This window comes from Bradyrhizobium sp. 604_D8_N2_3 (genome assembly GCF_051810765.1).
Classification (GTDB): domain Bacteria; phylum Pseudomonadota; class Alphaproteobacteria; order Rhizobiales; family Xanthobacteraceae; genus Bradyrhizobium; species Bradyrhizobium barranii.
In genome coordinates this window covers 8,181,177-8,236,115 of sequence record NZ_JBPWPM010000001.1, presented here as the reverse complement: position 1 = coordinate 8,236,115, position 54,939 = coordinate 8,181,177, and the positions used below count along the sequence as shown (strand labels likewise).

At 63.5% G+C, this 54,939-nt stretch carries 55 protein-coding genes and 2 tRNA genes (1 of these 57 cut by a window edge); 29 read left to right on the top strand and 28 right to left on the bottom strand.

Annotated elements, in window-relative coordinates; translation table 11 throughout:
- Positions 1 to 3,390, bottom strand: partial view of a PAS domain-containing protein gene (locus tag AB7245_RS39545; protein ID WP_354080188.1) — the 5' portion only. 63 nt of this gene lie to the left of the window's left edge; 3,390 of the gene's 3,453 nt are visible here — the first part of the coding sequence; it begins with the start codon at positions 3,388 to 3,390; its stop codon lies beyond the left edge, outside the window.
- Positions 3,391 to 4,127: 737 nt separating this feature from the next.
- On the opposite strand from AB7245_RS39545, the gene AB7245_RS39540 reads away from it, so the two are divergent.
- From AB7245_RS39540 to AB7245_RS39510, 7 genes are all read left to right on the top strand, one after another.
- On the top strand, positions 4,128 to 4,562 hold the full coding sequence (locus tag AB7245_RS39540) for a phasin (RefSeq protein ID WP_063985516.1): 435 nt from the start codon (positions 4,128 to 4,130) through the stop codon (positions 4,560 to 4,562).
- A 191-nt stretch (positions 4,563 to 4,753) separates the two neighbouring features.
- Positions 4,754 to 4,830: transfer RNA gene (locus tag AB7245_RS39535), tRNA-His, on the top strand.
- Between the two features lie 96 nt (positions 4,831 to 4,926).
- Positions 4,927 to 5,736 (top strand): hypothetical protein, encoded by an 810-nt coding sequence (locus AB7245_RS39530; protein ID WP_135216031.1) that lies wholly within the window; start codon positions 4,927 to 4,929, stop codon positions 5,734 to 5,736.
- Between the two features lie 584 nt (positions 5,737 to 6,320).
- Positions 6,321 to 6,758 carry a hypothetical protein gene (locus AB7245_RS39525; protein ID WP_135216032.1) on the top strand — a complete coding sequence of 146 codons (438 nt, stop codon included), beginning with the start codon at positions 6,321 to 6,323 and terminating at the stop codon, positions 6,756 to 6,758.
- Positions 6,759 to 6,794: 36 nt separating this feature from the next.
- Positions 6,795 to 8,261, top strand: a complete 1,467-nt coding sequence (locus AB7245_RS39520) for a tetratricopeptide repeat protein (RefSeq protein ID WP_144030685.1) — start codon at positions 6,795 to 6,797, stop codon at positions 8,259 to 8,261.
- Positions 8,262 to 8,846: 585 nt separating this feature from the next.
- Positions 8,847 to 9,422: a hypothetical protein gene (locus AB7245_RS39515; protein WP_439035579.1), complete on the top strand. Its 576-nt coding sequence runs from the start codon at positions 8,847 to 8,849 to the stop codon at positions 9,420 to 9,422.
- Between the two features lie 6 nt (positions 9,423 to 9,428).
- Positions 9,429 to 10,082, top strand: a complete 654-nt coding sequence (locus AB7245_RS39510; protein ID WP_439035578.1) for a hypothetical protein — start codon at positions 9,429 to 9,431, stop codon at positions 10,080 to 10,082.
- Positions 10,083 to 10,252: 170 nt separating this feature from the next.
- Here AB7245_RS39510 and AB7245_RS39505 read toward each other — a convergent pair whose 3' ends face one another.
- Genes AB7245_RS39505 through AB7245_RS39490 form a run of 4 tightly spaced genes read right to left on the bottom strand, consistent with a single transcriptional unit; the run spans position 10,253 to position 12,004 of the window.
- Positions 10,253 to 10,900: a hypothetical protein gene (locus AB7245_RS39505; protein WP_135215184.1), complete on the bottom strand. Its 648-nt coding sequence runs from the start codon at positions 10,898 to 10,900 to the stop codon at positions 10,253 to 10,255.
- Positions 10,897 to 11,115 carry a hypothetical protein gene (locus AB7245_RS39500; RefSeq protein ID WP_085400407.1) on the bottom strand — a complete coding sequence of 73 codons (219 nt, stop codon included), beginning with the start codon at positions 11,113 to 11,115 and terminating at the stop codon, positions 10,897 to 10,899. Before AB7245_RS39500 ends, AB7245_RS39505 begins: the two co-directional genes overlap by 4 nt.
- A 51-nt stretch (positions 11,116 to 11,166) precedes the next feature.
- Positions 11,167 to 11,553 carry a nuclear transport factor 2 family protein gene (locus tag AB7245_RS39495; RefSeq protein WP_439035577.1) on the bottom strand — a complete coding sequence of 129 codons (387 nt, stop codon included), beginning with the start codon at positions 11,551 to 11,553 and terminating at the stop codon, positions 11,167 to 11,169.
- Positions 11,513 to 12,004, bottom strand: a complete 492-nt coding sequence (locus AB7245_RS39490) for an AEC family transporter (RefSeq protein WP_439035576.1) — start codon at positions 12,002 to 12,004, stop codon at positions 11,513 to 11,515. Before AB7245_RS39490 ends, AB7245_RS39495 begins: the two co-directional genes overlap by 41 nt.
- A 92-nt stretch (positions 12,005 to 12,096) precedes the next feature.
- Here AB7245_RS39490 and AB7245_RS39485 point away from each other — a divergent pair, with 92 nt between their 5' ends.
- Positions 12,097 to 12,663, top strand: coding sequence for a DUF4126 domain-containing protein (locus AB7245_RS39485; RefSeq protein WP_244623203.1), 567 nt, complete (start codon positions 12,097 to 12,099; stop codon positions 12,661 to 12,663).
- Between the two features lie 20 nt (positions 12,664 to 12,683).
- Here the strand turns inward: AB7245_RS39485 and AB7245_RS39480 are convergent, their stop codons facing one another.
- Entirely contained in the window at positions 12,684 to 13,628 is a 945-nt protein-coding gene (locus AB7245_RS39480) for an AEC family transporter (protein WP_038932208.1), read from the bottom strand.
- Positions 13,629 to 14,000: 372 nt separating this feature from the next.
- On the opposite strand from AB7245_RS39480, the gene AB7245_RS39475 reads away from it, so the two are divergent.
- Both AB7245_RS39475 and AB7245_RS39470 read left to right on the top strand, forming a co-directional pair.
- Positions 14,001 to 14,336: a hypothetical protein gene (locus AB7245_RS39475; RefSeq protein WP_085400415.1), complete on the top strand. Its 336-nt coding sequence runs from the start codon at positions 14,001 to 14,003 to the stop codon at positions 14,334 to 14,336.
- Positions 14,337 to 14,768: 432 nt separating this feature from the next.
- Positions 14,769 to 15,446 (top strand): ParA family protein, encoded by a 678-nt coding sequence (locus AB7245_RS39470; protein WP_028150667.1) that lies wholly within the window; start codon positions 14,769 to 14,771, stop codon positions 15,444 to 15,446.
- Positions 15,447 to 15,521: 75 nt separating this feature from the next.
- Here AB7245_RS39470 and AB7245_RS39465 read toward each other — a convergent pair whose 3' ends face one another.
- The 5 genes from AB7245_RS39465 to trxB form a co-directional block, all read right to left on the bottom strand.
- Positions 15,522 to 15,668, bottom strand: a complete 147-nt coding sequence (locus tag AB7245_RS39465) for a hypothetical protein (RefSeq protein WP_014492080.1) — start codon at positions 15,666 to 15,668, stop codon at positions 15,522 to 15,524.
- 294 nt (positions 15,669 to 15,962) lie between these two features.
- Positions 15,963 to 16,133, bottom strand: a complete 171-nt coding sequence (locus AB7245_RS39460; protein WP_161495798.1) for a hypothetical protein — start codon at positions 16,131 to 16,133, stop codon at positions 15,963 to 15,965.
- Between the two features lie 115 nt (positions 16,134 to 16,248).
- A complete protein-coding gene (locus AB7245_RS39455) occupies positions 16,249 to 17,157 on the bottom strand; it encodes a 4-hydroxy-tetrahydrodipicolinate synthase family protein (protein ID WP_085400417.1) in 909 nt (302 codons plus the stop codon).
- A 463-nt stretch (positions 17,158 to 17,620) separates the two neighbouring features.
- Positions 17,621 to 18,544: a LysR family transcriptional regulator gene (locus AB7245_RS39450; protein WP_027534296.1), complete on the bottom strand. Its 924-nt coding sequence runs from the start codon at positions 18,542 to 18,544 to the stop codon at positions 17,621 to 17,623.
- Between the two features lie 5 nt (positions 18,545 to 18,549).
- A complete protein-coding gene (gene trxB, locus AB7245_RS39445; protein ID WP_028150669.1) occupies positions 18,550 to 19,515 on the bottom strand; it encodes a thioredoxin-disulfide reductase in 966 nt (321 codons plus the stop codon).
- Positions 19,516 to 19,780: 265 nt separating this feature from the next.
- Between trxB and AB7245_RS39440 the strand changes: the two genes are divergently transcribed.
- A complete protein-coding gene (locus AB7245_RS39440; RefSeq protein WP_028150670.1) occupies positions 19,781 to 20,260 on the top strand; it encodes an Lrp/AsnC family transcriptional regulator in 480 nt (159 codons plus the stop codon).
- A gap of 119 nt (positions 20,261 to 20,379) precedes the next feature.
- On the opposite strand, the gene greA is transcribed toward AB7245_RS39440, so the two are convergent.
- The 3 genes from greA to AB7245_RS39425 form a co-directional block, all read right to left on the bottom strand.
- Positions 20,380 to 20,853 (bottom strand): transcription elongation factor GreA, encoded by a 474-nt coding sequence (gene greA, locus AB7245_RS39435; protein WP_007596674.1) that lies wholly within the window; start codon positions 20,851 to 20,853, stop codon positions 20,380 to 20,382.
- 210 nt (positions 20,854 to 21,063) lie between these two features.
- Positions 21,064 to 24,528 carry a carbamoyl-phosphate synthase large subunit gene (gene carB, locus AB7245_RS39430; RefSeq protein ID WP_038942752.1) on the bottom strand — a complete coding sequence of 1,155 codons (3,465 nt, stop codon included), beginning with the start codon at positions 24,526 to 24,528 and terminating at the stop codon, positions 21,064 to 21,066.
- A 144-nt stretch (positions 24,529 to 24,672) separates the two neighbouring features.
- Positions 24,673 to 25,842 (bottom strand): MFS transporter, encoded by a 1,170-nt coding sequence (locus AB7245_RS39425; RefSeq protein WP_085400419.1) that lies wholly within the window; start codon positions 25,840 to 25,842, stop codon positions 24,673 to 24,675.
- Positions 25,843 to 25,954: 112 nt separating this feature from the next.
- Between AB7245_RS39425 and AB7245_RS39420 the strand changes: the two genes are divergently transcribed.
- On the top strand, positions 25,955 to 26,326 hold the full coding sequence (locus AB7245_RS39420; protein ID WP_135215185.1) for an ArsR/SmtB family transcription factor: 372 nt from the start codon (positions 25,955 to 25,957) through the stop codon (positions 26,324 to 26,326).
- A gap of 132 nt (positions 26,327 to 26,458) precedes the next feature.
- Here the strand turns inward: AB7245_RS39420 and AB7245_RS39415 are convergent.
- Positions 26,459 to 26,534 (bottom strand) — tRNA-OTHER (locus tag AB7245_RS39415).
- Between the two features lie 54 nt (positions 26,535 to 26,588).
- Positions 26,589 to 27,290 carry a class I SAM-dependent methyltransferase gene (locus AB7245_RS39410; RefSeq protein ID WP_085400422.1) on the bottom strand — a complete coding sequence of 234 codons (702 nt, stop codon included), beginning with the start codon at positions 27,288 to 27,290 and terminating at the stop codon, positions 26,589 to 26,591.
- A gap of 115 nt (positions 27,291 to 27,405) precedes the next feature.
- On the opposite strand from AB7245_RS39410, the gene AB7245_RS39405 reads away from it, so the two are divergent.
- Complete coding sequence (locus AB7245_RS39405; protein WP_063985503.1) at positions 27,406 to 27,930, top strand: Dps family protein; 525 nt, start codon at positions 27,406 to 27,408, stop codon at positions 27,928 to 27,930.
- Positions 27,931 to 28,049: 119 nt separating this feature from the next.
- On the opposite strand, the gene AB7245_RS39400 is transcribed toward AB7245_RS39405, so the two are convergent.
- On the bottom strand, positions 28,050 to 28,577 hold the full coding sequence (locus tag AB7245_RS39400; protein WP_085400424.1) for a cupin domain-containing protein: 528 nt from the start codon (positions 28,575 to 28,577) through the stop codon (positions 28,050 to 28,052).
- Between the two features lie 155 nt (positions 28,578 to 28,732).
- On the bottom strand, positions 28,733 to 29,923 hold the full coding sequence (carA, locus tag AB7245_RS39395; RefSeq protein WP_063985501.1) for a glutamine-hydrolyzing carbamoyl-phosphate synthase small subunit: 1,191 nt from the start codon (positions 29,921 to 29,923) through the stop codon (positions 28,733 to 28,735).
- 146 nt (positions 29,924 to 30,069) lie between these two features.
- Between carA and AB7245_RS39390 the strand changes: the two genes are divergently transcribed.
- The 7 genes from AB7245_RS39390 (at position 30,070) to AB7245_RS39360 (ending at position 35,755) form a co-directional block, all read left to right on the top strand.
- Positions 30,070 to 30,798, top strand: coding sequence for an alpha/beta fold hydrolase (locus AB7245_RS39390; protein WP_085400425.1), 729 nt, complete (start codon positions 30,070 to 30,072; stop codon positions 30,796 to 30,798).
- Positions 30,799 to 30,831: 33 nt separating this feature from the next.
- Positions 30,832 to 31,287: a GatB/YqeY domain-containing protein gene (locus AB7245_RS39385; RefSeq protein ID WP_085400427.1), complete on the top strand. Its 456-nt coding sequence runs from the start codon at positions 30,832 to 30,834 to the stop codon at positions 31,285 to 31,287.
- 214 nt (positions 31,288 to 31,501) lie between these two features.
- Positions 31,502 to 32,644 (top strand): epoxide hydrolase family protein, encoded by a 1,143-nt coding sequence (locus tag AB7245_RS39380; RefSeq protein ID WP_439035575.1) that lies wholly within the window; start codon positions 31,502 to 31,504, stop codon positions 32,642 to 32,644.
- Positions 32,645 to 32,768: 124 nt separating this feature from the next.
- Positions 32,769 to 34,379, top strand: coding sequence for an acyl-CoA synthetase (locus tag AB7245_RS39375; RefSeq protein WP_439035574.1), 1,611 nt, complete (start codon positions 32,769 to 32,771; stop codon positions 34,377 to 34,379).
- Positions 34,380 to 34,392: 13 nt separating this feature from the next.
- On the top strand, positions 34,393 to 34,860 hold the full coding sequence (locus AB7245_RS39370) for a MarR family winged helix-turn-helix transcriptional regulator (protein WP_028159428.1): 468 nt from the start codon (positions 34,393 to 34,395) through the stop codon (positions 34,858 to 34,860).
- Positions 34,861 to 34,940: 80 nt separating this feature from the next.
- A complete protein-coding gene (locus tag AB7245_RS39365) occupies positions 34,941 to 35,309 on the top strand; it encodes a YybH family protein (RefSeq protein ID WP_085400432.1) in 369 nt (122 codons plus the stop codon).
- A 2-nt stretch (positions 35,310 to 35,311) separates the two neighbouring features.
- Positions 35,312 to 35,755, top strand: a complete 444-nt coding sequence (locus AB7245_RS39360) for a hypothetical protein (RefSeq protein WP_028159430.1) — start codon at positions 35,312 to 35,314, stop codon at positions 35,753 to 35,755.
- A 2-nt stretch (positions 35,756 to 35,757) separates the two neighbouring features.
- On the opposite strand, the gene AB7245_RS39355 is transcribed toward AB7245_RS39360, so the two are convergent.
- Entirely contained in the window at positions 35,758 to 37,989 is a 2,232-nt protein-coding gene (locus AB7245_RS39355; protein ID WP_085400434.1) for an ATP-binding protein, read from the bottom strand.
- A gap of 299 nt (positions 37,990 to 38,288) precedes the next feature.
- On the opposite strand from AB7245_RS39355, the gene AB7245_RS39350 reads away from it, so the two are divergent.
- Positions 38,289 to 39,062, top strand: coding sequence for a DUF2189 domain-containing protein (locus tag AB7245_RS39350; RefSeq protein ID WP_085400435.1), 774 nt, complete (start codon positions 38,289 to 38,291; stop codon positions 39,060 to 39,062).
- Between the two features lie 28 nt (positions 39,063 to 39,090).
- On the opposite strand, the gene AB7245_RS39345 is transcribed toward AB7245_RS39350, so the two are convergent.
- Together AB7245_RS39345 and AB7245_RS39340 are read right to left on the bottom strand one after the other, a co-directional pair.
- Positions 39,091 to 39,276 carry a hypothetical protein gene (locus AB7245_RS39345; RefSeq protein WP_085400437.1) on the bottom strand — a complete coding sequence of 62 codons (186 nt, stop codon included), beginning with the start codon at positions 39,274 to 39,276 and terminating at the stop codon, positions 39,091 to 39,093.
- Complete coding sequence (locus AB7245_RS39340) at positions 39,276 to 40,082, bottom strand: transglutaminase-like domain-containing protein (protein WP_085400438.1); 807 nt, start codon at positions 40,080 to 40,082, stop codon at positions 39,276 to 39,278. The genes AB7245_RS39345 and AB7245_RS39340 overlap by 1 nt, the downstream gene beginning before the upstream one ends.
- A gap of 394 nt (positions 40,083 to 40,476) precedes the next feature.
- Here AB7245_RS39340 and AB7245_RS39335 point away from each other — a divergent pair, with 394 nt between their 5' ends.
- Positions 40,477 to 40,656: a hypothetical protein gene (locus AB7245_RS39335; protein WP_063985493.1), complete on the top strand. Its 180-nt coding sequence runs from the start codon at positions 40,477 to 40,479 to the stop codon at positions 40,654 to 40,656.
- Between the two features lie 18 nt (positions 40,657 to 40,674).
- Here AB7245_RS39335 and AB7245_RS39330 read toward each other — a convergent pair whose 3' ends face one another.
- Genes AB7245_RS39330 through AB7245_RS39320 form a run of 3 tightly spaced genes read right to left on the bottom strand, consistent with a single transcriptional unit; the run spans position 40,675 to position 41,961 of the window.
- Positions 40,675 to 41,187: an SRPBCC family protein gene (locus AB7245_RS39330; protein WP_085400442.1), complete on the bottom strand. Its 513-nt coding sequence runs from the start codon at positions 41,185 to 41,187 to the stop codon at positions 40,675 to 40,677.
- Positions 41,184 to 41,654 carry an SRPBCC family protein gene (locus AB7245_RS39325; RefSeq protein WP_085400444.1) on the bottom strand — a complete coding sequence of 157 codons (471 nt, stop codon included), beginning with the start codon at positions 41,652 to 41,654 and terminating at the stop codon, positions 41,184 to 41,186. Before AB7245_RS39325 ends, AB7245_RS39330 begins: the two co-directional genes overlap by 4 nt.
- Entirely contained in the window at positions 41,647 to 41,961 is a 315-nt protein-coding gene (locus AB7245_RS39320) for an ArsR/SmtB family transcription factor (RefSeq protein WP_085400445.1), read from the bottom strand. The genes AB7245_RS39325 and AB7245_RS39320 overlap by 8 nt, the downstream gene beginning before the upstream one ends.
- A gap of 116 nt (positions 41,962 to 42,077) precedes the next feature.
- Here AB7245_RS39320 and AB7245_RS39315 point away from each other — a divergent pair, with 116 nt between their 5' ends.
- The 4 genes from AB7245_RS39315 (at position 42,078) to AB7245_RS39300 (ending at position 45,805) form a co-directional block, all read left to right on the top strand.
- Positions 42,078 to 43,526, top strand: a complete 1,449-nt coding sequence (locus tag AB7245_RS39315; RefSeq protein WP_085400447.1) for an LVIVD repeat-containing protein — start codon at positions 42,078 to 42,080, stop codon at positions 43,524 to 43,526.
- A gap of 2 nt (positions 43,527 to 43,528) precedes the next feature.
- Positions 43,529 to 44,071 (top strand): hypothetical protein, encoded by a 543-nt coding sequence (locus tag AB7245_RS39310; protein ID WP_085400449.1) that lies wholly within the window; start codon positions 43,529 to 43,531, stop codon positions 44,069 to 44,071.
- Between the two features lie 45 nt (positions 44,072 to 44,116).
- Positions 44,117 to 44,737 carry a LysE family translocator gene (locus AB7245_RS39305; RefSeq protein ID WP_081369126.1) on the top strand — a complete coding sequence of 207 codons (621 nt, stop codon included), beginning with the start codon at positions 44,117 to 44,119 and terminating at the stop codon, positions 44,735 to 44,737.
- A gap of 84 nt (positions 44,738 to 44,821) precedes the next feature.
- Positions 44,822 to 45,805 carry a DUF3592 domain-containing protein gene (locus AB7245_RS39300; protein ID WP_085400488.1) on the top strand — a complete coding sequence of 328 codons (984 nt, stop codon included), beginning with the start codon at positions 44,822 to 44,824 and terminating at the stop codon, positions 45,803 to 45,805.
- 80 nt (positions 45,806 to 45,885) lie between these two features.
- Here the strand turns inward: AB7245_RS39300 and AB7245_RS39295 are convergent, their stop codons facing one another.
- Positions 45,886 to 46,689, bottom strand: coding sequence for an N-formylglutamate amidohydrolase (locus AB7245_RS39295; protein WP_135215187.1), 804 nt, complete (start codon positions 46,687 to 46,689; stop codon positions 45,886 to 45,888).
- A gap of 205 nt (positions 46,690 to 46,894) precedes the next feature.
- Between AB7245_RS39295 and AB7245_RS39290 the strand changes: the two genes are divergently transcribed.
- Positions 46,895 to 47,293 (top strand): gamma-glutamylcyclotransferase family protein, encoded by a 399-nt coding sequence (locus AB7245_RS39290; RefSeq protein WP_028150696.1) that lies wholly within the window; start codon positions 46,895 to 46,897, stop codon positions 47,291 to 47,293.
- Positions 47,294 to 47,369: 76 nt separating this feature from the next.
- On the opposite strand, the gene AB7245_RS39285 is transcribed toward AB7245_RS39290, so the two are convergent.
- Positions 47,370 to 47,933 (bottom strand): chlorite dismutase family protein, encoded by a 564-nt coding sequence (locus AB7245_RS39285; protein WP_085400452.1) that lies wholly within the window; start codon positions 47,931 to 47,933, stop codon positions 47,370 to 47,372.
- A gap of 203 nt (positions 47,934 to 48,136) precedes the next feature.
- Between AB7245_RS39285 and dnaG the strand changes: the two genes are divergently transcribed.
- Together dnaG and rpoD are read left to right on the top strand one after the other, a co-directional pair.
- On the top strand, positions 48,137 to 50,155 hold the full coding sequence (gene dnaG, locus AB7245_RS39280; RefSeq protein WP_085400453.1) for a DNA primase: 2,019 nt from the start codon (positions 48,137 to 48,139) through the stop codon (positions 50,153 to 50,155).
- 379 nt (positions 50,156 to 50,534) lie between these two features.
- On the top strand, positions 50,535 to 52,694 hold the full coding sequence (gene rpoD / locus AB7245_RS39275; RefSeq protein WP_038942760.1) for an RNA polymerase sigma factor RpoD: 2,160 nt from the start codon (positions 50,535 to 50,537) through the stop codon (positions 52,692 to 52,694).
- A 109-nt stretch (positions 52,695 to 52,803) separates the two neighbouring features.
- Here rpoD and AB7245_RS39270 read toward each other — a convergent pair whose 3' ends face one another.
- Positions 52,804 to 53,040, bottom strand: a complete 237-nt coding sequence (locus AB7245_RS39270) for a hypothetical protein (protein ID WP_028150700.1) — start codon at positions 53,038 to 53,040, stop codon at positions 52,804 to 52,806.
- A 634-nt stretch (positions 53,041 to 53,674) separates the two neighbouring features.
- Positions 53,675 to 54,607 carry an OmpA family protein gene (locus tag AB7245_RS39265; RefSeq protein WP_434057393.1) on the bottom strand — a complete coding sequence of 311 codons (933 nt, stop codon included), beginning with the start codon at positions 54,605 to 54,607 and terminating at the stop codon, positions 53,675 to 53,677.
- Positions 54,608 to 54,939: the final 332 nt, after the last annotated feature.

The window sequence follows — 54,939 nt, the reverse complement described above, 5'->3', positions numbered from 1 at the left end:
CTTGATGTTGAACCTGGCGCGGTTGGCTTCGACCAGGGCCTTGGTCAGTGACAGGCTGAGCGCCGAACTGTCCGCGGCATCGCCGGGCGGTGGCGTCCGGAACGGCTCCATCGCGGCGGCGACCTCGCGCTCGCTCAGGCCGTGGCCGGTGTCGCGGATGCGCAGGGCAATCTCGCCGCGGTCGGTGAGCGCGGTCGAGACGATGACCTGGCCGCCGGCGCTGGCGAGCCGGATCGAGTTCGAGATCAGGTTCATGGTGATCTGCCGCATCGCGCGCGCGTCCACGCTCACCTGCGGCAACGCATGCCCGAGCGAGGTACGGATGATGATGCGCTCGCGGTTGGCCTGCGGCTGCATCACCGTGACACAGGCTTCGACGAGATCGTTGAGATTGAGGTTGGCGAAATTGAGATCGAGCTTGCCGGTCTCGATCCGCGACAGCTCCAGGAGATCGTTGATGATGGTGATGACGCGCTCGCCGGAGGCGCGGATGTCCTTCATGTATTCGCCGTAGCGCTCGTTGCCGAGGGTGCCGAAGCGCTCGGAGATCATCACCTCGGCAAAGCCGATGATGGCGTTGAGCGGCGTGCGGATCTCGTGGCTGATCCGCGCCAGCATGTCGGCCTTGGCATTCGCCGCGCCGTCGGCGAGACGGCGGGCGTTCTTGAGCTCGCTCTCGCCCTTCTTGCTCTGCGAGAGGTCGCGGAACACGGCGAAGAAGTTCGGGCCGTCGGGCCTGGTGCGGCCCATGATCATGGCGAGCGGAATGACGCCGCCCTTCTTCTCGCGCCCCAGCACCTCGCGGCCGTGGTCGAGCAGGCTCGCGATGTCCTGGCTCTTGAGGCTTTCGAGATAGTCGACCACGATTTGCTGGCTCTCCGGCGCGAACAGCGTCACCAGGTTCCGCTGCATCAGCGCTTCGCCGTCATAGCCGAACAGCGCTTCCGCGCTGCGGTTGCAGGCGTGGATGTTGCCTTCGGCATCGAACATGACGATGCCCTCGGCGGTGGTGTCGAGGATCGCGGCGAGATCCTGGGCGTCGGCATCGCCGGCCTCGGGCTCGAGTTCGGGCGCGTAGGGGAAGGATTCCGCGACGACGGGTTCGACGACGACAGGCGGCACGATGACTGGCGCAGCAACGACGGGCGCCGCTTGCGGCAGCGCGCAGATCAGCGCATGCGCGCTCGCGCCGTCCCAGTCGATCGTGTGCAGATGCGCTTCGGTGGTCGGAAGCGGCTCTTCGCCGTTCGCCACCGTCGCGCTGATCGTCACCGGCGTGCCGGCTTGCGACGTGCTGCTCGCCGACGATACGCCGGGCTCGACGTAGAGCGCATCGAGCCCGCCGGCATCCTCGAGCGCGCCCAGGCTGGAATAGCCCATGCGCGCGAGGAAGGCGGGGTTGGCGTAGAGCAGCCGGTCGAGCCGGTAGATCAAAATGCCCGTCGGCAGCAAATCGAGCAGCGCGCGGTCGCGCATGCTGTGGCCCTGCGCGGGCGGCGCCGGTTCAGTCAGCCATTCGGCTGGCACGTGCGGCGCCTCGGGCTCCGGCATCGAAGGTTCGGGCGCGGTTCCCGCCATCGGCGGCTCGGCCGTGACGGCGGCGATGGTCTCGCGTTCGCGTTCGAGCCGCTCGGACAATTGCCGGGCGAGCTCGTTGAACGCGCTGTTCTCGACCGGAGTCAGCGTCGGCGATCGCGCATCGCCGGGCGGGCGGAACGGCACGACATTGGGAGGCGTTTCCACTGATGTTTCCGGATCGGTTGGATGTGAATTCGCGTCGGCTACGGGTTCGGGCAGTTCGGGTTCAGGTGTTGGCTCAGGCTCAGGCTCGGGTGCGGGCGGCTCGATTGGCGGAGGCGGTGCCTCCGCCACGGGCTCCGGCTCGGGATCGGGATCGAGTTCGACGACGTCGGCAGAGAGGCCGTGCTGTGCGGGCGGCGCGGCGAGCAGCTCAAAGCGCCTGAGCGCATCGAGCCGGTTCAGTCCGTCGAGATCGCGACAGACGCCAAAACCCCTAAAGCCCGCGAAATTGCGCTCGCGGTCGTAGACCGGCAGGCCCGCGAGTTCGACCGGCAGATGCTCGCCGCCATCGGCCGGCCAGTTCACGGTGATCCCGGCCCAGGTGTCGTGGCTTGCAAGCGCCTGCGCCACGCGGCCATCAGGGTCGAGTGCAAACTCGTCGGCGATCTCGCGCCAGGGGCGGCCGAAGCCGGCGGCGGTGTGCGCGCCGATCAGGTGGATGAACTCGTCTGAGCCGAGCACAAAGCGCCCCTCCGCATCCACCTGCCACAGGAAGCGCAGCGGATGCTGACGCGGTGCGGACGGCTCCGCTGGCGGCGGTTCGACCATGTGTGAGGTGATCGGCGCGGCCTGCGGCGACACAATGGCCTCTCGCGGGTTTTCAACCGGAGTTTTGGGCGCGGCGTCGATCGCTTCGCTGACAGTGTCCTGGACAGGCGCTTCGGCCGCCTCCGGGATCGTGACGACCTCCGGCATCGCGTCGCTCGCGGCGTGCGCGTCCGCGATCGCCGCTGATGGCGGGACGGTCTCGGCCGGAGCCGGCGTTTCGACCGGCTCGGCGAATGCGTCGAACAGCGCGATTTCGGATGCGGCCTCGTTCGGCCGCGCAGGCTGCGCATGGTCTGGCACCGCAGCCGGAGGGACCGGCGGAGCGTCGGGCGCGGGCTGAGCATCTTGTTCGCGCGCGCTATTCCCTTCGACAGCGGGCGCCGCCGGCCGGGCGGCCGGCTCGATCAGCGCGACCAGGCCGACATCAGCGCCGATGCCGACCCGTTGCAGCACCATCTGGCCGATGCCGATCGGCGTCTCGGCGCGGCCTTTCGCCAGCGCATCGCTGCGGGCCTGGTCAAGACCGGCATCGCCGAGATCGCGGAAGCCGAGCAGGGAGCGGGCGGCTTCGCTGGCGCCGACGAACAGGCCGTCGGGCGCGAACGCCGCCATCGGCACCCTGGCGCCCTCGACGAGACGATGCAGGCGTTCGACCAGTGGCATGGAGCGCAGCGTCGGATCCATCGCGGTGACGAGCACGCCGGAGCTTCCATCGGCGAAGTCGAGACGGGCGCAGGCGCAGGTCATCAGCATGCCCAAGCGGGCGCCGAAGCCGTGCAGCCGTTCCAGCCTGATCGCGCCGTTCGGCGCCAGCCGGCGCGCGAGCCGGGCGACCTGGCGGCGATGGCTGTCGGCCGGGCCGAAGGTCCTGTCCGCGAGCGCTGTGCCATGGGCCGCGCCGAACAGCCTTGCGCCGACCGGATTGGCCCAGAGCACGCGCGTGCCGTCGATCGACCAGAGCCAGGCGGGCAACGGAGAGGTCGCGTGCACGGCCAGCCGGGGATCGCCCACGCCTCGCAACTGGAAATCCGAACTCGTCATCCGACCGGCTTCAAGTCTCGCTTGTCAACATCAGGGTGCAAGGCTGCCGGAATGACAGCCTTAAGAAAGGGTTAGTATCGCGCGCAGGCGCAGGCAGGTCCACGGCTCCGGTCTACACGGCCAAGCCTAAAGCCGCGATAACCTTAATGTAGCCGCCCCCGCAAGCTGCAGCCCAACGGCATCCGCAGGATTCGCGGGCGGGCTGCGCGGCGATGGATGCGGCCAAGCCCAAGCCCTGAGACTTTGCCGAAAGAGCAGGCTGGCGCGGCATCACAGGTGCCCATCCTCCCCTGGAGGGGGAGGATCGGTTCGCATGCAGCGAAGCGCAATGCGAACCGAGGTGGGGTGACAGCCTCTCAATGGAGGCGGTGCTCGAGTGGAGAGATCACCCCACCCCGCTCGCGCTTCGCGCGATCGACCCCCGAGCGAGCTCCGCTCGTCTCGACCCCTCCAGGGGAGGGTAAGAGAGCGGCCACAGCAGGCACCAGACTACCTCAACCCAGGGTTCCCTCATGCGGAACCCTCATCCTGACCGCGATTAAATTTCGCGGCGCAGCCCGGATCACGTTTGCGTTGCACAATGTTGACATCTTAGGCGGCGATAGTGATGGGCGCTGGGCGAGCCATCTTTTTGTATCGCGTTCCAGTGTTCGTTCCCGCTGAATTTGAGGCCTAGGTCGGGGCCGGCGGGCGCGCCAGAAGGCTCACTCCATTTTTTCTTTATCGTGAGGGACATCATGACAGGTGCGACTGATCCGTTTTCTGCCTCGATCATTCCGTTCGAGGTTCCCGAGCAGATGCGTGCGTTCGCCGAAAAGGGCGTGTCGCAGGCCCGCGAGAGCTACGCCAAGTTCAAGGACGCGGCCGAGACCCACAACGGCACCGTTGAGGCCGTGTTCACCTCCGCCAACAAGGGCGCGAGCGAGTACACCGCCAAGCTGGTGGAGTTCATGAAGGCCAACACCAGCGCCCAGCTGGACTTCGCCCAGCAGCTGTTCGGCCTCAAGTCGCCGGCGGAAGCGCTGGAGCTGTGGACCGGCCACACCCGCACCCAGCTCGAGACCTTCCAGTCCCAGGCCAAGGAGCTGGCCGAGCTGACCCAGCGCGTCGCCGCCGAGACCGTCGAGCCGATCAAGGCCTCTGCCTCGAAGTTCTACAAGCCCGCCGCCTGATTAGGCCGGCTGGTTTAAATTAAGAAACCCGGGCCTAGAGCCCGGGTTTTGCTTTGGAAATAACCTCGTCGGAAGCGCGATTCTCGGGTTTTGCGGCCTTGCCAAAAACGCCCGTTGCACCTAGTTTCCGCCCCGTCCAGCCCCCCTTAGGTCGACGGCCCGTCCAGGCGCCCAAGGCGGCTCGCAAGGATGCAGTTGTAGCTCAGTTGGTTAGAGCGCCTGTCTGTGGAACAGGAGGTCGGTGGTTCGAGCCCACCCAACTGTACCAAGATTGCGGATAACACCGCGTTCCCAGCATCTTACTGATAGACCAGCAGGATTTGCGCCGCCTAAAATACAAAAGGCTGCACAAATGGCGTTGCGAATGGTCGCGTTGAATCGAGCCGCAGATGGTCGGTGGTTCGCCCGTAAGGGCATCCCCGAGGACGTACGCGAGGACTACCAACGGCTCTATGGGCACAAGCGCGAGGCGCACCTCAAGCTTCCGGCCGGTACGCCTAAGCACGAAGCCAAGGCCCGCCTCGGAGAGTGGGAGGCCGAGGTCGAAACCCGCATCGCGACCCTGCGAGCCCAAAGGAATGGCGAGGGTCAACCACTCACCAAGCTCAACGCAATCGCGCTTGCGGGCCGTTGGTACAACTGGTTCGTGAAGCTGCACGAGGCCGATCCAGGGAAGCCAAAGTACTGGCGGGACTTCAGCGATCACGTCGTGTGGAATGTGATCCGCCCAGAGGCGCCTGACGAGTACGAAGAGGATCCAGGGTCCGATCCTCACGCAGATTGGCAATATGACCCAGAGGTGCGGGAAGCCGTGAGGCCGCAGATTGCCGAATTGGCGCGGGTCGCAACCTTCCTCGCCAACGAGGGGAAGGCGTTGAACCTTACCGCGCATGCGCTGTTCGTGGACGCTGTCAGCGACAATCTGTTGCCCGCAATCCAGCTATTGGAGAAGCGCGCGAATGGCGACTACGCCCGTGACGAGAGGCCCGATACCTTCCCGTCGTTCGCAGACGGGGCGCCGCGCTCGCCCAGTGTGAGTTGCTGGGAGCTTTTTGAGGCTTTCGTGCTTGCAACAAAGCCGGCGCCGAAGACGGTGACCCGTTGGCGGGCCGTTTTCCTTGAGATGCAGCGAGAGTGGTCCCTCCGACCTAGCTCCGGAAGGCCTAGCATGTAGAACGCCGGGCGCACGTTTTAAGGCCGCTAGACCCCTTCCGCCCTCGGCGAAATCATCACCGATACGAGTTTCGAAACGTGTATCCGGGTTGTGGTGGATCAGTTGCTGACCTTGATTGCTGATGATGATCGAAGTGTGCTCAATTGAAAACGCGCTTTGCCATTTCATCGAATGGGACAGCAGTGCTCGCTTGAAGAGCATCGCCGCCAGTCACATCTCATAGGGATCGGGGATCGTTGGCCCGGCACACTGGCAACGCACCCACCGGCCCTCATTGAAGGTCGCGTGCGTCCAATAAGAGCGAGTACGGGCTGCGTTCGAGCACCGCTCGACACAGTACCTCTACGCAAACGCAACGGCACGAGCCGTCGAGGGAGACCTTGGCGGCTTTTGCGTGTGGCAGGCCTCCTGTGATTGACAGTTGAGCGAACCCGTGTCGACCCTTCGGCGCTGTCTGTGGGAACAGGAGGTCGGTGGTTCGAGCCCACCCAACTGTACCACCGTTGCGGATAAGTCCGCTTTCCCAGCAACTTACTGATAGGCCTGATGTATTTGCGCCGCCTAAAATACAAAAGGCGCTACAAATGGCATTGCGGATGGTTGAGTTAGTTCGAGCGAAGGGTGGCGGCTTTATCGCTCGAAAAGGTATCCCGGCCGATGTGCGCGACGACTATGGGCGCTTGTATGGGGTGCGCTGGGAAGCTCAGCTTCGGATACCGAGCGGGACGCCAATCCCCTTTGCGAAGTCACAGCACGGCGAGTGGTTAGCTGAGATTGAGACCCGTATCGCTGCATTACGGGCGCATAGGAATGGCGAAGGCCAGCCTCTCACCCGGCTTAACGCTATAGCGCTCGCTGGGCGCTGGTACGTTTGGTTCGTGAAGCAGCACGAGGCCAATCCTGGTCCCGCGAAATACTGGCGGGAGTTCGGTGACCATCTCGTGTGGAAGGTCATCTACCCCGAGGCGCCCGATAGCTACCACGAAGGCCCTTATATGGACAGCTTTGCAACCTGGTTGTAACTTTCCAAAGGTTGACGTTCGGAGGAACGGTGGACGGTGGCAGACACGCCCCTAAACGACGCTCCGAAGTTGAACGATAGCAAATCCGCATCGTTCTCCACTCGTCTGCGTCTTCGCCTTGGGAAACTCGGCGCGATCATTGCGTCCGTTGCTGCGGTTGGTGCTGTGGTCGGCGGGCTCGCGGGCTACTGGCACGCGTGGGACATTTTGCACAGCCACGTCGGCAGAGATACGACCACGACCACGACTGCCGCGTCCACCGGTCTGATCGTCTCGAAGGGGCCTTCAGTAGCTGTATTGCCTGTTTCGAGCCCCATTGCCGCGCCGGGGCTTGGTTCGTTTGCCGACAGGGTAACCCAACAACTTGCATCCTCCCTCGGGAGGTTCAGCACTTTGCGAGTGATACCGCGCGCAACCGCTGCAAACTTTCTAAAGGAAGGTGATGATGCCATCAAAGCGGCCCGGAAGGCGCAAGTCGACTATCTGGTGAGCGGTGAGGTTCACCCATTGGGCGGCGGTGCTCGCGCGAATATCCACGTTTCGGACCTGCGCACTGGTACAGAGATTTGGTCGAAGTCCTTCGATGCGAATGCCGAAGGCGTGCAAACGGAAACGTCCGCGTACGAAATTGGCGACGCCGCCGCCGTGCAGATTGGTGGCTACCCCGGCGCAATTATGAACGCAGATTACTCGCAATCCCAGAACAAGCCGGTCTTCGAACTCAGTCCATATGAATGTATTGTTCATGCGGTAGTCGGGTCTGTACGTGGATTGTCATCCGCAATTCTGAAAGCGTTAGAGTGCTCCAAGCGACTTACCGAGCGACAGCCGAATAACGCATTCGCGTGGTCAGCACGCGCCACTGTTCTTTTTAACCAAAGAAGCATGGGGATCGGTCTACCTTCCGACCAAATTCAACACACCGATAAGCGTCTGTATTTGAACGAGGAAATCTTACGGGGCGCGACACGCGCCGTTGAGCTTGCACCCGACGATGCGTTCGCTCAAAGAACCTACGCTCTGGCGATGAGTACCAAATGTCAAATCCACCTGTACCGACAAGAATTGGAAAAGGCCCTCGCGCTCAATTCCAACGATGCGCGAACCCTCTCAGGAGGTATGTGGCTCGCCTTCATGGGGGACTGGGATGACGGGACCGCAATGGCCGAAAAGGCCATTCGCTTGGCGGGTCCCAATGCCTCGTTTGCTTGGTGGTTAGCGCCCGCAAAGCGACACTGGTGGAAAGGCGAATATCAACAGGCGCTTGAGGATTTCCGGCACGCCTACCTTGAGGGTTTTTGGCTCAGTCATCTCGATCAGGCGTACGCGCTGCCGTTTCTCGGTCGGTTCGACGAGGCCAAGGCGGAGGTCGGAAAGCTGCTGAAATTGCGCCCGGATTTCACCATTCGCGAGGCCGACAGTTATTATCGAATGTTCTGCTTTCAGCCCGAATACATCGAGAAGATGAACAGCGCGCTACGGCAGGCAGGGCTGCCAGAATAGAGAGGAAGCTCTGGGAGCCGGCGCACAGCAGGCAAGTGCCTTCCCTATTAGATGGTCGTGAAGCTTCAGTGCCAGTCGTGCTCCGGCTACGTCGAGCTGCTCAAGAATACAAAAACACGCTACAAAAGCCGATCTTTGGCGAGCAAAAAAGCTAGGTTTATCAAAGACAAAGTTGAGCGGCGGCAGTACCCACCCAACTGTACCAGTGATTTCAGTTGGTTATTCCAGGATCGTTGAACCGGTGCACTGGGGCGGCTTTTGGTTCGTCTTTCCGGGCGGCCAGTTGCAGCCCTCGCCCGATTAGCTCTGCAAAGATCTCTTCCGCTCATCGAGTACCCTTGCTTGCAGAGAGCCTTCGTCTGCCCTCCATCGGCCTCTCGGATTGCATCGGGCAAATTTTTGAAGCAGCGGTCTCCAGCTCAAAGCATCCGTTCGACGCTTCTTCTCAGCCTCCGTTGTCGCTGTGGCTCTCTTGGCAATGCGGCGATGCACAATCGACTTTTTGTCGGGGATAGGCGGAACTCAATCGTTGCCCGCTTTGCCGCTTTCATGTCTTGTTCCTCTTTTCAACCTTTGGGTGACGGAATGGTAGGCGAGAAGCAAGCCTATAAGCTGACCGTGGCCGGGCCTGGCCACAATTTCGAGCGTGAGATCGACGAAGCGCTCGCAAGCCAAATTATTTCACTCACAATGACTGGCAAAATGTCCGCCGAGCCGGCTGCATTTCGCGCCGGGGATACCGGCGGGGGAAGCGGATCGCACACCAATCCGAATGGATCGACACCGAAAGTTGGTGGCTCGTTAGCGAGCTACATAAAGGCAAAGAAGGCTGAGAAGAATCAGGTCCGCCGATTTCTCGTTACAGCCTATTGGCTCTCTGGACGTACGACTGAGGCGCTCACTGCGAGTGTTGTCACAAAGGCTTTGCTGGATAATCATCAAAAGCGACTGGCCAATTCGGCTGATTGCCTAAACATAATGTTAGCAAGGGGTTTTGTGAGAAGACGAAAGGAGGGGCATTCTTCATCACTCCGGAGGGACTTGAGGCGATTGAAAGTGCGCCTGCTGAATGAGCGTCCAGAGTGCGCTATCAGCGATTCCGGACGGATTGCGTCTACCGTTATTGTCCGAGTACCAGTCGATCGTACAGAATTTCGCTGAGCATCGATGGTCGCCTTCGGAGCTCAGCGGCGGCAAGTTTTGCGAATCGTGTTCACGATCTTAGACGGCTACGCGAAAGGCATTTACTCAATTTCGCCGAAGAAACCGCGTGCCTTCGACCAAGCGTGCAAGCTGCTCGAAAACAATAGCCAGGTCCCACGCAGCTTCCAGATTTTGATCCCGCGACTTTTGCCTGCGCTCTTTGAGGTCCGAAACAATCGGGGCGTGGGGCATGCAGGCGGTGATGTCGATCCCAATCATATGGATGCAGTATTCGTCCTTTCTAGCTGCACTTGGGTCATGGCGGAATTGGTCAGGGTCTTTCACAATGTCTCAATTCTCGACGCGCAGGATATTGTCGATAAATTAGCCGAGCGGCGAATGCCATTGCTTTGGATCGGCGACGGTATGCGGCGCGTGCTCGATCCCAAGATGGGTTTGCGAGAGCAAATTTTGTTGTTGCTCTGCACATCGCCTGGCAAAATCGCGACCGCAGAACTGAAGAATTGGACTGGCTACAAGAATAATACCTACTTTAGGAAGCTTCTTCGCGAGATGCACGAAGAGCGTCAGATCGAATTGGACAGCGATGGCAGCGCGGCGCTCATTTTGCCACCCGGGGACAAGATCGCTTCGGAAATTATAGCGAAGCGAGTTTGATAAATGTCCGATTGGATAACGGCAGTGCATCTGCGCCGAAATAGCGGACGGCATCTACCTACTGCATCTCCATAATGCCAAAGCAGTGCGAGCACTCGATCCGCAATGAAAGACGCTGAATGTCAGCAACGTTAATGGATTGGCGCCTTGGGCTTCCATAACGGACGACCCTATGGACTGATTGCTAAGAGCAGATTGTCGAGGTCTCGTGGCGACATTCTAATCCCAAAGCGAGATTCGCAATACGACCTCAGCGTGACGCATTTCAGGACAAATACCCTATAAGTTGGATCGCAGTCGTATTGTGTTTTCTCGTCTGCGCTTTCGGGAAAGGAAAGTGATCGGATGCCCCGGTTCGCACGAGAATCATAGATGAAGAAAAGAGTTGGTACGTGGAAGTGGAGATATTTTGAGGCGAGAGATCGCTTGTTGAGTTCGGTAATTTGGCCGAATAAGTCTGTTGTGCGCTTATGAATCTCCAGCATCACTGGAAGCGCAGATGAGCCATAGGGGGCCACTGACTTGGCTTGGCTTATCCACTTGTCCAGCCCAGACTTCATTATCGCGGGTGCCACTCGCTCAAGGTAAAATTTGTCGTTTGTCTCACCGGGCGAGACGACCTTGCGCCGCTCTATTGCTGCTGCATAGACGCGACCGATGATGTTTAGCTTTGCCAAGATTACTTGCTCGTCCGTGTGATACGGATGTTCGCGACAGAGTCGATAAAGGATTTCATTTGTTAGACTCCAAGGCGTCGTCTCTCTAGCGCTTTCGGCTTGTTTGCGCGTTACGCAACTGATTGACCTGAGTTCTTTCATCGCTCAGCTATCCTTACCCCGCAACGATCACCACCAACCACCGGCAACGTCACCGCGGCCAGCAATGTCGCCAGCGTCACCGTGCCCGACACCGGGTTCACCAGCCGCCGATACTGAACCGCAAAGATATACGCGTTCGCGCCGGTCGGCAGCGCCGCGAACAGCACGACGACGCCAGCCGCAAGCAGGGGCAAGTTCAGGCGCTTTGCGAGCACGAAGGCCTCACGCCCTCCTCAACGCGCGATCCAATCCCGTCTCATCGCGCGTCAGGAGACGATGGCCTTGATTTGCGCAGTGTCCGCGAATTCAATCAGCTCAATGATTTTGCCATCCTGAAATTTGAAGAGGTCCAGGACTTCCGTGCTGAAGACTTTCCCGCTTGGACGGTATCGGATGACAAGGCGGGACCGTATTGCAGCACAATTCCCTTCAACCAATTCGCTCAGGATCTCGCGCTTTTCGAAGTCGAAATGGTCAATGAATTGACCGAAGGCGCCACGCAGTGGTTCGTGCCCCTGCACACTTCCTGTCAGGTGCAGTGCGCTTTTGTCGCCCACCAGGTTGAACAGGCCCTCGGGATGAAAAGCGGCCACCAGGCCTGCCGCGTCACCATCACCGCGCGCGGCGTAAGCGCGCTTGATCACGTCGAGCATTTCCTCGCGATGTCCCATATCCGCCTCCTGCTATGGGTATCATGATAGCTACCTTTGCGTGCAAAGGCAAAATTAAAACCACCACCATCACCGGCAACGTCACCGCCGCCAGCAGCGTCCCCAGCGCCACCGCGCCCGACACCGGGTTCACCAGCCGCTGATACTGGGCCGCGAAGATGTACGCGTTGGCGCCGGTCGGCATCGCTGCGAACAGCACGATCACGCCGGCTGCGACCGGAGGCAGACCGAGCAGCTTGGCCAGCACGAACGCGGCCGCCGGCGTCGCCAGAAGCTTGAGCGCGCCCATCACTGCGATGCTCCTCGCCTTTGATCTCGAAGCGGAAGAAATGCGCAGAGTGATCGGCTGCGTCAACATTTCTGGCTTGGTTTGCTCATCCTCGGCGATGTAGCCTGATTGCGCATTGCGATCTGCGTCGATGGCCGTACGCATCCCAATGACCTCGGCCGCATCACGTCTGGCCTTTCCGAGGAAATTCGAGCGCAACAATCGTTGGAGATCTCATGTCGAACTCCGATCTCGCGTTGTCGATTGCGCTCGGTGTCGGTCTTGCGGCCGCGACGGGCTTCCGGGTGTTCCTGCCGATGCTGGTTGCCAGCGTGGCCGCTTACTCGGGTTCGCTTCCTTTGGGCGACGGTTTCGCATGGCTTGGAACACCTGCTGCAATGCTCATGCTTGGCGTGGCCGCGCTCCTGGAGGTTGGTGCGTATTTCATTCCCGGCGTGGACAATTTGCTCGATGTCATCGCCGCGCCTGTCGCCGTGATCGCCGGAGCCATCCTGTCAGCGGCGACCATGGCAGATCTTCCACCGATGATGAAATGGACGGCCGCCATCGTCGCGGGCGGCGGCGCGGCCGGCATCGTGCATGGCGTCACCGCGGCCGTGCGGGCCAAATCGACGGTCCTGACGGCTGGCCTCGGCAACTCAACGGTTGCGACCGCCGAACTGGGCGGTGCACTCCTCGTATCGCTTCTTGCCCTGGCTGCGCCGGTTGCCGCCTTCGTGCTCGTCGTTCTGATGCTCTGGCTGGCGATACGTTTGATCCTGCGCTTGCGGAGGTCAGCTCCTCGCGCGGATCTACCGGAATGACCGCGTGACTGCTCGTGCGGCTACCTCGCCCCCGCCACGATCACCACCACCACCGGCAACGTCACCGCAGCCAGCAGCGTCCCCAGCGCCACCGCCCCCGACACCGGGTTCACCAGCCGCTGATACTGGGCCGCGAAGATGTACGCGTTGGCGCCGGTCGGCATCGCCGCGAACAGCACGATCACGCCGGCTGCGACCGGAGGCAAACCGAGCAGTTTTGCCAGCACGAACGCCACCGCCGGCATCGCCAGCAGCTTGAGCGCGCTCATCGCGGCGACGCTCAGCATCTCGCCTTTGACCTCAAATCGAAACAGGTTGATGCCGAGCGCGATCAGCGCTGCCGGCGATCCGGCCTGTGCAAGCAGCTCGATCGTCCGGTCGACGACGGGGTTGAGGCCGAGTCCCGTAAAGCGCCAGACCACGCCAAAGCCGATCGCCAGCATCAGCGGATTGCGCGCGAGATCCGCGAGCACGGGGCGGATGACCGACAGGACCGAACCTGTCCGCTTGCGGCTGACAAGCTCCATCTGCAGGATGCCGCAGAGCCAGAGCAACGGCGTGTTCACCGACAGGATCAGCGACATCGGCCCCGCGGCCTCGTTGCCCAGCGCCGAGAGCACCAGCGGAATGCCGAGCATCACGATGTTGCCGTAGACCGAGCCGATCGCGAACACGACGCCGTCCTCGCGGTCCTCGCGCCGTTCGCGCAAGCATGCCGAGAGCGCCAGCGCCGCGATCCAGGTGATGGCGAGCGCGCCGTAATAGGCGCCCCACATCCGGTAGGGGCTGACATCGGGGAATTCGGACACGACGATGGTGCGGAACAGCAGCGCCGGGATCGCGATGCTGAAGGCGAATTCGGAGATGCCCTTGTGCGCGGTCTCGGAGACGAAGCGAAACAGCACCGACGCATAGCCGGCCGCGATCAGGGCGAACACCGGCGCGACGATCAATACTGTGGCCATGCGCCCCTCATCTCACGGGGACATCACACGACCACCCCACGTCCTCGATCATGCCATCATGCCGCTGTTTTGCCCGACGAGTCAAATCGATTTCGTAAAATCCGTAACTGGCCGCCGTGGCCTGGCTACTGTGCATGGGGTTGTTTTCGCGTTTTTTTGTTGGACCGAAGCTGAAGCCGCGCGCGGACCCGATCTCGCCAGCCCTGCCAAGGGCTTAGCCTGATAGCGCGACATCGTGCCCGGGATGGGACCGCGCCGGGCCGACCGGCCTGTTGCCCGGAGCGCACAGGTGGCCGTTTTCGCTTCAGGCCTCGTTGCCAACGAACGCCCGTTCACCCACTATTCGCTCTGACTCGACATGTGGGGGGATCGATGCCGGCGCTCCGTTTCAAAAAATCCTTGGCTGCTGCGATCTCGGGCATTGCGCTCGCCGTCCTGGTCCATCCCGGCGCCGGCTTCGCCTACACGCAGGAGGAGCAGCAGGCCTGCTCGCCGGACGCGATGCGGCTGTGCGGCGAGTTCGTTCCGAACGTTGATGCCATCACCGCCTGCATGATCCAGAAGAAATCGCAGCTCTCGCCGCAGTGCAAAGTGTTCTTCCGCCAGGGACCCGAGCCCGGCGAGGCCCGCGCCGGTAAGCCGACGGCCAAGAAGAGCACCAAGCCTTCGCAGAAGGCGGCCAAGAAGAAGAAATCCAGCGAAAGCTGAGCGCGGGGCTAGCGTTCTTTCTTTGAAGCTCGTCGCGTCAGGGCAACAGCGCGAAGCGTCTTCGCGTCGGTGTCCCCTGCATGTGTGTTGCCGGCATCAGCTGCGCGCCAGCCTCCGGACTCCTTTTGTTCGCCTCGCCGTGCGGACGCCTGCGACAATTACCAGCGCGTTCGACGGAAAAGAGTCGCGAGAGGGTTTGCGCGGCGAGGTTGCATTCCGTTTTTCCCGCGTTGCTGCCGAAAAAGCGTGGGATTGCCGGCGTGAAGGGCGTTTCGTTGCGATTGGTATCCTGGTCGCGCGAAGCAGTGTGACTCAAAAGCCAACACGTCTTGTTATTTCGTGGCTCTGAGGCAACTGCCGGTAAATTTTTCTTTCCCGAATCAGCGCGGTGATTCATTTTCGTGATCTGGGGTCAATCTGGAGGCCAGAGGTATGAACGTAATTGTTTTTGCATCGCGTAAAGGCGGCTCGGGCAAGAGTACCCTGGCCGCACATCTCGCCGCGCAGATCAAGGCGAGCAAGCAGGTGATGCTCGTGGACGCGGATCCGCAGGGCTCGCTCACGCTGTGGCACAAGCTGCGCGGCACCAACGAGCCGCCGATCAAGGCTGCGGTGAACTCGGTCAGCGGCATCGTCTCCGCTGCCAAGCGCGACGGTTATGAATGGGTGTTGATCGACACGCCGCCGAATCTGTCGGCCGTCGTCGACGACGCGATCAAGAACGCGACCATGGTGGTCATTCCGGCACGTCCCGGCGTGTTCGACGTCAACGCGGTGCAGGAAACCATCCAGATGTGCCGCGCGGCGCGCAAGCCCTACGCGGTCGTGCTCAACGGTGCGCCGGCGCGCCGCGACGAGTCCGAAAGCCCGATCGTTACCATCGCCCGCGAGGCGCTGGCGAAATTCCGCGCGCCGGTGTGGGGCGGCCAGATCACCAACCGTTCGGATTTGCTGATGGCGCTCAGCCACGGCGAAGGCGCGCGCGAGTATCAGGCCGAGAGTCGTGCGGCCCAGGAAATCGCAAGGCTGTGGGCGGCGATCGAGCGTTCAGTGAAGGCTATTCGCGGCACGGCGTCGGCATCCGGCGCAATGCACAAGCAGGCGGCATAATTTTCATAAATCATTCCCCGGACGGAAAGCGCGCGGAAGTCCGCGCGTTTTGCGTTTCGGCCCGGTGGAGACGCGTTATGCCACCATCAGCATGTAGAACACGATGACCGGCGACAGCGTCAGGATCACCGACCAGATGCCGGCGGCCCAGAGAATGTCCTCGGTGGTAAAGCTCTGCTGTCCGGCGTCGTAATGCGACGCCACTTCATTCTGGATATTCACAAAACGCCCCCGCGATTTCTTCGCTTATGGGCGCCAGTGATAGCCGGGATGTTTTAAGAATCCGGGTCGCAATTTCGGGCGCATTCGAACACAGGTGCTACCACGGATTAACCATGCCGGCGCAGTGCGCGCGTTCGCGCGGGGTTAAGCACGGGGCACGTTCTTACCCTCCCCTGGAGGGGGAGGGTCGCTGGGCATTGCGCGAAGCGAAATGCCTAGCGGGGTGGGGTGACAGTCTCTCCGCATCGAATAGTGCCCGAGTGGAGAGATCACCCCACCCCGCTCGCGCCGCCGCTAAACCCACTCACTGTATTTCCTTCTGATCTCGTCGATGTAGTCCGCGCGCGATTTCACCTCATCCGCGGTCAATCCGATATCGCGCCGCAGCCAGTCGGATAACTCGCTCGCATATGAAACGCGTTCCCATGCCGCCTTCAGCGCATCGCGCCATTGACGAATGTCCATAGGTCGATCTCTTTTCCGGATTGAGATGGTGTCGAGCGGACACGACGCTGCCTTCCCTCTCCCGCACGGGGAGAAGGGGGTGGCGGCGTGCGTGTGAAGAGAGGAAGCGGAGGCGCTACGCGGCGACTTTCATCCGTCGCTCGATCTCGCGGTCGATCTGGGCTGCGAGCTCGCTGCTCACTTCGACCATCGGCAGGCGCACTTCGGGGCTGTCGATCAGGCCGCACCGCCACAGCCAGTACTTCGCCGGCGCCGGGCTCGGCTCGGTGAACAACAAGCGCGTCAGCTCGGCGACCTCGTGCCAGCGCGCCTGCGCCGCGTCGTGGTTGCCTCGCTTCACCTCGGCATACACGGCGGCAAACGTCGCGGTCTCGACATGGGCGGACAGCACGATGCCGCCGTCGGCGCCGTCGGTGAGCGCCTCAAGGTAGTTCGCGTCCTCGCCGGTGAGCACGCGAAAGCCCTTCGGCCTGTCGCGCAGGAGCGCGATGGATTGCTCGCGGTTCGCGCCGCAATCCTTCAGCCCGACGATGTTCCGATGCTCGGCAAGCCGCAGCAGCGTCTGGTTGGTGATGTTGACCGAGGTGCGATAGGGGATGTTGTAGAGCGCGATCGGCCACGCCGCGTGATCGGCAAGGGCTTCGAAATGAGCCAGGAGCCCGCGCTGCGAGGGCCGCACATAATAGGGGCTCGCGATCAGATAACCGTCGATCGGCCAGTCCGCGGTCTCGTCGAGGCGTTCCTTCAGCCGCGAAGTGTCCGCGCCCGACAGTCCGAGGCAGATCGGCGGCGTGCGGCGCCCCGCCGCCATCTCGTCGCGCACGATGGCGACGAGGCGCTCGAGCTCGGTCTCGCGCAGCGTCATGCCTTCGCCTGAGGTCGCCCCCAGGATGAAGCCGTCGACGGCCTGCCCGCTGTAATGTCGCGTCAGCCGCCGCAGCGACCTCTCGTCGAGAGCGCCGTCGCGAAACGGCGTCACCAGCGGCAGCCAGAGTCCGTGCAAATGATCTTGTAGACCGGTCATGTTCCATCTCCTTCTCGGGAAAAAAACCTGAGACGGAGGGCACATGAAAAAACCCCGTCCAGGCGGCGGGGTTTCGGGATTTGCTTGCGATGACGAAGCTGTGTTAGCGCGCGCAAAAATCCGAGGTCCCCGGATGGGGGCCTTTTTTCGAGGCGACTGCCTTGAACGAGATTGCGCACGACTTCGTGATCATTCGCAAATGATGCGGGGTGTACGTGGAACTGTCAATACACGCGGAACGTGAAACCCGATGGGACAGAAAAAAAGCCGGGCTCAAGTGAGCCCGGCTTAAGGTATTGGCCACGTGAGGCCGACACAATCACCTTCCAAGAGGGATTACTGAACTCCCGCGCCACTGGAGGAGGGGGACAAATGCGCAACGCGAAGGCTCAGCGTGGAAACATTATGGGCTTGCCAAGCGCCATGCAGCAACCGTTCAGGTCGCATGTCAGACATGCGGAAATCAGGAAGGCCAGCGCTGCGCCTTGCTCACCACGAAGTCGCGGAACACCTGCACACGCGCGACCGTCTTCAACTCCTCGGGATAGACGAAATAAGTGTCGAGCTGGATCGAATCCGATTCTCCGAACAGCTGCACCAGGCGGCTCTGTTCCTCGATCAGATAGTCCGGCAGCGCCGCGATGCCGAGGCCCTGCTGACAGGCGCGGACGAGGCCGAGGATGTTGTTCACTCTGAAATAAGCCTCGCGCGGACCAGAGCCGTTGCGGCCGGCTTCGACCAGCCAGTTACGGTTCTGAAGATGCGGCGCGAAGTTGCCGTCGGAGAGCGTGATGATGCGGTGGGAGTCGAGCTCCTCGAGCGTGCGCGGCGTGCCGAAGCGCTTGATGTAATCCGGCGAGCAATAGGCGTGGAAGCCCATCGCGAACAGCTTGCGCTGGATGAGATCCGGCTGCGTCGGCTTGCGGGTGCGGATCGCGACGTCCGCCTCGCGCATCGACAGGTCGAGCTCCTCGTCGGTGACGATCAGCGAGATCCGGATCTCCGGATAGAGCGCAGTGAACTCGCCGAGCCGCGGGATCAGCCAGTTGATGCCGACGCCGGGCGTGGTGGTGATCTTGAGATCGCCGCTCGGCCGCTCGCGGCTGTCGGTCAGCTTGGCGCGCGCCGCCTGCAGCTGCATGAACACGTCATGCGCGGTGCGGAAGAGCAGGTCGCCCTGCTCGGTGAGGATCAGGCCGCGGGCGTGGCGGTGGAACAGCGAGACCGAGAGCTCCTGCTCCAGCGCCGACACTTGGCGGGACACCGCCGATTGCGACAGGCCGAGCTGCTCGCCCGCATGCGTGAAGCTGCCCGCTTCCGCCGCCGCGTGAAACACCTTCAGCTTGTCCCAATCCATATCCGTAAATCCGTCGCGTGTTCGAGGCATGATCTTTATTCCGCTGCAGCGCGCTCGCTGGCGCGCAGGGCCAGGAAACGTTCGGCTTCGAGAGCTGCCATGCAGCCGAGGCCGGCGGCCGTCACGGCCTGACGATAGGTCTCATCGGCGACGTCGCCGGCGGCGAACAGGCCGGGCACCGAGGTGGCGGTCGAGTTCGGGGCAACCTCGACATAGCCCGACCGTTTCAGCTTGACCTGGTCCTTCACGAGCTCGGTCGCCGGCGCGTGCCCGATGGCGATGAAGACACCGTCGGTCTTCACGTTCGTGAGTGCGCCGGTCTTGACGTTCTTCAGTCGCACATGGGTGACCTTGTTCGGGTTCTCGGTGCCGCAGATCTCGTCGACCGCCGAGTCCCAGACCACCTTGATCTTCGGGTGCTTGAACAGACGCTCCTGCAGGATGCGTTCGGCGCGGAAGTGATCGCGGCGATGCACGATGGTGACCTGCGAGGCATGGTTGGTGAGGTACAGGGCTTCCTCGACCGCGGTATTGCCGCCGCCAACCACCACGACTTCCTTGTTGCGGTAGAAGAAGCCGTCGCAGGTGGCGCAGGCCGAGACGCCGCCGCCCTGGAATTTCGTTTCTGACGGCAGCCCGAGCCAGCGCGCCTGGGCGCCGGTGGCGAGGATGACGCTGTCGGCGAGATAGACGTCGCCGCTGTCGCAGGTGAGGCGGAACGGCCGCTGCGTCGTCTCCAGCTTGGTGACCAGGTCGGAGACGATCTTGGTGCCGACATGGACCGCCTGCTTCTCCATCTGCTCCATCAGCCAGGGGCCCTGGATCACGTCGGCGAAGCCCGGATAGTTCTCGACGTCGGTGGTGATGGTGAGCTGGCCGCCCGCCTGGATCCCCTGGATCAGGATCGGCTCGAGCATCGCGCGCGCGGCGTAGATCGCCGCCGTGTAGCCGGCGGGGCCGGAGCCAATAATGACGACCTTTGCATGAACAGTGGCAGACATTTTGACGGACGCCTTTCACGGGGGATCTGCAGCGCGGGTGCGGAACGTGCCGGGAGGCGTCGCGGAAGCGCTGAAATATCAGAGCTAATCTAAGCCTTCTGGTGAGCTATGCAAGAATTGCATTCCCTGTCGGCGGATTTTTCCAACAGGGAACAAAAGTCGATTGCGCTGCACGCGCAATAAAATTGCGCAATTGCTGCGGACTGGCTATGAGGATTGCGTCAAATCCACCAATACAGCCGCAAAGGCCAGGAGTTCCAATCACGTGTCGCGGAACCTAGACGAGATCGACCTGAAAATTCTCACCGAGGTCCAGGCCGACGGTCGAATCACGAATGTCGAGCTGGCCAAGCGCGTCGGCATCTCGCCACCACCTTGCCTCCGCCGCGTCCGGGCGCTGGAGGAGGAGGGCTATATCCACGGCTATCGCGGCCTGCTCGACGCCCGCAAGCTTGGCTTCGACGTCACCGTATTCGCCGCGGTGCACCTGTCCAGCCAGGCCGAGGCGGATTTGCGTGCCTTTGAGGAGTTCGTCCGCGCCGAGCCGCTGGTGCGGGAATGCTGGATGCTCTCGGGCGAGGTCGATTTCATCCTGAAATGTGTCGCGCCAGACATGGCCACCTTCCAGGATTTCGTGACGCACCTCACCGCCGCGCCCCATGTGCGCAACGTGCGGACGTCGCTGGTGCTGCATAATTCGAAATACGAGGCGGCCGTGCCGCTTGATGTGAAGGGAAGAAGGTAAGCCTTCTCCCTCTCCCGGTTCTTGCGGGGAGAGGCACACGGCTCTCGCAATACCCCGAAACAAAAAGGCCGCGCAGGGCGCGGCCTTTTCGAAATATCATCGCGCCTTGCGGCAAATGCTTACCGCCACTCCACCTTGGTGATCTCATACGCCTTGGCGCCGCCGGGGGCGTTGACCTCGACCGTCGAACCCTTCTTCTTGCCGATCAGCGCGCGCGCGAGCGGCGAGGTGATGGAGATGCGGCCCTTCTTGGCGTCGGCCTCGACCTCGCCGACGATCTGCCACACCGTCTTCTTCTCGGTATCCTCGTCGACCAGCGTCACGGTGGCGCCGAACTTGATGGTGTCGCCCGACAGCTTGGAAATATCGATGATGTCGGCGCGCGCGAGCTTGTCCTCGAGCTCGGCGATGCGGCCCTCATTGTGGGACTGCTCTTCCTTCGCGGCATGATATTCCGCGTTCTCCGACAGGTCGCCGTGCGAGCGCGCTTCCGCAATATGCTCGATGATGCGCGGACGGTCCTCGGACTGGCGCTTCTTCAATTCTTCCCCGAGCGCGGCAAAGCCGCCCGCTGTCATCGGAACCTTTTCCATCTCTTCTCTCGTCCTTCGGCCGCGCGCCCCGGCAAGACACAGGGCGCGGCAACCTTGATTCGTCAGTACTTCCGGGGCTGAATATACGGCCACCGGAACGGTTATGTGGGTCTGGCGCCGGAACAGAACAACCACAACGGCCGGACAGTTCCTCCGGCCATTGTGGCTTCATTGCCAGTCACTTAGCGGAAGCGTCGCCGTTGCTAGCGATCAGGTTTCCGAAAAGTAGCTCTGCAGGGTACGAACCTCAAGGTCCCCGCCCAGATAGGCGCGGATGCCCTGCGCGGCCGCCACGGCCCCGGAAAGAGTGGTGTAATACGGCACTTTATGCAAGAGGGCCGCGCGCCGCAGCGAGCGGCTGTCGGCGAGCGCCTGCGGGCCCTCGGTGGTGTTGAGGACGAGCTGGACGTCGCCATTGGTGATGGCATCGACGATGTGCGGCCGTCCCTCAAGCACCTTGTTGACCCTCTCGGTCGGGATGCCCTGATCGGTCAGGAAGCGCGCCGTGCCCGATGTCGCCAGCACCTTGAAGCCGAGCGAATGCAATTCGCGAACGGCCTCGGCGATGCGCGTCTTGTCGCTCTCGCGAACCGAGACGAACACCGTGCCCTTGCGCGGCACCCGCGTGCCGCCGCCGAGCTGACTCTTGGCAAAGGCTATCGCGAAGGAGCTGTCGATGCCCATGACCTCGCCGGTCGAGCGCATCTCGGGGCCGAGCACCGTGTCGACGCCGGGGAAGCGGGCGAACGGAAACACCGATTCCTTCACGCCGACATGCTTGAAGTCCGCCTTCTTCAGCTTGAAGTCGGCGAGCTTCTCGCCGGCCATGATGCGCGCTGCGATCTTGGCGACCGGCGTGCCGACCACCTTGGCGACGAAGGGCACCGTGCGCGAGGCGCGCGGGTTGACTTCGAGCACGTAGATCTCGCCGTCCTTGATCGCGTACTGCACATTCATCAGGCCGACGACGTCGAGGCCGAGCGCCAGCTCACGCGTCTGCCGCTCCAGCTCCTCGATCATCCTGGCATCGAGCGAGTGCGGCGGCAGCGAGCAGGCGCTGTCGCCGGAATGGATGCCGGCTTCCTCGATGTGCTCCATGATGCCGACGATGAAGGTGTCCTTGCCGTCGCAAAGGCAGTCGACGTCGATCTCGGTGGCATCGGACAGATAGCGGTCGAACAGCAGCGGGTTCTTGCCGAGCACGGTGTTGATCTGCCCGGTCTTGTCGTTCGGGTAGCGCGCCTTGACGTCCGCCGGCACCAGCTCCGGCAGCGTGCCGAGCAGATAGTCGCTGAGCTGGTTCTCCTCGCGGATGATCTGCATCGCGCGGCCGCCGAGCACGTAGGACGGGCGCACCACCAGCGGCAGGCCGAGATCGGTTGCGACCAGGCGCGCCTGCTCGACCGAATAGGCGATGCCGTTCTTCGGCTGCTTCAGCCGGAGCTTGTCGAGCACGCGCTTGAAGCGGTCGCGGTCTTCGGCAAGGTCGATGGCGTCGGGCGAGGTGCCGAGGATCGGCACTTCGGCGGCTTCCAGCGCACGCGCCAGCTTCAGCGGGGTCTGGCCGCCGAACTGCACGATCACGCCGTGCAGCGTGCCGTTGGTGCGCTCCTTCGCGATGATCTCCAGCACGTCCTCGGCGGTGAGCGGCTCGAAATAGAGCCGGTCGGCGGTGTCGTAGTCGGTCGACACCGTCTCGGGGTTGCAGTTGACCATGATGGATTCGTAGCCGGCGTCATGCAGTGCGAAGCAGGCGTGACAGCAGCAATAGTCGAACTCGATGCCCTGGCCGATCCGATTGGGCCCGCCGCCGAGGATGATGACCTTCTTCTTGTCCGACGGCGAACTCTCGTCCGCGGGCGCGCCTGCAAACAGCGCCTCATAGGTCGAATACATGTAGGCGGTCGGCGACGCGAACTCGGCCGCGCAGGTGTCGATGCGCTTATAGACAGGGCGGACACCGAGCGCGTGGCGCTTCGCCGTCACGTCAGCTTCCGTCGTCTCGGCGAGCACAGCGAGCCGCGCATCGGAGAAGCCCATGGCTTTGAGCGTGCGCATGCCGAAGGCGTTGCCCGGCAGGCCGTTCTTCCGGACCTTCTCCTCCATGTCGACGATGCCGCGCATCTCGCTGAGGAACCACGGATCGATCTTGCAGGAGTTGAAGATGTCCTCGTTCGACCAGCCGAGCCGCATGGCCTGGGCGACCTGGAGCAGCCGGTTCGGCGTCGGCGTGCCGAGCGCGGCGCGGATCGCGTTCTTGTCGTCGTGCTGGCCTAGCCCCTCGATCTCGATCTCGTCGAGCCCGGTCAGGCCGGTCTCGAGTCCGCGCAGCGCCTTCTGCAGGCTCTCCTGGAAGGTACGGCCGATCGCCATCACTTCGCCGACCGACTTCATCGACGTGGTCAGCGTGGTCGACGCGCCCGGGAATTTCTCGAAGGCGAAGCGCGGAATCTTGGTGACGACGTAGTCGATGGTCGGCTCGAACGAGGCCGGCGTCGCTCCGCCGGTGATGTCGTTGGCGATCTCGTCCAGCGTGTAGCCGACCGCGAGCTTGGCGGCGACCTTTGCGATCGGAAAGCCGGTGGCCTTCGAGGCCAGTGCGGACGACCGCGACACGCGCGGATTCATCTCGATCACGACCATGCGGCCGTCTTCGGGATTGACGCCGAACTGCACGTTGGAGCCGCCGGTCTCGACGCCGATCTCGCGCAGCACCGCCAGCGAGGCGTCGCGCATGATCTGGTATTCCTTGTCGGTCAGCGTCAGCGCCGGCGCGACCGTGATGGAGTCGCCCGTGTGCACGCCCATTGGATCGAGGTTCTCGATCGAGCAGACAATGATGCAATTGTCTTTCTTGTCGCGCACGACCTCCATCTCGTACTCTTTCCAGCCGAGCACGGATTCTTCGATCAGCACTTCGTTGGTCGGAGACGCATCCAGGCCGCGCTCGATGATGTCGAGGAATTCTTCCTTGTTGTAGGCGATGCCGCCGCCGGTGCCGCCCATCGTGAAGGAGGGACGGATGATCGCGGGCAGGCCGATCTCGGACAGTGCCATCAGCGCCTGGCCGAGCGCGTATTCCTGGTAGCGCTTGCGGCGGTCGCTTTCGCCGAGCACCCATTGCCGTTCGTGTTCCTCGAGGGCGGCACCCGACAGCTTCTCGCGTTCGGCCCGGTGCTTGTCGCGGAAGGACTTCTTCAACTCGGACGCGTTGGCGAGCCGCGACTTTGGCGTCTCAAGTCCAATCTTGGTCATGGCCTCGCGGAATAGCTGACGGTCTTCCGCCTTGTCGATCGCATCCGCGGTCGCGCCGATCATCTCGACGTCGAACTTTTCCAGCGTGCCCTGCCGGCGCAGCGACAGCGCGCAGTTCAGCGCGGTCTGTCCGCCCATGGTTGGCAGCAGCGCGAAGCCGCCGGGAATGACGTGACGTTCCTTCTCGATGATCTTGGCGACGATCTCGGGCGTGATCGGCTCGATGTAGGTGGCGTCGGCCAATTCCGGGTCGGTCATGATGGTGGCCGGGTTGGAATTGACGAGGACGATGCGATAGCCCTCCTCCTTCAACGTCTTCACCGCTTGCGTGCCCGAATAGTCGAACTCGCAGGCCTGGCCGATCACGATGGGGCCGGCGCCGATGATCAGGATGGTGGTGATGTCTGTACGTTTGGGCATCAACTCTCGCCGAAGTGGATTTTGGGCACAAAAAAAGGGCGCGCTTGCCGCGCGTCCCCTTGAGCCGAGAGCGCGGGGTCTCCCCTCGCGCGCGGGTGGGTCTTAGACCAGTTTTCGGGGCGGCGAAACCCCGAAAAACGCCCATCAACCGGCAATTTTGACGGGTTTTGGCCGTGCCTGCCAGCCACGGGCGAGATGCACCAGCAGCGAGGCCGCAACGCTCGATCCGCCGATCCAGCCAAGGTCGGTTGGCGAGAGGGTGGCCAGCACCGCGCCGCCCAGGGCCCCGCCGATGGCGAAGCCGAGATACATCGCGGAGGCGTTGAGCGAGAGTGCGATCATCGAGGCCTGCGGCTCGATCCGGATGATGCTGGCGATCTGAGCCGGATAGAACGCCCAGCCCGAGATGCCCCAGAGGAAGATCGCGCCCAGCACCGCATAATGCGCCTGTCCGGGCATCAACTTCAGGACCAGCGAATGCAGGATCAGGGCGCTCGCCATGCCGGCGAGCCCGAGGCCTGCGGTGGCGAGCGTGCCGAGCCGGTCGGCCAGGACACCGCCCAGCATGTTCCCGATGGCGGCGGCGCCGCCGAACACCAGCAGCGCGAGGCTGATCTGCGCGGCGTCGAAGCCGAGGCCGCGCAGCGGGACCGCGAAGTAGGTGAACACAGTGAAGCCGCCGAGCGCCCATAGGATCGTGATCAGAAGCGCGATCACGACATTGCTGTGACGCGCCACCGCCAGCCGTTCGCTGAGCGAGGCGGTGTTGCGCGGCAGGCCGCGGGGCAGGCCAAGCAGCAGGCCGGCAAGCGCAACCGCGCCGATCAGGGCCACCATGGCAAAGGTCGCGCGCCATCCGAGCAGGCTGCCGACGAGATTGCCGAGCGGGACGCCGATCACGGTTGCAACCGTGAGGCCCGAGGTGACCAGCGCCACCGCGCGGCCGCGCCGTTCGGGCGCGGCGACCGCCACCGATACGGCGAGCGCCGTCGGCATGCACAGTCCGGAGCCCAGCGCCATCAGCATGCGGGAGGCCAGCAGCAGGGCGTAGCTGGAAGCCACCGTCGCGACGAGATTTCCGGCAATGAAGGTCGTCAGCGCGAGGGCCAGCACGGTGCGGCGGTCGATATTGTTCAGCGTCACCGCCAGGATCGGCGAACCCACCGCATAGGTGAGGGCGTAGGCGGTGACCAATTGGCCGGCGGCAGGGACGGAAATCGAAAGATCGGCGGCGATCGACGGCAAAAGCCCTGCAATGACAAAGCCTTCGGTACCAATCGCGAAGGCCGCGAGAGCCAGCCAGAACACGCTCATTGGACAATATCCCTATGTTCAACGTTTATTGAACTATTGAATGCAAAGGCTAAGAAGTCAATTGGTTCAAGAACTATTGAACAACGCGGCCAATTTGCTATGATTCCTCACCATGAGCCGCACACCCCTTCATCCCACCCGCGAGCAGATCGAGCTGCCGATGGTTCTGGATTGCCTGAGCGATCCGATCCGGTTGGCCATCGTCTATCAGCTCGCCCAGCAGGAACGTGTCAGCAGCGAACTCTGCTGTGGCGACTTCAGCGGCCTTTCCGGCAAATCCAACCTCGCCTACCACTTCGCCAAGCTGCGCGAATGCGGCCTGATGCTGACGCGCGTGGCGGGCACCAACCGCTTCATGCGGCTCCGCCGCGAGGATCTGGACGCGCGCTTTCCGGGGCTGCTCGATGCTGTGCTCAGCTCCGCAGCCAAGGATGTCGACCGGCTACAGCTGCTGTCGGAGTGCGAAACGGTTGAAATGGATTGAAGTTTGCGAGTTTTCGAGAATTTGCTTTGGGCGGTCCGTCGAAGCGTGCCCGTCTTCGCCCTTCGGGCTTCGCCGAGGCAGCCTTCGCACGATACGGCTTGCCTAGCCGAAGCTGGCGGAGCCAGCGAAGGCTGGAGACCCGGCCTGGATTTGAACCAGGATGAAGAGCGTTGCACCGCCCTCGCGTAGACGCTTCCGCCACCGGGCCGCGGCGATCTTTACCTATCAGCGTGTGACAAGCCACCTCGGGCAGTCATTATGCTTAACGGACCAGAGGCGGCCGCGCGATGAAGGTCATGCGCCAGCGATTATGGCCGATATTGGTGTGGGCGCGCTGGACAGAGAAGCCCGCCGCGGTCAGCTTGGCGACGATCTCGTCCTCGCCATAGCGCTGAAGCCCGATGCGCGTGCGCAGATGACGGTAATCTGACAGCGCGGTGCTGATCAGCCCGATCAGCGCGTCCTTCAGGAAGCCGTGACGCAGGCCGAAGCTGAGCAGCGCCATCACATCCCTGAACATGCCGACATTGGGCTGCAAGATATCTCCGAGCACGAGCTTGCCGGACGGGGTCAGCAATCGCCGGATGTTGACAAGCGCGGCATCGAGCTCGTCCGGCGTCATGTATTGCGCGACCGAGTTCATCACCGCGAGGTCGATCGACTGGTCCTGCATTTTGCGGACGTCGTCGAGGGAGCGGACGCGGATCTTGGTGTTCGGGGCAAATCGCGCGATCAGCCGGCCACGCACGCCGGGGGCGGGCTCGGCGAGAATCAGCTTGCCGCAGGCCGCGGCCACCTGGCTCGCCGACAGCGCCTCGCCGCAGGCATAGTCGAGCACGGTCGCCTCGGGCGATGAGATGTAGCCGATGATGTCCCGCGCGATGATCTGGAAGTGCAAGTCGCGATGCAGCTTGCTGACATAGATCGTATGCGTGGAGTCGTAATAATCGATCCAATCGTCCATGGTATTTCGTAGGTCCCGGCCAAACGGTTCCTGTCAAGGAACCGGCGCTGCCCGCCTTGCGTTAGGGGTGCGACGGCGCGCCGTCAATGTCCGCGTCCTAACAGGAAGGTTTCCCGTGAGCAAAGCCCCCACCAAGGTCTCGCCCGATCTCGATACCCCCACCGATCTGTCGCCCGATGGGGTCAAGAAGGTCTCTGAGGCGCTCAACGTGCTTCTGGCCGATGCGTTCGCGCTCTATCTGAAGACCAAGAATTTCCACTGGCACATCAGCGGCCGGCATTTCCGCGATTATCATCTGCTGCTCGACGAGCAGTCCGACCAGATCTTCGCCACCACCGACCAGCTCGCCGAACGCGTCCGCAAGATCGGCGGCACCACGCTGAAGTCGATCGGCCAGGTCGCCAAGCTCCAGACCATCAAGGACAACAACGAGGACTACGTCCCGCCACGCGAGATGCTGCGCGAGCTGATGCAGGACAACAAGCACGTCGCAAGCGCGATGCGCAAGGCGCACGAGGTCTGCGACGACGCCGGCGATGTCGCCAGCGCCAGCATCCTCGAAAACTTCATCGACGAGACCGAGCGCCGGACGTGGTTCCTGTTCGAGGCCACCCGCCAGGAAGGCGGCAACGAGGCGTAAGGGACATTGCCGTAGGGTGGGCAAAGGCGCGCTTCTTGCGCGCCGTGCCCACCATCCGTCCTTGCGGCTTGAACTGATTGGTGGGCACGCTCCGCTTTGCCCACCCTACGGCGTCGCGCTTATGGCCGGCTCCACAGCCTCATCAACGCCCCGTTCTTGCCCGTCACCGGATCGGCCGGCGGCAGCGCGACCTCGGGAATTGTCTTCAGTGCCCTGGCGTGGTTTTCCGGCGTTGCCCGCGTCACCACCATCTTCGATCCCGGCGGATAGGCCCCGATGATGCAGAAATCGTCGCTCGCACTGATGCACTGATGCCCCGTGCCGGCCGGCAGGATCGCGATGTCGCCCGCCTTGATCTCCAGCTCCTGGCCATGGTCGCCGCCGAAGCGGACGCGGGCACTGCCACGCGCGACGCCGAGCACCTCATGCACCGTCGCGTGATAGTGCAGATAGTCGTAGACGCCGTTGCGCCACGTGCCGCCCCAGCTATTCGCTTCGAACAGGTTTTCGATGGTCGCCTCGGGGCGCCTGGAATCGAGCTTCACCGCATCCCGATAGACCAGGAAGGGAAGGATGTTGTTCGGCACGAGCCCGTCATCTTTGAACACGATGGCGCGTGGCTCGGCATTGTCGCGGACAACGAACATGGCAGGGCTCCTGCGTGAGCGTAGCAGGAATCAACGAGGGGCGTGAGACGACGTTCCTTGCGTCCAGGCGAACCGCAGCGTCGAGCCCGGAACGACAAGAGCCCGGGTCAAGGCCCGGGCTCGATGTCGTCAAGGCAACTGCAGGAGAGCCAGCGTTACGCGCTCTTCTTCTGCCGCATCAGGTCCGCGAAGCGCTGGAACAGATAGTGCGAGTCGCGCGGGCCCGGCGAGGCCTCGGGGTGGTACTGCACCGAGAACACCGGCTTGCCGTCGAGCTGAATGCCGCAATTGGAGCCGTCGAACAGCGAGATGTGGGTCTGCGTCGCGCCCTTCGGCAGCGTCGCCTCGTCCACCGCAAAACCATGGTTCATCGAGGTGATCTCGACCTTGCCGGTGGTCTCGTCCTTCACGGGATGATTGGCGCCGTGATGGCCCTGATGCATCTTCTTGGTCTTGGCGCCGACGGCAAGGCCGAGCATCTGGTGACCGAGGCAGATGCCGAAGGTCGGTGTGCCCGACTTGATCACGTCCCGGATCACCGGCACCGCGTATTTGCCCGTCGCGGCCGGATCGCCAGGGCCGTTGGACAGGAACACGCCGTCCGGCTTCATCGCCAGAATGTCTTCCGATGAGGTCGTCGCTGGCACCACCGTCACCTTGCAGCCGACGCCGGCGAGCAGGCGCAGGATGTTGCGCTTGATGCCGTAGTCGATGGCGACGACGTTGAACTCGGGCTTGTCCTGGCGGCCAAAACCCTTGTCCCACAGCCAGGGCGTCTCGTCCCAGGTGAAGCGCTGGCCCGAGGTGACCATCGGCACGAGGTCCATGCCCTCGAGGCCCGGCCATTCGCGCGCTTCTTCCTTCATGCCATGCAGGTCGAACTCGCCGTTCCTGGCATGCGCGATCACGGCGTTGGGCATGCCCTTGCTGCGGATCAGCGCGGTCAATGCGCGGGTGTCGATGCCGGAAAGGCCGATGATGCCGCGCGCCTTGAGCCAGGCGTCGAGATGCTTGGTGGCGCGGTAGTTCGAGGGATCGGTGATCGCGGTACGCAGGATCACGCCACGCGCACCCGGCGTCGCGGCCATGTTCACCGTCTCGATGTCTTCCTCGTTGGTACCGACATTGCCGATATGCGGGAAGGTGAAGGTGATGAGCTGGCCGGCATAGGAGGGATCGGTGAGGATCTCCTCATAGCCGGTCATCGCGGTGTTGAAGCAGACCTCTCCGACGGCATGGCCTTCGGCGCCGAGACCGAAGCCTTCAAGCACCGTGCCATCGGCGAGCACGAGGAGCGCGGTCGGTTTGTGGTCCGGCCAGGCGGTATCGTTGTCATGTTGTGTCATGAGCCCGGTTCATAGTCCGGGCCGGCGCCGCCGTCAAAGCGGACGAGCGCCGATTCACATGCGTTTTTGCATATTTGACAGGTCCCCTCAGGCACTTAAGCTTGGGAGGATAATTTCCGCCAATTTCCCGGGCTCGCGAGGCAATAATGGACCAGACCACCCCGCTTCTGCTGGTTCCGGGGTTGGCCTCCTCGGCCCGGATCTACGCCCCGGTTGTCCCGGCACTCTGGCGGTTCGGCCCGGTGATGATTGCCAACCATATCCGCGACGACAGCATGGCGGCGATCGCCCGGCGCGTGCTGAGCGAGGCCCCGCCGCGCTTTGCGCTCGCCGGCCACTCCATGGGCGGCTATATCGCGCTCGAGATCATGCGCCAGGCGCCCGAGCGGGTTTTGAAGCTCGCGCTGATCAACACCCAGGCCCGGCCCGATACACCGGAAGCGACCGCGCGCCGCCGCGGCCTGATGGAACGGGCGAGGCGCGGCGAGCTGAGCGCGGCGCGCGAGGAGATGTTTCCCGAGCTGGTGCATCCCTCGCGCCACGACGATGCCGGCATTCGGAAGCTCGTGCACGAGCAGGGCGAGGACGTCGGCGTCGAAGGCTATCTGCGGCAGCAGACCGCGATCATTGCGCGGGTGGATTCACGGCCGACGCTGGCGACGATCAAATGCCCGACGCTGGTGCTGACAGGCGATCAGGACAACACGATTCCGAACGCGTTCTCCAAGGAGATGGCGGAGGGCATAGCGGGCGCGAGGCTGGTGATCCTGGCCAATTGCGGACATCTGCCGCAGCCGGAGCAGCCCGAGGCGACGACGCGAGCGCTGGTCGAATGGCTGGGAGCCCCGGTTGTCTCGGGGCCGCGAACGGCCTAGATCAGGCGTCGGATATTCGAAGGGATCACGATCATGCTGCGCGACGACATCAACAACGCGGTCAAGGAGGCCATGAAGGCCAAGGAGGAGCGCAAGCTCTCCACGCTGCGCATGGTCAACTCGACCATCAAGAACGCCGACATCGAGGCGCGCGGCAACGGCAAGCCGCCGCTGTCGGACGCCGACCTGCTCGGCGTGTTTCAGAAGATGATCAAGCAGCGCCAGGAGTCGGTCGAGCTCTACGACAAGGGCGGCCGTGCCGAGCTCGCTGCCCAGGAGCGCGAGGAGATCGCGGTGATCTCGGCCTATCTGCCGAAGCAGATGTCGGACGACGAAGTGAAGAAGGTGATCGCGGATGCGATCGTGGAGACGGGCGCTGCCGGCATGAAGGACATGGGTAAGGTGATCGCGGTGTTGCGCGCGAAGTACGCCGGCCAGATGGATTTCGGCAAGGCCAGCGGCCTGGTGAAGGCCGCGCTGACGGGCTAGCTTCTTCCCTCTCCCCTTGCGGGAGAGAGTGCCTCGCGAAGCGAGGCGGGTGAGGGGTCTCTCTCCGCGGGCGACCCTCTCGCAGTAGTTTCCGCGGAGCGAAACCCCTCATCCGGCGCTTCGCGCCACCTTCTCCCGCAAGGGGAGAAGGGGCACCTTTGATGGCGCTGCAATCCGGTCTACTCTCTCCCGCAGAAACAATCGGGGGCAACCGATGACCGGCGCCATCAAACCGTTTCGCATCGCCATCAGCGACGACATTCTCACCGACCTCAAATCCCGCCTCGCCCGCACGCGCTGGCCGGAGGCGGAGCTGGTCGAGGACTGGAGCCAGGGCGCGCCGCTGAAATGGATTCAGGAGATCTGCGCCTACTGGGCCAACAGCTATGACTGGCGCGCCCGCGAGGCAAAGCTCAACCGCTTCGACCAGTTCACCACCGAGATCGACGGGCTCGACATCCACTTCCTGCATGCGCGCTCGAAGGAGCCATCGGCGCTGCCGCTGATCATCACCCATGGCTGGCCAGGGTCGATTGTCGAATTCCAGAAGGTGATCGCGCCGCTGGTCGATCCTGCCGCGCATGGCGGTAATCCTGCGGATGCGTTTCACGTGATCTGCCCGTCGCTGCCGGGCTTTGGCTTCTCCGCCAAGCCAAAGACCACCGGTTGGGGCGTCGACCGCATCGCCGCGACCTGGGCGAAGCTGATGGATCGGCTCGGCTACGCGCGTTACGGCGCGCAGGGTGGCGACTGGGGCTCGGCGGTGACGACATCGCTGGGCGCGCAGGACGCCGAGCATTGCGCCGGCATTCACATCACGCTCGCCTTCAACGCGGCACCGAAGGTCGAGGGCGAGCCGACGGCGGAAGAGAAGAGCGCGCTCGCCGGCCTGAAGCATTATGTCGATCTCGATTCCGGTTATTCCAAGCAGCAATCGACGCGGCCGCAGACGCTCGGCTATGGCCTGACGGATTCGCCAAGCGGGCAGGCGGCCTGGATTTTGGAAAAATTCTGGGCCTGGACCGATTGCGACGGCCATCCTGAAAACATTTTTGACAAGGACGAGCTGCTCGACAACGTCATGCTCTATTGGGCGGCGGAGACGGCGACCTCCTCAGCGCGGCTCTACTGGGAGAGTTTTGGCAAACGCCGCACCACGCCTAGGGTCAACGTGCCGACCGGCGTCGCCGTGTTCCCCAAGGAGATCATCACGCCGGTCAGGCGCTGGATGGAGCCGAACTTTCCCAACATCACGCACTGGAGCGAGATGGAGAAGGGCGGGCATTTCGCCGCATTCGAGCAGCCGGAGCTGTATGTTGGCGACGTCAGGAAATTCTTCCAGACGGTGCGCCGTTAGGGGATGCCTCCGCATCGTCATGCCCGGGCTTGTCCCGGGCTCCCACGCGCTTAAACTCAGGTCGAAACAAGAACGTGGATGGCCGGGACACGCCCGGCTGTGACGACGCTGCCGGGAAACGACCATGCTGACCGAAGCCGCAACCTACGACGAGCTCTATCGCAACTTCCGCTGGGACGTCCCGGCGCGCTTCAACATGGCGGAAGCGTGCTGCGACCGCCATGCCGACGGCACGGGCCGCCTCGCGCTGCTCTATGTCGACGAGAACGGCGCAACCACGCGCACCTCGTTCGACGAGGTCGCGGAGATGTCGCGCCGCTTCGCCAATGTGCTGAAGGCCGATGGGCTCGTGCGCGGCGACCGCGTCGCGGTGTTCCTGTCGCAGTCGCTGGAGCTGCCGATCGCGCATATGGCCGCGTTCCGATCCGGGCTGATCTCGATCCCGCTGTTCGCGCTGTTCGGCGAGGACGCGCTGGAATTCCGCCTGTCGAATTCGCAAGCAAGGGCCATCATCACTGATGAGGCGGGCTGGGAGAAGCTCACGAAGATCCGCGATCGGCTGCCCTATCTGCAGGACATCTATGTCACGAGCGGCGCCGTCCATGCCGGTGCAAAACCGTTCTGGTCGGCGATCGAAACCGCGTCCGAGGACTTTGCGACCGTCGACACCTCCGCCGACGACCCCGCCCTGATCATCTACACGTCAGGCACGACGGGCAATCCGAAGGGCGCGCTGCATGCGCATCGCGTCGTGCTCGGCCACCTGCCGAATGTCGAGATGTGCCACAACTTCCTGCCGCGCCCCGGCGATCTGATGTGGACGCCGGCGGACTGGGCGTGGATCGGCGGCCTCGTCAACGGCCTGTTCGCGTTCTGGTATCACGGCATCCCCCTGGTCGGTCACCGTGCGCGAAAGTTCGAGCCGCAGGCGGCGATGCAGATGATGGCCGACCTCGGTGTCCGCAACGTCTTCCTGCCGCCGACCGCGCTGAAGCTGATGCGGCAGGCCGGCGTGAAGAATCCGGACGTCAAGCTGCGCAGCATTTTCACCGGCGGTGAATCGCTCGGCGGCGAGCTGCTCGGCTGGGTGCGCGAGACATTCGGCATCGATGCGCATGAAGTGTTCGGTCAGACCGAGTGCAATCTCGTGATCGGCAGCAACTCCAACCTGTTTCCGATCCGCCCGGGTTCGATGGGCAAGGCGACGCCGGGCTTCGACGTCCGCATCGTCAACGACAAGGGCGAGGAGCTGCCGACGGGGCAGCGCGGCATCATCGGCGTGCGCCAGCCATGCCCGTGCACGATGCTCGAATACTGGCGCAATCCGGACGCGACGGCGAAGAAATATGCCGGCGAATTCCTGCTGACCGGCGATCTCGGTACGCGGGATGAGGACGGCTATTTCTGGTATGTCAGCCGCGAGGACGACGTCATCACCACCGCCGGCTACCGCGTCGGCCCGTCCGAGATCGAGCACACGCTGATGAAGCATCCGTCGGTGGCGATGGCGGCGGTGGTCGGCATCCCCGATTCGATCCGCACCGAATCGATCAAGGCCTGGATCGTGCTGCGTCCCGGCTTCGCGGCAAGCGACACGCTCGCGCGCGAGATCCAGGAGTTCGTGAAGGTGCAACTCGCCGCGCACGAATATCCGCGCTTCGTCGAGTTCGCGGAGACACTGCCGATGACGGCCACGGGCAAGGTGCTGCGGCGCGAGCTGCGGGCGCGAGGTTAGGCTCTTTCAGACAATGGCAAAGACGTCTCAAGCTGCGGGGCTTCACCGCGCCTCACTTCCGAAACTGCACGATCTCGATGCGGCGCTGGAGCTGATGTATTACGGCTGGCGCGGGATGACGCTGGAGGCCGATGAATATCTTGCGAAGCAGGGCCTGTCGCGTCCACACCACCGCATCCTCTACGTGGTGGCGCGCCGTCCCGATATCGCGATCGGCTCGCTGATCGAGATCCTCGGCATCTCCAAGCAAGCCCTGAACCGGCCGCTCAACCTGCTGCTGGAGCGCAAGCTCCTGACGTCGAAGCGGGCACCCGAGCAGCATCGCTCCAAGCTGCTGCGCCTGACGGAGGCCGGGCGACGCATCGAGCAAAAGGCATCGGATCACGAGCGCAAGGTCCTGCGCGAAGCGTTCGACCGTGCCGGGGCTTCGGGTGCGGCGGCATGGATGGCCGTCATGGGGGCGATCGCCGACAACAACTGACGATTCTTGAAGTCAACATAGTTGACATGAGGTGCGAGCTTTGCCACTTTCCCGGCAACGAGCCAGGGGAGGGCTCCGCCATGAGCGGACGGACAATGGATCGCGCAGCCGCCGAGCGCTTCGTCGCGGCATGGTGTGCGAGCTGGTGCCGGGTCGATATCGACGCGGTCGTCGCGCATTTCGCTGACGATGCGCAGATGCGCAGCCCTCTGGCACTATCACTGACCGGTTCTCCGGTCGTCACCGGCGCCGAGAACATCCGCGCTTATTGGCGCGAGGCTTATGGCCACATCGAAAGCGCCGACCTCAAGATCCTGAGCTGGAGCTGGGACGAGGCGATCGCGCGCGTGACGGTGTGGTGGCAGCTCGGCGACACGCGCGCCAGCGAGTTCATGGATTTCGACGATGCGGGCCGTGTGGTGCGCAGCGAAGCCTTCTACGGAAAATGATCATGCACCTTTCGGATTTCGTCCTGCTCCTCAACACACTCTGGTTCGGCGGCGCGTTCATCCAGTTCAGCGTCGCGCAGGGCAATACGCTGAAGATACTCCTGCCGCGCGAAGAGCGCAGCAATCCGATCGCGCCGACGCTGGCGGCCAGCGTGGCGTTCCTGGGCGGGATGAATCTGCCGATCGGGCTTTTGTCGTTCTACCTTCTGGCCGCTCGTCCGGCTTTCTTCCAGCCGATCGAGGCCCAGCTCGCGCTGTTCCTGTTCTTTGCCGCCTGCCACTTCAGCCAGTTCGCCTATAACCTTCCGGTCCTGATGCGCGGTGGGCGCGTCGGGGTGGCCTACTGGCCTGTGCTGAAAGGTCCGATGCTCAGGATCTTCGTCATCGACGCGGCTCTGTTCGTAGCCAATCTCGGCGTAGCGCTCCGGCTGGCGTTCTCTTCCTGATTTCAGCGCGGCGACGCCGACAGGGCGGACCGCAGCATCGCGGCAAGATCCTTCCGCCGGAACGGCTTTGTCAGGATGCGGGCGTCGCCGACCCCGTCGGGCGTCTTGACGGGATTTTGGGTGTAGCCCGAGGTGAAGAGCACCTTGAGCCCGGGCCGCAAGCTGGTCGCTTGCCTGGCAAGCTCCGGCCCGAACATGCCGCCGGGCATCACGACGTCGGTGAGCAGCAGGTCGATGTCGCCGGGGCGGCGCAACAGTTCGAGAGCCGCGGGACCGTTCGACGCCGCGATGACGCGATAGCCGAGGGTCTTCAGCTCGCTCTCGACATAGGCCCGAACCATGTCGTCGTCCTCGACGACAAGAATGGTCTCGCTTCCGTCGGGGGCGACGATCCGTTCCGCGGGTGACGGCTGCTCGTTCGGTGGCGTTGCAAGGCGGGGAAAGAACAGCCTGACGACGCTGCCTTGTCCCGGTTCGGACTGCATCTGCACAACGCCGCCGGATTGCCGCACAAAGCCGTAGACCATGCTCAGGCCGAGCCCGGTGCCCTTGCCGACCTCCTTGGTGGTGAAGAACGGCTCGAACGCCCGGCTCGCCACCTCGGCGGTCATGCCGCTGCCGGTGTCGGTCACGGCCACCATGACGTAGTCGCCCGGCCGCGGTTCGCCGTTGACGTCAAGGTCGGATTCACCGAGCGAGGTGTTGCGCGCCTCGATCGTCAGCTTGCCGCCGAGCGGCATGACGTCGCGCGCGTTGAGCACGAGATTGAGCAGCGCAGTTGTCAGCTCGCCGGGATCGACGCTGGTCAGCCACACATCCGGTTCGAGCGCGAAGGTGCATTCGATGTGCTCGCCCAGGGGCCGGCGCAACAGCTGCTCCATCTCGTGAATCTTCGCGGCGATGTCGATGTCTCGCGGCCTCAGGGGCTGCTTGCGCGCGAAGGCGAGCAGGCTCCGCGTCAGGTCGGAGCCGCGCTCGGCGGCGGTCGCGATGTCGTTGGCGATCCGGTGCAATTCCTCGTTGCCGGCCAGCCTGTCGGCAAGATGCTCGGAGTTGCCGAGAATGACGGTTAGAAGATTGTTGAAATCGTGCGCCACGCCGCCGGTAAGCTGGCCCATGGCTTCCATCTTCTGGGACTGGCTGAGCTTGTGGCTGAGGTCGGCGATGGCGGCGCGTTGCTGCTCGAGCGACTCGGCGGTGTCGTTGAGCAGGGTCATCAATCCGCCCAGTTCGCCGCCCGGGTGGGGAGGCGGAATTCGCGCGCTGAGATCTCCGAGCCCAAGTTTCTTCGCCATGGTGGCGAGACGTCCGACCTGGCGCCCGACGCTCACGGTTGCAAGGATCCAGACGGCCGCGAGCAGCAGCAGCGAGGCCACCGCGAGTATCGCCACATCCTCGTAGAGCCGGCGATTCGCCGCGGCGACCAGTCCGTCCTTGGACCGTCCGACCATGATGTAGAGGCCGGCATCGCGGGTCGAAGGCGAGCGCGCGGCGACAGCCCAGACATGCGTCCGGCCGTCGCGATCGGTCACCTCCTGATACGCCTTCCGGTCCGGCGTTGCAGCGAAGCGGAGCAGATCGGATCCCGCGACCGACGTGCCGACCGGCTCGGTCCATCCTCCGCGGGAGGGGGCGACCAGAACCGTTCCCTTGCTGTCGAGGAGCAGGATCTCCTTCTGGCCGAGCAGCCGCTTGTCGTGAAACTCCGCGAATTTGCGCAGGTTGAAGGATGCGAGCAGGATCAGCTTCAGGGCGCCCGTCTCCGATCGCACCGGATAGGCGATCTGGAGCACCGATAGGCCGGTCAGCCGGCCGAATACCGGCTCGAGCGCGATGCCGCGCGACGCCAGGGCCTGCTTGAAATAGGCGCGATCCCGGAGGTCGAGGGTGCGGTTGGTCCGCAGCGAATCGCAGAACAGGCTACCGTCGGGATCGATGGTCAATATCCCGGTGAACTGTGGGTATTCCTCGCGCACTTCCGACAGGAACGCCGAGCACGCCGCCTTGTCGCGCGTGTCGAGATCGCGTGCACGGGCGAGACCATAGTGAAGCTGGGCGGTGCCCTGGATCTTCTCGTCCAGGTCGCTCGCAATGTCGTCGGCTGTCGCGGTCAGATTGGCCAGGGCCGCGTTGATTTCGCTGCTGCGATTTTGCACGAAACGTAAGCCGACGAGGATGGCCGGCACCAGCATGGCCGCAATGACGAGTATCAGTAGCCGGGTACGCAAGCTCATCGGTCGGGCGGTCCAATTTGGTCGTCGCGCGTGCTGGTTCGAAGATGCAATCTGCGGCACCACCCTCCGCCCAGTCCATAGGCATCGCGCCGAAAAAGCCCTCGCGCGGAAAATTTCGGCCGCGCACATCACGGATGAGTCCCCGGAAGGTTCGCCCGCGAGGCTCTGTCGGGCTGGTGTCGGGCCTCCCGGGATACCGTCATCCCGCAATCAACGCGCGCGTGCGCGCAGGTCGCGAGGGCGCTAATATCGGGATCGCGCGCGACGGAGATCGTGCCGGTGACGAGGAGAGGAGCCGCATGTCGATCTCGGGCAAAGTCGATCCGGTGGTGCGTCCCGTGGCGGCGACCGACATCGCCGAGGCGCTGGTCGAGGGTTTGCGCGATTTCCAGGCGCTGCCGCTCTACGGACTCTGCTTCGGCGCGCTCTACGCAGGCGGCGGCATCGCCATCATGCTCTGCCTCACCGCCTTCGGCATGGTCTATCTCGTCTATCCCCTTGCGGCCGGCTTTGCGCTGATCGGGCCGTTCGTGGCGATCGGCCTCTACGAGGTCAGCCGCCGCCGCGAGCGCGGCGAGCCGGTCTCCTTCGGCGCGATCTGGTCGGCGATACGCGCGCGCAGCGAGATCGGCTGGATGGCCTTCGTCACGCTGTTCGTGTTCGTGATCTGGATGTACCAGGTGCGGCTGCTCATCGCGCTGCTGCTCGGCCTGCACGCCTCGTTCTCTAGCTTGCAGGAATTCATGACGGTGGTGCTGACCACGAATGAGGGCCTGCTGTTCCTCGTCATCGGCAACGCGGTCGGTGCCGCGCTGTCGCTGATCTTGTTCTCGCTGACGGTGGTGTCGTTTCCGCTGCTGCTCGACCGCGAGGTCGATTTCGTCACCGCCATGGTGACGAGCGTGCGTGCGGTGGTGACCAGCCCGCTGCCGATGATCTCGTGGGCCGCGGTGATCGTGATGCTGCTGATCGTCTCGGCGCTGCCGTACTTTCTCGGACTGGTCGTGACGCTGCCCGTGCTCGGGCATGCGACGTGGCATCTCTATCGGCGGCTGGTGGTACCGGTGCCGTAAGAGGGGAGCCGGATGCAACGGAAGCGAGCTATTCGCCCGTTGCCAGGCGGCGAGCGCCGGATGAAGTCAGCTCGAGTTCGCCGAGCCGCCTGATCGCATAACCCAAATTGGCCAGACGTTCGCCGTGCGCGTGCGGAATGTCGCCTTGACCCTTGCCGACCAGGGCCAAGGACGCAAATTCATCGGCGGTGAGCGCTGGGGTGCTGTCTGTCATCAGGCAACCTCGTCGGTCCATACCTTGAAATTGAGCAGGGTATTCGGACCGAAGGTCTGGACGATCGGGACGTCTGCGGCATCGCGCCCCTGCGCAATCAGCACGCGGCCGATCCGCGGCGTATTGTTGCGCGGATCGAACATGTGCCAGCTTCCACCGACGAAAGCCTCGAACCAGGCGGCGAAATCTCCAGCAGGCCACGGTTGTGGGGTGCCGATGTCGCTGAGGTAGCCGGTGCAGTAACGCGCCGGAATGTTCATGCTGCGGCAGAACGCGATGGCGAGATGGGCATAGTCACGGCACACGCCCTTGCCTTCGTCGTAGGCTTCCCGGGCTGTCTTGGTCGCGCGCGCGTGCTCATGGCCGAACGTGATGTGGCGATGAACAAAATCGCAGATGGCCTGGACCCGCGCCCAGCCCGGCGGCGTGTGTTCGAACAACTTCCATGCGATATCCGACAGGCGATCGGTCTCGCAATAGCGGCTGCCGAGCAGATAGACAAGCGTGTCGGCCGGCAGCGCTTCGACGGCGTGCTGAAACGCGTTCGGAAACACCGGGTCGGGCAGGCCGCTGTCGCGAACGACGCCATCGCCGGCAAGACGGAAGGCGCCGGCCGGCGCAACGATGCGGCTGCACCAATTGCCGAAGAGGTCGCGATAGGGATTGATCGCCACCGAAGGTCGGGTGGTCAGCAGGTCGGGCACGACGATATCTGAGGCGCGCGTGAAGTGCGTGCCCAGCACCATGATCATAGGCGTCGGCTGCGGGAACTCGTACAGCATCTCGAACCCGACGCGGAGCTTCATACGAACTTCTTTCTCTTGGCTAAGCTCCCAACATGGCTACGAAGCGATCGAACACAAGGCATTCACGGCCTTATTCGATCGAGAGCGGCATTTGGCGCTTCAAAAGCGCGGCGCGGGCGAGAAAACGATAGCTAATTGCGGCGATTGCGCGCACGGTGCGCCAATGTCGGAAAGAGCGGTCGTCTGTGCGCACACGCTGCGTCACGACGATCCGCGCGCGATTTGAAACGACTGATTCTTCGCACCGGCGGAGCCTTCTCATCGCGACGTCGTAACGGCGATCGTCGCGCCTATTGCCACTTCCCGCGGGCGAGCCGGACGCAGCAGGCGTGCCGCGGACGCCTGAAAGATTCCACCGCGGTTCGATACGAGATCGAACGCCAACCGAAAGCACATGATGCAAACTCTCTCCCCACGGCACGTCAAGACAGACGAAGCGCTCCGGCTCGGCGTGGAGTCAGGCTGGTACGCGATCAAGGTCAGCGGGACCTTCGTCTCGGGCCCGCACGACTCGGAAGGGGATTGCCGTCGCAAGATCGACGAGATTCAACCGCCGGTGAAGAAGAAGCGATAACAGCGCCGATTTCGGCCGCTACGGCGTCTTGATCCCCATCGCCTTCAACGCCGCCAGCATCTGCGCTGGCGGTGTCATTTTGATCTGCGGCGCCTTGCCGGTTTCCAGCAAACTCTTAAGTCCCGACAGGATCGCGGGCCAGCCGGTGCGGCCGCCGGAGAGGATGTCGTCGCCGAGCGCACGGTCGTGGCGTTCGCTCATGGTGAGGCGGACGGCCTCGCCGGCTTGCTCGATCTCGTAGGTGACGAGCGTGGTGCCGAGCTTTGCGACGAGGTCGGGCCAGTTGACGTTCCACGTCACCGTCAGCTTGTTCGGCGGATCGTATTCGAAGACTTCACCGGAGATGTGCTCGGAACCGTCGGGCGCGCGCACGATGAAACTGCCGCCGAGCCTCCGTTCCATCTCCACCGCAAAGCCGGAAAAGTACCTCCTGCTGAACTCGGCCGAGGTCAGCGCTTCCCACACCTTCTCCGGCGTGGAGACGATGTAGATGGTGTAGACCGTCAGCGGCTTGAACTGATCGAGGTTCATTTTGCGTCGAATCCCTTGTTGAGGGCTGCGCGTGGAATGCCGAGCAGCTTGCCGGTCTCGAGCAGGCTCTTGAGCTGGGACAGGATCGCCGGCCAGCCGTTGGAGACGGCGCCGAGATATTTGCCACCCTCGACGAAGCCGTCATGCAACACGGTCAAACGCACGAGCGAGCCGAACGGTTCGATCGTGAAGACGACGCGCGATATCGGCTCGCCGCGCAGCTCTTCGAACTTCTGGTGCTTGAAGCTGTAGGACAGGCGGCGCGGCGGATCGGCCTCCAGAATCTCGCCGGAATCGGTGACCTCGCCGTCGAGCGTGAGCGCGAAGGGTGAGCCGACCTTCCAGTCCGACCTGACCTCGGCGCCGAACCAGTATTGCCTGGTGAATTCGCTCGACGTCAGCGCCTCCCACAGTCTTTCCGGCGTGGTCTCGATATAGCTAACATAGACGAATTGGGGCTTACTCATCGCGCTTCTCCAACTGACGTTTCAACTCGCTGAGCGCGGCGAGCTTGCCGCGCTCGAATTTCCTGATCCAGCGTTCGCCGATCTGATGGATCGGCACCGGATTGAGGTAATGCAGCTTCTCGCGGCCATGCCTGACGGTCGTGACCAGGTTGGCCTCTTCGAGAATGACAAGGTGCTTGGTCACGGCCTGGCGCGTCATCGCGAGGCCCTCGCAGAGTTCGTTCAGCGTCTGGCCGTTCTTGGCGTGAAGCCTGTCCAGCAGCGACCGTCGTGACGCATCGGCGAGCGCTTTGAAGACCTCATCCATGGCGGCGATAATAGGCAACCAAATGGTTGCATGTCAAGATGGTGTCTTTGGCGCCCGGAAATGGCTGTGCTAGCCTCGAAGCTCAGCCAACGCAGATTGGTTCCGGGAGAGCTTTGATGTTCCGTTGCGTCCCACTCGTTGCAGGCCTTGTCCTTTTCGCCTGCAGCACCACGGCCCAGGCACAACAGAAGCAGACCATCGGCGCGCCGCCGGAAGCGTCCAATATGAAGCTGGTCGGCACCAACGACCTGCAGGCGCGCAGCGCGTACCAGCCGACCATCCATCATCAGGGCGATCGCTGGATCGCCTATATCGGCCATCACGGCGGCACCGACGACGTGCCCGCGCCGGTCAACCCGATGACGGGGCAGGCCGAACCGAACGGAACGTCCATCGTCGACGTCACCGATCCCGCGCGTCCAAAATATCTGCGGCATCTGCCGGGCCAGGAAGGCAAGTACGAATCCGGCGGCGCGCAGATGGTACGGGTTTGCGACGGCAAGTCGCTGCCGAAGGGCGATCCCAATGCGGTCTACATGCTCCGCACCTTCGGCAGCGAGGCGCATGAGATCTGGAACGTCGCCGATCCCGCCAATCCCGTGCTCGTTACCCGCATCGGCGGGCTGAAGGACACCCACAAGAGCTGGTGGGAGTGCGACACCGGCATAGCCTTTCTCGTCTCCGGCGCGCCGGACTGGCGCACGCGGCGCATGACGCAGGTCTACGACCTCAGCGATCCCGCGCATCCGCAGAAAATCCGCGACTTTGGCCTGCCCGGCCAGGAGCCCGGCTCGACCGGCGCCGTGCCGACCGAATTGCACGGGCCGATCTCGACCGGACCCGACGGCAATCGCGTGTTCTTCGGCTACGGGACCAACAAGGGCGGCATTTTGCAGATCGTCGATCGCGACAAGTTGCTGAACGGGCCGAAGGAGCCGATGCCGGACAATCTGCGCTATCCCGAGATTTCGCGCATGCCGATGTCCGCCTTCAACGGCGCGCATACGACGTTCCCGATGCTCGACATGCCCGTCGCCGAATTCGCCGAGGACAAGGACGGCAAGACCCGCGACATCGTCATGATCGTCGACGAGGCGATCTTGAACGAATGCGGCGAGGCGCGGCAGATGGTGTGGTTCGCCGACGTCACCACCGAGACGCGGCCGATGATGATCTCGAGCTACACCGTGCCGGAGGCGGGCGGACAGTTCTGCCAACGCGGCGGCCGCTTCGGCTCGCACTCCTCGAACGAGAGCATGGCGCCGGTCTATTACAAGAAGATGGCCTTCATCGCCTTCTTCAATGCGGGCGTGCGCGCGCTCGACATCCGCGATCCCTATCATCCGAAGGAGGTCGGCTATTTCATCCCCGCGATCACGCCGGCCACCGACAAGCGCTGCATTCCCGTCGAGGGCGGCGAGCGTTGCAAGGTCGCGATCCAGACCAACAATGTCGAGACGGACGATCGCGGCTACATCTACATCGTCGACCGCGCCAACACCGGTCTGCATATCCTCGAACTGACCGGACCGGCGCGCGCGGCCGCCGGCCTGCCGAGGAACTGACGATGCGGCGCGGGGCGGCGATTGCGGCCGTGGCCATCGCGCTCGGTGCATCCGGCGTCGGGGCCTATCGGCTTGCGCCGGCGCCGGCGGCGGAATCGGCGGGCTGGCGCGAAATCGCATGGCCGTTCCCGCGCGACGGCTGGCCCGCCGGCCGCGCGTTCCGCTGCGACGGTGTCTGCGCGGGCACCCTGCTCTACGTGCGCGCCAAGCGCGGCTTCTGCAATTGCGACCGCGGCGTCGCCGACGATGATGAGGTCGATCGCGTTGCCGACATCGATCTGATCACCCCGCGCTTTGCCGCCGTCGCGCCGGGTGAGGAAGTGGGACTTGGCGAGATGCGTGGTCGTGCCAGGCGCTATGATCTCGATATGGCCGACGGCGTCCGTCATGCCGCGATCGGCATCGCCGTCTCGCGCCGCTGCGATCTCTTCGTCGCTGCGGCCCAGGGGCGTGGCGAAGCAGGCGCCGTGCAGCGCGCAGCGCTGGCGTTCCTGGAGACGCCGGAGATGAAGCTATGGGCGACCGCGGCGCTGGACGGACAGTGAGTGTCATGCATTAATGCGCCAAACCGCTCTCAGCGAGTCCTCCCCATGATGTCCATGCAAGCCTATTTCGCCTTCGTCGCCGCCTGCATTGCGCTGGCCTTGCTGCCGGGGCCGATCGTCACCCTCGTCGTCGCCAACGGCCTGCGTCACGGCACGCGCGCGGCGTTGACCAATGTCGCGGGCGCGCAGGCCGGGCTTGCCATCGTCATCGGCATCGTCGCGGTCGGCCTGACCTCGCTGATGGCGACCATGGGTTACTGGTTCGACTGGGTGCGCTTTGCCGGCGCCGCCTATCTGATCTGGCTCGGCATCAAGCTGATCTGGGCGCCGGTCGAAGGCCTCAATGTCGACGAGCCGCCGGCGCCGCCGCGCGGCGGGTTCTTCCTGCAAGGCTTCCTTGTGCTGCTGTCGAACCCGAAAGTGCTGATCTTCTTCGGCGCCTTCATTCCGCAGTTCATGGACATGAACCGCGATCACTTCCCGCAAGTCGCGCTGCTGGGCGCCACGTTCATGGTCACCGCGGCGATGACGGATGCGCTCTACGCTCTCGCCGCGGGGCGCGCGCGAAAATTCTTTTCGGCCCGCCGGACGCGGCTGATGTCGCGCATCTCCGGCGGCTTCATGATCGGCGGCGGTATCTGGCTGGCGCTGACACGGGCAAAATAACCTCCCTCGTACCGGTTCGCGCTTGAACCCTTCGCGGCGGCGATGCGTCCAATCGGGCATTGCCGCTGACGAAGGAATTTGGCCGTGCCCGATCTGCCCTGGTTCGTCTATGCGATGCTGTTCGCACCGCTCGGGCTGTTACTGGTCGCCGCCGTCGTGAAGACCTGGCAGGCGCGCGAGGCGCGAAGCTGGCCGCAGGCATCGGGCAAGGTCGTCCGCTCGGTCGCCGAGGTGCGCGAGGTCAGGGTGTCCGACAGCGACCGCGAGGAAGGCTATCGGCTCGAGAGCCGCAATTTTGCGAACGTGACTTACGAATATCCGGTCGGCAGCCGCAAGCTGAGCTGTAACCGCATCTCGATCGGCGAGGACCTCGGCAATTTCGAGGTCGCCGAGAAGCTCGCAAAATATCCCGCCGGCAGTGTCGTCACCGTCTATTACAATCCGCGCCATCCCGATCAGGCCGTGCTCGAGCGCGACCTGCCCAAGGGGCTGTGGGGCTGCCTCGGCATCGGCACGGCGATCGCGTTTGGCATCGTGTTCGGCTCGGCGTTCGGTCTCAACCAGACTTATGCCTACCTTGCGCACCACATCGGGCGGCCCGATCTCGCCGGCCTCGTCGTCGGCTTCGGCGCGTTCGGCTTCGTCATCGCGCTGATGGGTTATGGAGTGCGGCGGCAGGCGTTGAAGGCGGCGCGCTGGCCGGTGGTGCCGGGCACGATCAAGCTGTCGGGGATCGAGCAATATCACGAGGCCAGCGAGCCGGGCGAGCGCCGCGGCACCGAGATGTTCGGCAAGCGCGTGACCTACACCTATCGCTATCAGAATATCAGCTACACCAATGAATGCGCGCGCGTCTCGGCCGGGACGCAGTCCGGGTCCGACGAGATGTTGAAGAAGCTGATGTCGCGCTACAAGCACGGCGCGACCGTCGAGGTGCGCGTCAATCCCGACAACCCGGCCGAGGCAACGCTCGATACAAGCGGCCCCGTCCGCATCGCCTGGCTGCTGTGGGGGATCGCTGCGATTTTCGCTGCGCTCGCGGTGTTCGTCGCGACGCGGGGCGGATGAGCCTGAGACAGTTGCTCAGCAGCTTCGTCGTACTCCGCTGCGTTCCCTCCCCCGCAAGGGGGGAGGGAACGCAGCGTGCCCTACACCAACAGCTCCGCCTTCAACTCCAGCTCGATCTCCGCAAAAATCCTCGCCAGCCGCTCCGCCCATTGCTGCTGGCCGGACTGATCCGCGATCAGATCCTGGCGGATCTCGATGCCGGTGTTGACGAGACCGCGGGCTTCGCCGTGGACGGGGATGGTGTAGTCGCTGAGGTCGCTCACCGCATAGGGCTCGTTGTCGCCGACGACGAGATCGCCTTCAGCGCGCAAATGCTTCAGCAGCAGCTGCGGCAGCACGGTGTCGCGGTTATACAGCGCGGCGATGTGCCAGGGCCGGGCGACGCCGGCATAAACCGGCGTGAAGCTGTGCAGCGACACCAGCACCGCCGGCCGCGTGTCGTGCAGGCGGCGGTCGATCGCGGCATCGATGCGGCGGTGATAGGGCTCGAAGATCTCGCGCCGCCGCGCCGCGCGCTCGCCCTCTGAGATGCCCTCGTTGCGCGGGATCGCGGTCGCCTCGGATATCACGGGAATCGAGCTTGCTACGCCGGGCGAGCGGTTGCAGTCGATCACCAGCCGCGAATAGCGCTGCGCGATCAGATGCGCATCGAGCATTTTTGCCAGCCGCTCGGCGACGCCGGCAATGCCGATGTCCCAGGCGATGTGCCGCGTCAGCTCGCTTTCCGCGACGCCGAGGTCGCCGAGCGCGCGCGGCAGAATCCGTCCGTAATGATCCGAGGTGAGCAGGAAAGGCGATGCCCCATCCGCATTGACCTCATGCACCGGCGGAATGTCCCCCGCGCCGAGCAGTTGATCGGTCGCGTCGGCCGTGTTCAAGTCCATCCTGATTGCCTATGGAAAAAGCAGGTACCGTCCAAATTGGGCAGCAATCGCTTGCAGGTCGGTCCACCCAAAATCATCATGATCGCCAGACGATGCCGTTGCCGGCGATTCATCACAAGACCAAATCTCGCTTGCCCCCGGGACTTCGCTCGGACGTGGAAATGTGCGGCTGTCGTTTCGCTCGATTGACGGCTATAGACACCCCATGACCTCCGATCGTCTTTTCGTCTACGGCACCCTGATGCGCGGCTTCGACCATCCGATGGCGCGGCTGCTTGCAGGGCATGCGGACTTTTTGGGTGACGCGACGTGTCGCGGGCGGCTCGTTCTCGTGAAGCATTATCCCGGATTGCTGCTGTCGAACGCGGCCTCCGATGTCGTCCATGGTGAGCTTTTTCAATTGCGCGTGCCCGATGAGCTCCTGCGCGAGCTCGACATGTACGAGGCCTGCGGCGAGGGCTTTCCGGAGCCGACCGAATATCTGCGCAAGCTGATCGACGTGACGCTGCCTGATGGCACCACGGAGAAGGCCTGGACTTACGTCTACAATTGGCCCGTCACCGATCTGCCGCGCATCGAGTCCGGGCGCTTTCTCGAGCACTAGGCGCGGATGCGGACTTCACCTCTCCCGCGCAAGCGGAGCGAGGGATCGCACCTTCATCGTGGCCGGCGTTCGATCACTAAGCCGACAGCACTTCCTTCACCAGGCGCACGTCGATCTCGTGCTCGACGTAGCTCCACTCCTCGGTCTGCCTCAGCATCGCCACCAGCTCCTCGAACAGCGAGGCATCGGGGGGCGCGAACTCGAACCATGTCAGGAAGTCGAAGGGACCGCCGAGATCGCGGCTGTGATAGAGCTGCCGCGCGATGGCGGGCAGGAAACGAAGAGTGCTGGCGATGTGGTGCGACTTGTCCTCGAAGATCTTGCGGCGCTCTTCCTGCGTCAGCTCCCACCACGCCTCCGATTTGCGGATCGGAATCAGCGCCGCGGAAGTGGCCTCTAACCGGCCGAGCTCGGCCTGCACCGCGGTGAGCTGCTGCTTCTCGGCGCGCTCAGTGTAGCGCGTCGTGCTCGCAACGCCGACCAGCCGCCACGCATTGCGAGAGGGCACCAGGGGCAATGAAATCGCCTCGCTGTCGGTCACCGACAGCGCCGGCACGAAGGGCAGGGGCTCGCCCACCACGGGTGAAATCGAGGTCACACGCCAGCCCCCGCTGTGGCCGCCGCGAAACATCCTGAACATGGCCTATGGAAGCGCGGAACCGGTCCGGGTTCAAGTCTTTCCGCGGTCATTCCGGGCTCGATGCTTCGCATCGCCCCGGAATGACGCCTGTGCATAGGTCGAATAACCCGGATAAGCCGGACAAACCTGACTTTTGGGCAGGCCGCGCCTATATCCGTAACCCTTCGCCCGACTTACGTTGATTCGCGCCAGACCCAGAGCCCATGCGCTTCACGCCCCAGTTCCTCGACGAGCTTCGTGCCCGGCTTTCGGTCTCCGAAGTCGTGGGCAAGCGCGTGAAGCTGAAGAAGGCCGGGCGGGAATGGAAGGGGCTGTCGCCGTTCCAGCAGGAGAAGACGCCCTCCTTCTACGTCAACGACCAGAAGGGATTTTACCACGACTTCTCCTCCGGCAAGCACGGCGACATCATCACCTTCGTGATGGAGACCGACGGCCTCCCGTTCGCGGAGGCCGTGGAGCGGCTCGCCAACATGGCGGGGCTGGCGCTGCCGGCGGTAACGCCGGATGCGGCGCGGCACGAGCAGCGGCGCCGCACGCTGCATGACGTGATGGAGCTCGCTGCAAAATTCTTCGCCGAGACGCTCGCCTCGCGCGCCGGCGCCAAGGCGCGCGGCTATCTCGCTGACCGTGCGATCTCGCCGGCGACGCAAGTGCAGTTCCGCCTCGGCTATGCGCCGCCGCCACCCGAGCGCTTCGCGCTGAAGGAGCATCTCGGCAAGCTCGGCGTCTCCGTCGAGGACATGATCGAGACCGGCCTGCTCGTAGCCGGCAACGACATTCCCGTGCCCTACGATCGCTTCCGCGATCGCGTGATGTTCCCGATCACGGATCTGCGTGGCCGCGTCATCGCCTTCGGCGGGCGCGCGCTGGAAAAGGACGTTCCGGCAAAATATCTAAATTCGCCGGAGACGCCGCTCTTCCACAAGGGCGACAATCTCTACAATCACCAGACCGCGCGCAAAGCCACCCACGATGGCAGCGCGCTGATCGTGGTCGAAGGCTATGTCGACGTCATCGCCATGGTGACGGCAGGCTTTGTAGGTGCCGTGGCGCCACTCGGCACCGCGCTGACCGAAAACCAGCTCGCGCTGCTCTGGAAGATGGCGGACGAGCCGATCCTCTGCTTCGACGGCGATCGCGCCGGACAGAAGGCGGCTTACCGTGCCGCCGACCTCGCCTTGCCGTTTCTTGCGCCGGGCAAGAGCCTGCGTTTTGCGCTGCTGCCGGAAGGTCAGGATCCCGACGATCTCGCCCGCTCGGGCGGCCGCGGTGCGATCGAGGATGTGATCGCGGCGGCGAAGCCGCTCGCCGAGATGATTTGGTCGCGCGAGCTCGAAGGCGGCAACTTTGCCACGCCCGAACGCCGCGCCGCGCTCGAGGCGCGCGTCAAGGAGCTGTCCAACGGCATCCGCGACGAGGTGGTGCGGCGCTATTATCGCGACGATTTTGCCGAGCGGCTTCGGCGTACCTTCGCGCCTGAAGGCGGCCGCGGCGGATTTGCCGGCCGGGGCAATTTTCAGGGCAATTCCGGCCGCTCCTTCCAGCCGCGCAACGGGGGGCAGGCGAATCGATTCGGGGGGCAGGGATTCGGCAGCCAAGGGCGGCGTGGGGGCCCCGGTCCCGCCTTTATTCCCTCCGGCCCCTACCAGGCGGCGAGCCCCCAGCTGGCGGCCAGCCCGATCATGAAGGGCCAGCGCAGCGCCATATCCCGGCGCGAAGCCCTGATTCTGCAAATCCTGATCAACCACCCCTGGCTGCTGCACGACCACCTTGAGGAGGTCGCCGCCCTGGAGCTGGCCCATCCCGAGGCCCATAAGCTCCGGGCCGGCATCATCGCCGCCTTTGCCAACGACCACCACCACTCGCCGGACCCCGGCGAGCTGGCCGAGAAGATGCGAGCCGACATCGAGAAGGGTGGATTTTCACAGCTTCTTCAAAGGGTTGAGAACGGTATCACGACCGCGGCGGTGTGGGGTGCCCGCGAGGGCGCCGCCCGGGACGACGTTCTCTCCACCTGGCACCAGCTCGTTGCCTTGCATCGGCAATACCATTCACTACTTAGAGAACTGAAGGACGCCGAGCTGGCCTTGGGGGAGGACCCCAGCGAGGCCAATTTGGCGTGGCTGCGTGACGTCAAGGCTCGGATAGGAGAAGTCGACGGTACCGAGGCCCTGATCGAGGGTTTTGGCGAGCTGTCGGGCCGGTTCCAGAAGAGCGTGTGATGAAAGAATCATGCGGACGGCCGGGACCGGAACCGCTAAAAGACTCGCCAAATCCAAGGTTTGGCGGCAAAAACAGGGTTAATCGAGGCTTAACGGTCTTGTAGCACTTTGGCCACCAGGCGGCCGCAGGCAGAACAGACGCGTCAGGAATAAATCCGCGCAATCGCTGTTGGCACTACACCTGCATCCGCTGCGACAAAGAGGCTCACGAAGCGTTAGGCAAATCCGGCGAGAGAGAAGGTCGGGGTGGCGAGAGATATCCGCGCCGCCCTTTCCGTGTCGCGATCTGACGAAGCGAGAGCGTCGAACAACAGGTTCAAGTGAATTCAGGCGGGCGGGCCGTTCGGCCTTCTGCATGAAGCGCGTTTAGGAGCAATGGATGGCCACCAAGGCAAAGACGCTGCAGGCGAAGGACAAAGAGAAAGACGACAAGGCAGCGGACGCGCCGGAGAAGGACTCCCAGGACGCGCCGTCGCCGTTGCTCGATCTGTCCGACGCGGCCGTGAAGAAGATGATTAAGCAGGCCAAGAAGCGCGGCTTCGTGACCTTCGATCAGCTCAACGAAGTTTTGCCGTCCGACCAGACCTCCCCCGAGCAGATCGAGGACATCATGTCCATGCTCTCGGACATGGGCATCAACGTCACCGAAGCCGACGATAGCGACGGCGAGGAGGACAAGGACGAGGGCGGCGAGGACGAGACCGACAACGAGCTCGTCGAGGTCACCCAGAAGGCCGTCACCGAGGTCAAGAAGAGCGAGCCGGGCGAGCGCACCGACGACCCCGTGCGCATGTATCTGCGCGAGATGGGCACGGTCGAGCTCCTGTCCCGCGAAGGCGAAATCGCGATTGCGAAGCGCATCGAGGCCGGCCGCGAGGCCATGATCGCAGGCCTCTGCGAAAGCCCGCTGACCTTCCAGGCCATCATCATCTGGCGCGACGAGCTCAACGAAGGCAAGATCTTCCTTCGCGACATCATCGATCTCGAAGCGACCTATGCCGGGCCCGACGCCAAGGGCGGCATGAACACCGCGATGATCGGCGGTCCGACCGGCGAGAACGGCGAAGCGTCCGCCGAAGGCGGCGAAGCCGTTGTCGTGAACGGAGCTGCGCCGGCGCATGTCGCGCCGCCCGCCGCGCCGCCGTCGCCGACCCCGTTCCGCGCCGCGCCTGCGCCCGGCAATGCCGGCGAAGGCGAGAAGGATCCGGGCGAAGCCGCCGCCGAAGCCGACATGGACGAGGACGACGAGTTCGAGAACCAGATGTCGCTCGCGGCCATCGAGGCCGAGCTCAAGCCGAAGGTCGTCGAGATCTTCGACAAGATCGCCGACAGCTACAAGAAGCTGCGCAAGCTTCAGGAGCAGGACATCCAGAACCAGCTCGAGAGCACCTCGCACGGGCCCTCGCTGTCGCCGCACCAGGAACGCAAATACCGCAAGCTGAAGGACGAGATCATCGTCGAGGTGAAGTCGCTGCGCCTGAACCAGGCGCGTATCGACTCACTGGTCGAGCAGCTCTACGACATCAACAAGCGCCTCGTGTCGCACGAGGGCCGCCTGATGCGCCTTGCCGACAGCCATGGCGTCGCGCGTGAGGACTTCCTGCGCAACTACACCGGCTCGGAGCTCGACCCGCGCTGGCTCAACCGCGTCTCGAAGCTCTCAGCCAAGGGCTGGAAGAACTTCGTCCATATCGAGAAGGACCGGATCAAGGACCTCCGTCACGAGGTGCACCAGCTCGCCGCGCTCACCGGCCTCGAGATCGTCGAGTTCCGCAAGATCGTGCACTCCGTGCAGAAGGGCGAGCGCGAGGCCCGCCAGGCCAAGAAGGAGATGGTGGAAGCCAACCTCCGTCTCGTGATCTCGATCGCCAAGAAGTATACCAACCGCGGCCTGCAGTTCCTCGACCTGATCCAGGAAGGCAACATCGGCCTGATGAAGGCGGTCGACAAGTTCGAGTATCGCCGCGGCTACAAGTTCTCGACCTACGCCACGTGGTGGATCCGGCAGGCGATCACCCGCTCGATTGCCGACCAGGCGCGCACCATCCGCATCCCCGTGCACATGATCGAGACGATCAACAAGATCGTGCGTACCTCGCGCCAGATGCTCAACGAGATCGGCCGCGAGCCGACCCCGGAAGAGCTCGCCGAGAAGCTCGGCATGCCCTTGGAGAAGGTCCGCAAGGTCCTCAAGATCGCCAAGGAGCCGCTGTCGCTGGAGACGCCGGTCGGTGACGAAGAGGATTCACATCTCGGCGATTTCATCGAGGACAAGAACGCGATCCTGCCGATCGACGCCGCAATCCAGTCGAACCTGCGCGAGACCACGACGCGTGTCCTGGCGTCGCTGACGCCGCGCGAAGAGCGCGTGCTGCGCATGCGCTTCGGCATCGGCATGAACACCGACCACACGCTGGAAGAAGTCGGCCAGCAGTTCTCGGTGACCCGCGAACGTATCCGTCAGATCGAAGCGAAGGCGCTGCGCAAGCTGAAGCATCCGTCGCGGTCAAGGAAGCTGCGGTCGTTCCTGGATAACTAATTCGGATCGTCGTGCCCGGGCCTGATCCGGGCATTCATCCAAACGCAAACGGCGGGCCGAAAGCCCGCCGTTTTCTATTTGTACTGACGCTTCGCAAGTCGGGCGGAGCCTACTTCTTCTTCGCGCCGACCCGGTCGAGGGTCTTGATTGCCAGCGGCGGGCGGCCGGACTTTTCAGCGATCTCGCGGTCCTGCTCCATGATGAAGCCGCGCGCGGGCTCGTCGCCGTCCAGGCCTCCGAGCAGCTCCGCAGGCACGCGCCGGTTGGAGCGTTGGGAGCCGTCTTCGTAGAAGACGTTGAAAAAGGCAAACTCGCCCTTGGGATTGGTTCCAGGTTTTTTGGCCATGGCGGGCTTGTCGTCGATCAGGACGCTATAGTCAAATGACTTTGGCGGGTTTTCCGGTGGTCACACGGACCTGTCGCGGCGGTATCGGCTGCGCAATCGATCGATGAAGTCCGTTTGCGGGATGTTCGGATGCATCCGGCGCTTCGTAAAATCCGATGCGACCCCTCGCTCAATAAACGGCGGGCCGCAAAGCCCGCCGTTTATTTTTGGTCTTCAGCGTCGCCCGGGGCTGGCGGGGCGACAACCTAGACTAGAAGACTATAACTTGCGCCATAACGTGGCAAGGCAAATCGTTGACGCTGTGATGTCGCATCGAGCGCGTCAGATATGCGCCGGTCGCGACATCTGGTTTCGATGCACATCAAAGCAATTGTTTGGATGGCCAAATCACTTTGTTCATATTTCCCGCTCTCGCAACGCAACGAGAGGTGCGTGCTTTGTAAAAAAGCGCGTTCGCCTGCACGTCTTCCGTCCGCGTGCACAGGTTGTGTTCCATTGTGCGAACGAGTTCCATGTCCACGGTTGCACATCTCACTGCGTACACGTGACGAGTTCCGCTACGACGAACCACTTCTCCACCGACAACGCCATTCAAGAGATACTCAGCGTGCAGGTGGGAAGATGAGTGAGGCCGTCACGGTGCTACCAGCTCCACGCGCCGGTTGAGCGCGCGGCCGGCGTCCGTAGCGTTGGAACCGACTGGTGCCAGCAATCCGACGCCGGCGGTGCGCAGCCGCGTCTGCGCGATCCGAAAGCTTTTCACGAGTTCGGCTGCGACCGCTTCGGCGCGGCGCTTCGAGAGATCGAGATTGTATTCGTAAGCGCCCTGGCCGTCGGTGTGGCCGACGATGAAGACGTTGAGCTGCGGCTGACTCGTCAGCAGCTTTGCGATCTGCTCCAGCGTCGGGCGGCTCTCCGGCTTCAGAACCGCCTTGTCGGTATCGAAATAGATGCCGTAGAGCGCGATGTGGCCGGTCTCGCCAAGGCCCTTCGCCATCGCGGCAGCATCGACCATCTTGTTCGCGATGGCGCCGAGCTCGGCGACCGTGACCTGCGCGGTGATGTCCTGGTTGTTCTGGCTGACGATGACGCTGGCATAGGTCTCGCGTCCGCCCTCGCTCTTGCGGCCAGAAAAATAGCGGTAGTTGAAACCGTCGACCCACATCTGCGGGACCGGCAGCGTGTCGATGCTTTCCGTGAAGGGAATGGCGCCGCAGGCGTCGGTGTCGCAGGCGAGTAAGGTCTCGAAGCCCGCTTTCGCAAGCTGCGTCTCGAAATTGCGCGACACTTCCAGGATCGAGGGGCCGGGATTGGTGCGATAGGCGATGCGGAAGATTCGGCCTTCGAGCCGCCGCGCATCGGCCGGCTGGCCGTCCCTAAAGGCGGCCGCCTGCATCCGTGCGGCGTCAAAATCCTTCGTCACGTAGCCGGTGATGACGCTGCCGGTGAAGCGGCCGATGCCGGGATAGTCGCGGCTGCCTGCGACATCGCGGGTCTGCGCGGCGGCGGCGGTGGCGGTGAAGGAGAGCAGGGCGAGGACAGCGAGCATCCGGTGCGGAATGGGCATGGTCATCTCGATCGGTTGGGGACGGGGCGAGCGCAATTCATTTGTCGCTCCCAAGATGCGATCGGTTCTGGTGAGGATCTGCCGCTTTGACGCGAATCCGGTTCCCGGGCATGATCCACATCCGCTGCGCACATTTTTAGGAGTTTCTCGCATGTCGAGATACTCCCTGGCTACCGCTTTCGTCGTCTGGCTGCCGGTTGGATCGGCAAACGCGACGGGGCGAGAGTGAATTTCGCGGTACAGCCTTCGGACGCATCTGGGACAGCAAGATTGCGCCGCGCCAAGCTGAGGTCGACTCTTGCGGACTAGCGCGGCACTTCGAGATAAGCGCA

Excerpts from the sequence above, each read along its gene's own strand:
- AB7245_RS39400 (WP_085400424.1), bottom strand. The coding sequence starts at position 28,577 with ATGTTCGTTGTCCGCGACAATGCCGAGCCACGCGCCATCGTGTTCAAA.
- greA (WP_007596674.1), bottom strand. The coding sequence starts at position 20,853 with ATGGAAAAGGTTCCGATGACAGCGGGCGGCTTTGCCGCGCTCGGGGAA.
- AB7245_RS39495 (WP_439035577.1), bottom strand. The coding sequence starts at position 11,553 with ATGCTCGACGTGATCAAGCGCGCTTACGCCGCGCGCGGTGATGGTGAC.
- AB7245_RS39410 (WP_085400422.1), bottom strand. The coding sequence starts at position 27,290 with ATGGACGATTGGATCGATTATTACGACTCCACGCATACGATCTATGTC.
- AB7245_RS39460 (WP_161495798.1), bottom strand. The coding sequence starts at position 16,133 with ATGGACATTCGTCAATGGCGCGATGCGCTGAAGGCGGCATGGGAACGC.
- AB7245_RS39480 (WP_038932208.1), bottom strand. The coding sequence starts at position 13,628 with ATGGCCACAGTATTGATCGTCGCGCCGGTGTTCGCCCTGATCGCGGCC.
- AB7245_RS39285 (WP_085400452.1), bottom strand. The coding sequence starts at position 47,933 with ATGTTCAGGATGTTTCGCGGCGGCCACAGCGGGGGCTGGCGTGTGACC.
- AB7245_RS39375 (WP_439035574.1), top strand. The coding sequence starts at position 32,769 with ATGCTGACCGAAGCCGCAACCTACGACGAGCTCTATCGCAACTTCCGC.
- AB7245_RS39505 (WP_135215184.1), bottom strand. The coding sequence starts at position 10,900 with ATGAAAGAACTCAGGTCAATCAGTTGCGTAACGCGCAAACAAGCCGAA.
- AB7245_RS39420 (WP_135215185.1), top strand. The coding sequence starts at position 25,955 with ATGAGCCGCACACCCCTTCATCCCACCCGCGAGCAGATCGAGCTGCCG.
- AB7245_RS39350 (WP_085400435.1), top strand. The coding sequence starts at position 38,289 with ATGTCGATCTCGGGCAAAGTCGATCCGGTGGTGCGTCCCGTGGCGGCG.
- AB7245_RS39530 (WP_135216031.1), top strand. The coding sequence starts at position 4,927 with ATGGTCGCGTTGAATCGAGCCGCAGATGGTCGGTGGTTCGCCCGTAAG.
- AB7245_RS39345 (WP_085400437.1), bottom strand. The coding sequence starts at position 39,276 with ATGACAGACAGCACCCCAGCGCTCACCGCCGATGAATTTGCGTCCTTG.
- AB7245_RS39295 (WP_135215187.1), bottom strand. The coding sequence starts at position 46,689 with ATGGACTTGAACACGGCCGACGCGACCGATCAACTGCTCGGCGCGGGG.
- AB7245_RS39320 (WP_085400445.1), bottom strand. The coding sequence starts at position 41,961 with ATGGATGAGGTCTTCAAAGCGCTCGCCGATGCGTCACGACGGTCGCTG.
- carB (WP_038942752.1), bottom strand. The coding sequence starts at position 24,528 with ATGCCCAAACGTACAGACATCACCACCATCCTGATCATCGGCGCCGGC.
- AB7245_RS39490 (WP_439035576.1), bottom strand. The coding sequence starts at position 12,004 with ATGCGTACGGCCATCGACGCAGATCGCAATGCGCAATCAGGCTACATC.
- rpoD (WP_038942760.1), top strand. The coding sequence starts at position 50,535 with ATGGCCACCAAGGCAAAGACGCTGCAGGCGAAGGACAAAGAGAAAGAC.
- AB7245_RS39510 (WP_439035578.1), top strand. The coding sequence starts at position 9,429 with ATGGTCGCCTTCGGAGCTCAGCGGCGGCAAGTTTTGCGAATCGTGTTC.
- trxB (WP_028150669.1), bottom strand. The coding sequence starts at position 19,515 with ATGTCTGCCACTGTTCATGCAAAGGTCGTCATTATTGGCTCCGGCCCC.
- AB7245_RS39515 (WP_439035579.1), top strand. The coding sequence starts at position 8,847 with ATGGTAGGCGAGAAGCAAGCCTATAAGCTGACCGTGGCCGGGCCTGGC.
- AB7245_RS39335 (WP_063985493.1), top strand. The coding sequence starts at position 40,477 with ATGATGCAAACTCTCTCCCCACGGCACGTCAAGACAGACGAAGCGCTC.
- AB7245_RS39315 (WP_085400447.1), top strand. The coding sequence starts at position 42,078 with ATGTTCCGTTGCGTCCCACTCGTTGCAGGCCTTGTCCTTTTCGCCTGC.
- AB7245_RS39365 (WP_085400432.1), top strand. The coding sequence starts at position 34,941 with ATGAGCGGACGGACAATGGATCGCGCAGCCGCCGAGCGCTTCGTCGCG.
- AB7245_RS39270 (WP_028150700.1), bottom strand. The coding sequence starts at position 53,040 with ATGGCCAAAAAACCTGGAACCAATCCCAAGGGCGAGTTTGCCTTTTTC.
- AB7245_RS39425 (WP_085400419.1), bottom strand. The coding sequence starts at position 25,842 with ATGAGCGTGTTCTGGCTGGCTCTCGCGGCCTTCGCGATTGGTACCGAA.
- AB7245_RS39380 (WP_439035575.1), top strand. The coding sequence starts at position 31,502 with ATGACCGGCGCCATCAAACCGTTTCGCATCGCCATCAGCGACGACATT.
- carA (WP_063985501.1), bottom strand. The coding sequence starts at position 29,923 with ATGACACAACATGACAACGATACCGCCTGGCCGGACCACAAACCGACC.
- AB7245_RS39310 (WP_085400449.1), top strand. The coding sequence starts at position 43,529 with ATGCGGCGCGGGGCGGCGATTGCGGCCGTGGCCATCGCGCTCGGTGCA.
- AB7245_RS39330 (WP_085400442.1), bottom strand. The coding sequence starts at position 41,187 with ATGAACCTCGATCAGTTCAAGCCGCTGACGGTCTACACCATCTACATC.
- dnaG (WP_085400453.1), top strand. The coding sequence starts at position 48,137 with ATGCGCTTCACGCCCCAGTTCCTCGACGAGCTTCGTGCCCGGCTTTCG.
- AB7245_RS39470 (WP_028150667.1), top strand. The coding sequence starts at position 14,769 with ATGAACGTAATTGTTTTTGCATCGCGTAAAGGCGGCTCGGGCAAGAGT.
- AB7245_RS39305 (WP_081369126.1), top strand. The coding sequence starts at position 44,117 with ATGATGTCCATGCAAGCCTATTTCGCCTTCGTCGCCGCCTGCATTGCG.
- AB7245_RS39340 (WP_085400438.1), bottom strand. The coding sequence starts at position 40,082 with ATGAAGCTCCGCGTCGGGTTCGAGATGCTGTACGAGTTCCCGCAGCCG.
- AB7245_RS39325 (WP_085400444.1), bottom strand. The coding sequence starts at position 41,654 with ATGAGTAAGCCCCAATTCGTCTATGTTAGCTATATCGAGACCACGCCG.
- AB7245_RS39355 (WP_085400434.1), bottom strand. The coding sequence starts at position 37,989 with ATGAGCTTGCGTACCCGGCTACTGATACTCGTCATTGCGGCCATGCTG.
- AB7245_RS39455 (WP_085400417.1), bottom strand. The coding sequence starts at position 17,157 with ATGACCGGTCTACAAGATCATTTGCACGGACTCTGGCTGCCGCTGGTG.
- AB7245_RS39265 (WP_434057393.1), bottom strand. The coding sequence starts at position 54,607 with ATGCCCATTCCGCACCGGATGCTCGCTGTCCTCGCCCTGCTCTCCTTC.
- AB7245_RS39370 (WP_028159428.1), top strand. The coding sequence starts at position 34,393 with ATGGCAAAGACGTCTCAAGCTGCGGGGCTTCACCGCGCCTCACTTCCG.
- AB7245_RS39390 (WP_085400425.1), top strand. The coding sequence starts at position 30,070 with ATGGACCAGACCACCCCGCTTCTGCTGGTTCCGGGGTTGGCCTCCTCG.
- AB7245_RS39360 (WP_028159430.1), top strand. The coding sequence starts at position 35,312 with ATGCACCTTTCGGATTTCGTCCTGCTCCTCAACACACTCTGGTTCGGC.
- AB7245_RS39525 (WP_135216032.1), top strand. The coding sequence starts at position 6,321 with ATGGCATTGCGGATGGTTGAGTTAGTTCGAGCGAAGGGTGGCGGCTTT.
- AB7245_RS39290 (WP_028150696.1), top strand. The coding sequence starts at position 46,895 with ATGACCTCCGATCGTCTTTTCGTCTACGGCACCCTGATGCGCGGCTTC.
- AB7245_RS39385 (WP_085400427.1), top strand. The coding sequence starts at position 30,832 with ATGCTGCGCGACGACATCAACAACGCGGTCAAGGAGGCCATGAAGGCC.
- AB7245_RS39475 (WP_085400415.1), top strand. The coding sequence starts at position 14,001 with ATGCCGGCGCTCCGTTTCAAAAAATCCTTGGCTGCTGCGATCTCGGGC.
- AB7245_RS39540 (WP_063985516.1), top strand. The coding sequence starts at position 4,128 with ATGACAGGTGCGACTGATCCGTTTTCTGCCTCGATCATTCCGTTCGAG.
- AB7245_RS39450 (WP_027534296.1), bottom strand. The coding sequence starts at position 18,544 with ATGCCTCGAACACGCGACGGATTTACGGATATGGATTGGGACAAGCTG.